We start from the raw sequence: 57,671 nt of genomic DNA on the forward strand, positions 1-57,671 counted from the left end.
GCAATTGCGGCGACGCTGATTATCACCGGGCTTTTGTGGTTCGTCGGGTTTGCGCTGGCAGTGCGCGCCCTGGCGAAGCCGATCCAGCAGCACGGCTGGGCAATTGACCTGGTCACGGGCCTGATCTTCATCGCCATCGCGGTGTGGATGCTCATCGAGGGGCTCGCCGGTTTGCCCGCGCTGTTCTAAACTCCGCACCAATCTGGCTTATGCTTGGCCGCATGCATGTTGAGGTGCCTATCAGCGGCGACACGATCAAACTGGGCCAGCTGCTCAAGCTGGCTAACCTGGCGGAATCCGGCGGCCAGGCCAAAGAAATGATTGAGGCCGGGGAGGTGACAGTCAACGGTGAGGTGGTCACAAGCAGGGGCTTCCTGCTTCACGACGCTGACGTCATCTCCACCCCCCACGCCACCGCAACCGTCACCACCGACGGTGACGGTGACGACGACTACTTTGATGAGCGCACCGCCAACGATGATTTCGATCCGGAGAAGTGGAGGAATCTCTAATGCCCGCATTTGAAGCCGTTCCCGGCATGCCGTACTGGCAGGACCTGGTGACCAGCGAGCCCCAAAAGTCCGCCTACTTTTACACCAAGGTGCTGGGCTGGGAGGTTTCGGCCGGCGATTACCGCGTTGCCCGGATGCACGGGTTGCCGGTGGCCGGCATTGTTGGCACCGGGGCGGAAGGGGCACTGAACGAATGGGTGCCATACTTCCTCAGCGTTGACGTGGCTGCGGACGCGAAGCGTGTAGAGAAGCTTGGCGGCAAGGTGCTGGCCACCGCGGAGGTAGACCTGGGAACCCTTACCGTGTGTGCCGACCCATGTGACGGCATCTTCGGTTTGATCCAGCCGGCAGGCGAAGACCGCTTCGTTGCCGCTGGTGAGCCGGGTGTGCCGGTGTGGTACAACTACGCAGGTCCCGAGGTTGCGGCAGTTGATTTCTACGCCGAGCTTTTCGATTGGGAAGTGCAGAAGGTTGGCAATGAATACATCGCCCTCCAGGACGGCGCACCATTCTTGAGCATGGAGATCGGCCTGGTGCCTGAGTTGGCGCTGTGGCAGGTCTATTTCGGTGTGGAGGATCTTTCCGCGGCGGTGAATGCCGCAGAGATGTTCGGCGCGAAATACCTGACGGAACCTGAGCTCACTTCGTTTGGCCTGGTCAGCTACCAGGAGGATGCCACGGGAGCCGGCGTGTACTTCTGCGAGGTAGAGATGCCGGTGTTTGAAGAGGCCTCCGAGTCCGATTCAATCCTGCACCTGGACCCCGAAGCGTAGGACTTTGAAACGTAGGACATACCAGATGAAACTGCGGGTTGTTGCGGGGACGCTTACGTGCGCGCTGGCGTTGTCGTCTGTAGTTGCTGCGCCGGCGCAGGCGTACCACGTGGATCCGTCGTATTTGCGCGATCGTACGGCCCTGGCCGTGGTGCACCCCGACGGGCGGATTTCCATGTCCGCCAATGCAGAGGAGCCGCGCCCGGCGTTGAGCCTGGCCAAGTTGTACCTGGCGTACTACGTGCTGTACAACGGCACTGCCGAGGAAAAGTCCCAGATCCCAGAGATGGTGGCCACCTCCTCAGACCTCATTGCCAGCCAGCTTGACCGGAAATACCCCGAGGCCATTGAGCAGATCGCGGAAGATTTTGACCTGAAAGCCACCGTGCGCAGTGGCTATTGGGGACAGACGCAGACCTCTGCTCGCGACGTTGCCACGTTCATTTCCTCCATCGTGTGGGACCCGAAGGCGAAACCCCTGTTCGCCGGCATGAAGGACCAAAGCGCCGTGGCTGCCGACGGCTTCATCCAAGGCTTCGGCACCGCCCGCATGGACAACGTGAAGGGATCCAAGATGGGCTGGACCGATGACCGCGCCAGCGCCACCGGCAGCGTCTCCTGGGGTGAGATTGGCGACGAAACCTGGGCCGTCGCCGCCCTGACCTACGGCACCGCCTACGAAAACACCGTGGACGTCCGCCACGGCATCAACCAGGTGGAAGACACCCCGGCGAAAGACGCGAAAGACAAGGCCTCGGCCAAAGAGACTGCTGCCGCTAAGGAGTCTGCTGCGGTGAAGCCGACGAAGGCGAAGCGCCGCTAGTTCGGCGCTTTTGCGGTGGCTCTGACAAATCGTGCAACGCTGTCGGACGCTGTTTCCTAAACGCCCTGGTCACAGCGTTTTGGGGTAAGCGGGCATAGTCACATTTGTCAGGATCCGCGGCTCCCCTCTGACAAATCGTGCAACGCTGTCGGACGCCGTTTCTTAAACGCCCTGGTCACAGCGTTTTGTGAGTTTAGGTCACTTTGGGGTCCCACACGATTTGTCAGGGAGTCGCCCGGGGGCTTGTCTCCGATCCCTGCGATCCCCGCGATCCCAAAAGAATTCAGAAAGAATTCAGAGCGGCACCCCGGACCCTGAATTATTTCCCGAAAAACGGGGAAAGGATTCAGTATCCCCAGGTCGCGATGAGGCCCAAACCAAACGAATTCAGGATTCGCCCCTGGCCACTGAATTATTTCTGAATTCTTTCGGCTAGGCCCGAACCCCGGCCTGAGGCCCAGCGAGGGCCGAGTGGCAAAGCTGAAGCCGAACCCCACCCCGAGGCCCGGCCAGGGCCGAATATCAGAGAGCGGCGAGGAACTCTGCGACGTCGCGAACCCGGCGGCGCATCTCCGCCGGCGTAGCAATGAAGTGCGTTGAGAAATACTCCGCCCGGGTAAAAGACACAGGTAGATCGGCTGGCAACGGCGCCGCAACCTCATCACGGGAGGCGACTTGAACCAGCACGGGCGCCGAACCAACGGCGGCAAACGTTTCCGGCGGAACCTTAACTGGGAAGGTTAGCGCGTAGGCGTCCGCACCCGAAGGGACCGAGGTAGCGGCGGAACCAAACGCCCACACCGAACAAGCACCAGCACAAGCGCCACCAGCACCACCAGCCCGCTCGCGGGCGTACGCCAGGGCGGCTTCGGCGTCGGCAACGTCGTTGACGTCCAAGATTGTTACGCCGGAGAGTTCCGCGGCGGCGGCAACATCTGGCTGCCAAGCGTGGCTGCGGTGACCGGGTACCTCGCTATTCAGCGACACAGCCCAGGCGCCGGTGGGGGAGCTGGGCACGAACACTTCGCCCAGTTCAACGGACTCCACCGTCACACCGTCGGCAAACGCTACCGCGGGCATCGCGTGGTCAACGGCGCTGCCGAGCATGAGCATCGCGGCGTGCGTGATGCGATCCGGCAGCAGTGCCAAATACTGCGCTGCGTCCTGGTCATAGGTGGCCTCGATGTAGGTCACCAGTTGCTCAAGTTGCAGCTCTGGTGGCATCTCGCGGTCACGGCCGCCAACATGGAAGTCCTCGCTGAGCTGCTCATTCACAGGCTCATTCACAGGCTCTACCAAATCTTCACCCGCTTATCCGGATCGATCCACATTGGGGAGTCTGGTTCCACGTGAAACGCTTCATAGAATTCGTCCACGTTGGAGGCGATGACGTTGCAGCGGAACTCGTTGGGGGAGTGCGGGTCAATCGCCAGAAGTTGTGCCGCCATCTCCGGGCGTGCCTTGGAGCGCCACACGCGCGCCCACGCCAAAAACAGGCGCTGGAAGCCGGTGTAGGTGCCCTCCAATTCACCGAAGGAACGCTGCGGGCAATCCTCTAGGCCCTGATCTGCCAGGTAGAGCTTGTACGCCTCCACGGCGATGCCAAGTCCGCCCAGGTCACCGATGTTTTCGCCAAGAGTGAACTCGCCGTTCACACCGCTGCATTCCTGGTCCGCCAGCACGGATGGCACCAGGCCGTTGAATTGGTTGACCAGCTGGGATGTGAGCGCTTCGAAGCGTTCGCGGTCCTCCTGGGTCCACCAGGAGTTGAGGTTACCGTGGCCGTCGTAACGCGAGCCCTGATCATCAAAACCATGGCCGATCTCGTGGCCAATCACGGCACCGATCGCGCCGAAGTTCTCCGCCGCATCAGCCTCCGGGTCGAAGAACGGCGGCTGCAGGATGGCAGCGGGGAAGGTGATGTCGTTGACCACCGGGTTGTAGAACGCGTTGACGGTCTGCGGGGTGGTCACCCACTCCGCGCGATCGCTCGGCTTGCCAATCTTGGCCAGCTGGTAGTTGTGCTCAAAGGCGGCACCCGCACGCACGTTCGCCAGAAGCTGCGCGCCGTCTTCCACAAACTCAAGGCCGTCGAAGCTGCGCCAACGCTCCGGGTAGCCAATCTTGGCGGTGAATTGCCCCAGCTTCTCCTGTGCGCGCTCGCGCGTGGCCTCGCCCATCCAATCCAGCTTGGCAATGCGCTCGCGGTAGGCCTGAATCAGATAGTCAACAAGCCGGAGCATTTCGCTTTTCGACGCCGCCGAGAAGTGCCCCTCAACGTACTCCCGACCAATCTCCTCACCAACCAGGCTTTCCGCCAAGGCAACGCCGCGCTTCCAGCGGTCACGCTGCTGGGTAGCACCGGAAAGGTGGGTGCCGTAGAACTCGAAGTTGGCCTTTGCAATTTCCTCGGTGAGCTGGCCCGCGCGGGAACGCAGAATGCTCCACACCGCCCACAGCTGCCAGTCCGCCAGTGCCTCCGGGCGCAGCATCGCTGCCAGGTCCTCGGTGAAAGACGGCATCATGTTGATCACGCGGCCGGACGGCAACCCGGAGGCGGCCAGCATGGTGCGGATAATCGCCGGGAGTTCTTCCAGCGTGGTCGGGTTGTAGGTGGCCACCGCATCACGGGCCTTGACCACATCCCAGTGGCTGGACGCCAGCTGGGTTTCCAACGCAACGATGCGCGCCGCCGCCTGCTCGGGGCTGAGGCCCATCAGGTACGTGCCGTCCAAAAAGCCCAGCATGCGCGCTACGTGGACCTGGTACTTCTCTAAGGTCTCAGCGTGTTGTGGTTCGCGGTAGTAGGCCTCATCCGGCAAACCCAGGCCAGATTGCACCAGGTAGGCCACTGAGTTTTCGCCCTGGGAGTCCTTCTCCGCCCAGTAGCTCAGCGGCGCGCCAACGCCGTGACGCTCCAAAAGGCCCAGGTTGTGGGCGAACTCTTCCACGTCCGCCACCACAATGCGGTCTAAGTCCGCCTTCAGCGGCGCAACACCGGCGGCGTTTACCGCGTCGGTGTCCATGAAGGCGCGGTATAGCACGCCTGCGCGGCTGTCGCTTTCCTTCAGCAGGGCGTGAACGTCTTCTTCGGATTTGTCGCGCAGTGCGTAAAACGCGCCGTCAATCCCGCGGTCCGCGGGGATGACGTGGTCACGCACCCAGTTGCCATTTACTAACGCAAAGAGGTCATGCATGCCCACAACTGTAGTGGCAAGCCACTACATGGTGTGCTGCACAATCCAATCCGATGCCTGTTGTGGGCCAAACGTGGCGTACCCGCCGTGGGCGGCCATACCGGCAACAACGGCACCCGCGCCTAGGCCAAGCTTCTGCAAAATAGCCTGGTATTCGTTCCACGGAATGCGGCCCGCGCTCATGTGCGTGCGCATCGCCGGTGCCACCAGTGCGCGGTGCTCTTCGCGCATGGAGCACACAATGTCATCCGGACGGCAGATCTCCAGCACGCGACCCGCCAGCACACCGTAGCCGCCCTCCAGCGCACCAAGGGCGCCAACTGAATCCGGCGAGGTGCCCGGCGACAGGGTCGCCCCATTCGGGCCCTGGTACGGGTTTGCAATCACCGCCACCGCATCCACACGCTCCTGCGCAATCGGCCCGAACCCGTTGGCAATGTCGCGCGTCAAACGCGCAGTGACATCCGCGCCCAGGGAGAAACCGGTGAAACTGAACGTGGCATCAGGGCAGGCGTTCGCCAGCTTTGCAACGGTGCCATAGGTGGTGTCATAGGCTGCCTTGGACGCCGCGTAGTACGGACGCTGCGCAAACGCGCCCGAGTTGTAGGAAATCCACAGCGGCTCAATCGCACCGTTGGTACGCATCTGCGTTAACAGGCCGGTGCTGAACACGTGCCCGCCGTGCGGCACAAACGTTGGCACACCCGCCACCGTGTTCGCGCCACCCGGCACAGCAATGAGGTAATGCGGCTTGCAGCCCTGCTCCTGCACAACTCCAATCGTGTTGTCAGAAGACATCATCTGCCCACCAACCCCCTGCGCGGAAGCAACAGGGGCTACCAAAGCCATGGCAGCGGTAACACTCGCTGCCACGGCAGCAGCAAAGCGCTTGAACCTCATTGTTTTCTCCAACTCCTACTCGTTCGGGTTCCTGATCTTCATTGGGCCTGGCGTCCACCAACCCCACCTGGTGTGGGTTTCATAATCAATGTTGGCCTCAACCGGGGCCACGCCCGTGGAATCCGTGCGCAGCTCATATTTGGCAAAGGAGCCCCAGTCACGCTGCCAGTCGCCTCGCAGGTAGCCAGGAACGTCGTAAGAATAATTCACCGCCTCGGCTGTCGCCAGCGCACCGCCGCCAAGGAAGTCCTGGAAACCAGACAGCTGCTTCTTACCAGGGGCATCCGGCATCACGCGGAACTGCGGGATCTCGGTTACGCCAGCGTAGTGCGTAAAGGTGCGCTGGCACGGGAACTGGAAGGCCACCGTCCAGTCCAACAGGCCCGGGGTGTCGCGGTCCACAAGCTCCGTCATCGCCGCAAGCGTCGGGTTACGCAGCGGGGTTACCGCCAGCCAATCCTTCTCACCAAAGGAGGCGTCCTCCGCCACCAGGCGCACAACGTCCGCTTCTTCTGGCAGGTCTTCCAGCGGGTAGCGCAGGTTACGCCAATCACCAGTCGGGCCCTGGTCCAGCATTTCTACGCTGTCGAGGGTTTTCACGCTGCCGTCGTCACGCAACTGCCCATACTCAAGCTCAAGCGTGGTGCCTTCCTGCTCCACACCGTTGATGTCATGGTGCGCAATCTTGCCAGCAACCGAGGTCACCAGAAGCGGCGCATCCGGGTTGTGCTCCGGCAGCTCAAACCACACGGTTTCCAGTACGGCCTTGCGGCTCGGGTCATCCTCAAACGTGCCCACCACCGGCACGCGCTGGTAGTCCAACCCAAACGGCAAACGCACCGTGGAGTTGTTCACGCCGCGTAGAGACTCCGGCCGGTTACCCTGCGTATTCACACTGGAAGTGGACTGAGCCTGCTCACTCAACGCATCCTGCGGCGCATCCGCCGTCTGCGCATCCGACTGCGCCGAAGACAACACATCAGTGGTGTTGGCGTTTTCAGAAGCGATGTAGGCAGGCACACCATCAGGGGTAAAACCGACGTTGGTGCCAGCGTCTAAGGACTTGCCCAACGGCACCCTGTCAATCGGGGTGAGGAAGGAGTCATTCGTATCCGTCTCCAGCATCACGTCCGACGCCAGCGCGCAGACATCACCCGTAAAGCTGCGCACGTTGCCCATGCCCACCGAATACGAGGGCGCCTGGGACACAAAGGACTTCACAAACGTCAAGCACGAAAACGCCACAATCAGCACCGCAAGCACCGCGATCGGGGCGCCCATGATGCCGGCCCAGCGGCCAGCGTCTACACGCGCCGCCTGATCAAACTCCCGCGCCTTCCCGGCCTTAGCGGCCTCAGCGCGCCGGTTGTTGTGCATCAGCGACTGGACAATGCCAACCAAAAACACCACACCGGCCAGCGCCAGCACGATGGTGTTGGCCTCCACCGCCTTGTACTGCACGGTACGGTCCCACCACGGCACGCCGAAGGAGGAGACGTACCACCAGGCGTTCCAGCCGGCCAGGGTCAGGGCCAGCAGGAACAGCGTCGCGGCGAACGCGAAGGTGCGGTTGCGGGCGGACTGCAGCGCGAAGTGGGACAGCACCACCGAGCCAAGTGCGGCAACAGCGGCGCCGACACCTGCGTAGATGCCGAAGTGGTGGGTCCACTTCGTTGGCGTGAACATCATGAAGAACACAGTCAGGCCAACAATGAGCACCATCCGCTGCGTCGTTGCCTTGTTCGTGCCCGGGATGCGGCCCCAGCGCGCCATGCCCCACAGGATCAGCACCATGCACAGCACCAGGGTGAACACGGGGAAGCGGCGCTCCAGCGAGGCGTCCACCGTCTGCTGGAACAGCGTTGCGTAGCGCACCCACTCCTCGTGCCAGCTCAGCGCCGGGCCCACCTCGGAGCGCACGGCGGTTGCCTCCAGCACGGTGGCCAGAGTCTGGTCCTTAAACACCGGCACCATCACAGCCATGCCGGCACCCAGGAAGGCAGCAATGTAGGCGAGCATCGGAGCCATTGCTTTTCGACGCCTCATCGTCCTAAACACCGCCGGCAAACAAATCAGGAACACGCCAACAGCACTCAAGCCCGTCGGGCCGCACGCCAAGGTCAGCGCAGCCGTGATCGTGCCCAACGCTGCAGGCAGCAGGCGGTCATAGGCAATGGCACGCTCAAACAGTGCCCAGGTGATCAAGATGCCAGCGGCAATGATCGGCTCCGGGCGGGTGCCGTTGTCATACGGCAGCCAGAACGCCAGGAACACAAACGCCGCAGTCCAGTACGCCACCCGGCGCCCCGCAACCGCCTCACCCAAGCGCGGAAGGATAGAGCGCGACAGCACCCACCAAATGGCGATGCCAGCCAGAAGCGTGGGCAGGCGCATCCACATCGACGCCGTAGTTACACGCGCAAGCAGCGCCAACACGTCATAGAACGGGGAGCCAAACGGTGCCTCCGGCACGCCGTACCAGCGGTAGTAGTTGGCCATGTAGTCCGAGTCATTGGCCACGCGAGCCATGGTGAGCAAGAAGCCATCATCAGAGGTGTTGGCACCAAAGATGTGCCAGAAACCCAACACCGCAAGCACGATGCCATCTAGCGGCTTAAACGTGCGCCACTCCCGGTCGAACAGCGGCACACGGCGACGGTCACAACGATCCATACGGCCCAACGCCACCAAAGAAACCACTGCGGAAATCAGGCCCGCGATCATCGCGAACACCTTCACCGCAGTTGGCGAGGACGTGAAGCGGGAGTTGATGTCGATGTGGGCGGTCAGGCCAGCGTCGATAAGCAGCTGCCCTGCATCCGGCTCAAGCTCCGAGTAGAAACCGGTGAACTGGGCGCGGTAATCATCCTCAATCTCCTCGGAGTAGGACGTGCCGCTGATAACAACCGTGGTCTCCTCGTCGGTCTGCTGGATGCTCAGCACCGCATCACGAGGCAGCGCTGCAACCTCCTCAGGGGTGAGATCAAAAAGCACCTCATTGATCGCAGACACCACAAGCCCACCACCAGGCGCGGTAACAAACAGGCCGCGATCAAACGCCTCCTGCGAAGACTCCGGCAACGTACCCAACACCAAAGACTGGCCCGGGCGGACGTGATCCACCGCCTCAATTGGGATCTGGATATCCACTTCCTGCGGCGCAAGCGAAATCAACGGCGCATTCACCGCCTGCACCGAATTGTTCTGCGGCCACGACACCGAAGACTGCACCTGGTTCACCGGCAAAAACGGCACCAGCACCAACAGCACAAACGCCAACAAGCCACTCACCGTGGCGGTAGTGACCAAAGAACGCGGCGCGCGCTTCACCCGCACACGACGTGTGGTGGCTTCCGGAAAAGTTTCAATGTGTTGACCCACGGTTTACTGCTCCTTGCGAACCACAACAACAAACGGGCCGATCTGCTTCATAGCCCAATCGGCAGAATCAAACGCTTCCGCGTTGAAGAACAAGCCCTCATAGCGCACATTCGGCTGGCTCGGATAAATGTCATACGCCACATGCGTCTTAAGCGGCGTCTTCTTATCCACGTTGCCGCGGAAAATGAACCCCTCCGGACCACGCCACTGCGAATTATCAATGGCAGCCGTCAGCTCCGCCGGCGCAGTATTGGACAGCTCCGCCCACTGCACCAACTCCTCATTACGCCGGTTGAACTCACCCAACGGGTTGGCATAGTGGCTGGTAAACGCGTTGAACCCGTAGTAGGGGTTGAACGCCATGAAGTTGATCTCATCGGTATAAATCACAGCCTCGCCTGGGCGGCGACCGTGCTCCGACATGAACTCCACAATCTCGCCGTAGTAGCGGCCAGCATCCGCCGGGAAGCGGTCAGCGCGCTCACCAAAACCATCAGTATCCGCATAGGCCTGGTCAATGTGATCACGGTTTTCCACCGGAATTTGCTGCACATAAAACACGCTGCCCGCAGCAACAAGCAAAAACATAGCCGTGGTGATCGCCCGGTTCGTCGCATCGGAGAAACGGTACGAGAACCAGAAATCCACACCCACCAGACGGATCTCCGCAAAGCCCAACACACCCGCGGTGGTGAACAACAAAATCAGCAGCACCTCAACGCGGAAGCCCAGAAGCGACGTACCAAACAAGGTGACCGCCATAGAGGCCATCGCCCAGAAGTAGCACACCAAAATGGCCAAGCCCAGCGCTGCCACCTCAGGCTCGCTCAGGCGCACAACCAAGAAGAACAGGCCAATCAGGCTGAGGAAACCAATGGCGGACAAAGAGAAGAACGGCATGGGGAAGTACGTGCCCTCTTCCGGCAGGAAGTGGTTAGCCGTAGACATCGCCTCCTCATCACCAGTGACCAGGCGCAGCAGGTACGGGCCCCACGTGATCAGGGCAATCGCCATAGAGCTGAACCCGATCACCAACAGGTGGCGCACCGGCGTCAGCGAATTGCCGCGGTTGAAGAACATGATCACGGCCAACACCACCACCGTCAACGCCATCAAGGCAGTAAACAGCGTGTACATAGTGGCCGAAACGCCAAGGTAGAGCGCAAGCGCACCCGTGGCCCACCACGAACCACTCAGTGCGCGGTGCGCGCCCACCACAGCAGCCGGGAACAACATCGCCACAATCGCTGCATACGGTTCATCTGGCACCTCCGTCAGCACCACCGCAACATTCGCCAACGCCAGGGCACCCGCCACCGGCAGAGACGCAGTCAGCCGATGCCAAATCGGCGTCAACATCGCCGCAACCGCGGCTAGCGACACCAACGCCCACGGCTGATACACCAACCAACCAGGCATATTCAACGCATTAGCTAAGCGCCCACCCAACCAGAACCAACCAGCCGGGTAAAACGTGGGCAGATCCACGTAGTTCATATCCGCAAGCGACGGACCCAGCGCCATACGAGACAGGAACTGCGTACGGAAACCCTGGTCAACCTGGATACCGTCCAGCCACAAGTTGGTAGCCGTCAGCGGGATGCCCAACGCGGTCAGCACAATGCCCGCAGGCACCAGAGACACCACGGTCTCAATCAGGATGTTCTTCCGCCCACGCACCCACAGCCAGCAGCACCATGTGCCAATGGCAATCAAGGTAAACGACGCCGCAGCCGACAGCGCACGCGGCATCATCGAGGTATTAAACGCGGGCAAGGACAGCGTCTTTAAGACAAACCAGCCGGCAAGCGCCAGCGCGCCACCGAGGAAAAAGAAGCTGACCGCCCGAGACGTAGCCTGTGCGTCAGAGATCTCATCCGGCGCATAGGAAGTAACCCGCAATTCGCGGGTGGAAGTGGTGGTCATGCGTAATAGTTTGTCACATGGCCCCCACACGCCCTAGTAGCAACGGCGCAAACCTCAAGAGAAGGTTAAGACTTTGGCGGTTTTCGGCGGTTTGGGGCTGGCCGGTTTAGGTGGCGCTGACAAATGTGACAATGCGGCGCCGCTGGGCGGTTAGCGACCTGCGCAAACACAAACCGCCATGTCACATTTGTCAGGATCCCCGCCATCCGGCTGACAAATGTGACAACGCGATTTCGCCCCTACCCTGTGACCTGCTGTTTTAGGAACTGGGGTTGGGGTCGGTTGTCAACTTTGTCAGCCAGCCAAAGCTAGAAGCTCAGGCGACGCATGATCGCCGCCGGAATGTGCTGCAGCACAAGGGAGATCGGGCCGAACAGCTTGTGCACGAACACGGCGGGCTTGCCAGCCAAAGCGGCGTCGACGGCTGCCTCGGCAACGTCTTCCTTGTTTACGGTCAGCGGTGCCTCGTCGAGGCCTTCGGTCATCTTGGTGCGCACCTGACCGGGGCGGACAACGGTGACCTTGACGCCGCTGGAGCGAAGCGCCTCACCCAGCTGCAGGTAGAAGCCGTCCATGCCCGCCTTGGCGGAGCCGTACACAAAGTTGGAGCGGCGCACCTTCTGGCCCGCAACGGAGCTCAGCGCGATGATGTTGCCGTGGCCCTGGCGCTTCATCGCCTGGCCCAACAGCACGCCCACGGAAACATATGCGGTGTAGTTGGTCTGCGCAGACGCCACGGCCTTGGCCTGGTCCTGCCACAGCTCCTCCTGGTCGCCCAGCGTGCCAAAGGCAACGACGGCAATGTCTACCTCGCCCTTAGCAAACGCGGCGTCAATCACTGCAGGGTGGGAGTCGAAATCCAGGGCGTCGAAGTCAACGATGCGGATTTCGCCGGCGCCGGAGGCGGTGAGGGTGTTCACGGCGGCGTCGATACGCGGGGAGCCCTCGCGGGCACAAAGGGTGACGGTGGGGGAGCCGCCGCGGGAGGCGAGCTCGCTGACAATGGCAAGGCCGATGTCGCTGGTGCCGCCGAGAAGCAGGATGTGCTGGGCTTGGCCTACTGCATTCAACATTTCAGGTTCCTTTTCTAGTTCAGCTCAAGTCGGCGGGACAGGTCAGAGGCGAAAACGCCGGTCGGGTCGATGTCGCGGCGGGTCTTCAACCAGCCGTCCAAACCCGGGTACATGGCGTGGAAGTTCTCCGCGGACGTACGCGACTCCTTGGCCAGGTAGAGGCGGCCGCCGAACTCCATCACCTGCTCATCCAGACGGTCCAGGAACTCGCCCAAGCCCGGGCGGATGGGGAAGTCAACGCACACGTTCCAACCCTTCATTGGGTAGGACAGCGGCGCGCGGTTACCCTCGCCGAACAGTTTGAACACGTTGAGCGCCGTGTAGTGGCCGGAGGACTGGATTTGGTAAATGATGTCCTTGAACGGCTCAACCGCATCGGTGGGCACCACGAACTGGTACTGCAAGAAACCCTTCGAACCGTAGCCACGGTTCCACTCGCCGATCAGGTCTAGCGGCTGGTAGAACTGCGTCAGGTTCTTGATGTCGTTCTTCGAAGGCGCGCCCATCATGTAATAGGCCTCACCGATAGCCATGAGCGAAAGCTTGTTCATGGTCCAGGACGGGAAGATGTCCGGCACCGTCATCAACTGCGGGGCCTTGAAACGCAACGGGTCTTTCGCCAGCTTCGGCGCGTACTCCTCCAGCTGCGCAAGCGTGGCCAGAGAGCCGCGGGAAATGGTGGAGCGGCCCGTCTTCGGCGGCGCGGAGATCGCGTCGAACCAGGCGGAAGAGTAGGTGTAGTTGACCTCGGAGCCGTCGGAGTGGATGGCAATGGTCTCATCCAGTGTGTCCGTGCGGTCCGTGTCAGAGATGAAGTACGCGGTTTCCGTAAACGTCATCTGGATGCGTGCGCGCAGGATGATGCCAGTCAAACCCATGCCGCCGACGGTTGCCCAGAACAGCGTGCCGTCCGGGTCATCCGCGGAGCCTTCCGGTTCAAGGTGGAGCACCCGGCCGTCTGCAACCAGAAGCTCCATGGACACCACATGGTCACCAAAGGAGCCTGCGGAGTGGTGGTTCTTGCCGTGGATGTCCGGGCCGATGGCGCCGCCAATGGTCACCTGGCGCGTACCTGGCAGCACCGGCACCCACAGGCCGTAGGGCAGTGCCGCCTTCATCAGCTGGTCAAGGCTCACGCCCGCGTCCACGTCCACAATGCCGCTTTCCGGATCAATGGAGTGGATTTGGTTGAGCACGGTCATGTCAACCACCAGGCCGCCGCCGTTTTGCGCCGGGTCGCCGTAGGAACGGCCGAGGCCGCGGGCAATCACGCCGCGACGCTGGGACTGAGGCAGGGAAGCGTTCTCATCTGCCACGCGTGCCACGGCTGCCTTGATCACATCAACGTCAGGGGTGGAAAGTACGTGAGCGGTACTTGGAGCGGTGCGTCCCCAGCCGTGGAGGGACTTCAAGTCGGTGTGAATCTGCATGTCTTCCAACCTTACTCACGCAACCGTAACGCACCCGTAACAAAAGGTGTGACGTTTATCCCAAGGCGTAGCAGGTCAGAGCTCCAAAATCTCCCGGATCTCCTTCGGCAGCTCCTCCTGCGAGGTGATCTGCGGGCCCTCATACTCACGCAAAATCTTCAAAATCAGCGCGCGGCTGGCGCTGTCCTGCACCGGCAGCTCCTGCGCCATCAGCTGTTGCATGAAATGGTTCAACGGTTGTTCCATACCGGACAACCCTAGCTATGTGGGCCCCAGCCGGTACGATTTGCCGTATGCAGACCGAGCAGATCACCGATCAGATCACCGAAGAGCGGATTGATTACAACGCGCTGGACAACACGTTCGCTGGCCAGTGCATCCAGGCGGGTTTCATCGCCGCGCTTGTTGCGTTCCCGGCGGCGCGCCTGCCGCTGCTTGCGCTAAACGCTGGCACGATCGCGGTGTTCAACGCGTTTGATGAGGACCCGCGTAATGATCTGACCGCCGTTGTGGACGATGAGCAGGGTGAAGAGGATTCTGTCGCGTTGTCCTGGGGCGTGATCGGCGCCGTTGCCGTGGGCGCGTTCGGCGCGTTTACTCTTGCATCTCGCCTGGTTGATGGGGTGGTGGCTGGGTTGGGTAAGCGTGGCGTAGATAAGCCGAAGCCCTGGGTGGCTGGGGCCCTGGCCGCGACCTACCTGGCGGTGAAGCAGATCAAAAAATAGGTAGCCTGGGCGCATGTCACGCATGCTGATGGTCCGGAGCTTTTTGCTTAGCGACGACACCGTCTACCGCTGGATCGGCCTCCCCCAACACACAACCGTTGTCGAATGCCGGCGCATCGTGGCAACCGTCTTCGACATCGACGGCGAGGTCGGCTCCGATACCGACGGGGCCCTTACGATTGGGGAGCTGCTGCGCTTCCCCGGCGACACCCTCCACTTCCACTGGGGCCTGTGGGAGTTTCAAATGCAACTGGCTGAGATCCATCTCGGCGACAGCGATGACGCAGCCGCCATGTGCGTGGCGGGCGCCGGCGAGTTCGGCCCGCGCCCCTTTGACATCCGCGCGGTGAATGCGCAACTGCTGGCGGGTAGACTACCCCGGCGTGAGTTCATCCCCGAGTAAATCGGCCGCTACTTCGGCCGCGAAATCAGCGCTGAAAAAGCAGCTGGTGCCGTTCATCATCATCGGCATCGGCTGCGCCGTGCTGGACTTCGGCGTGACCTATTCGCTGACCAAGCTGTCGCCCCTGTCGCGCGACGCGTCCAAGGCGCTCGGCTGGTGCGTGGGCACCCTGGTGGCCTACCTGCTCAACTCCCGCTTTGCGTTTAAGGCCGAGGTCAACGCCAAAAAAGCCGGCGCCGTGGTCCTGCTTTACGCCTGCACGTTCGCCGTGCAGCTGCTGCTGTACCGCTGGTCCGAGCCGCCGCTTCTGGCGTTGGGGATCGGGGACCCGTTTAAGGACCTCATCGCTTTTGTCATCGCCCAAGGCGTTGCCACGGTGACCAACTTTGTGCTGCAACGCCGCGTCATCTTCCGCCACGAGACGAAGATGATCGAGGTCGCCGAGCCGACTAGCTATACGGCTGAGCCCGACTCTACGGCCGGCGGAAATCCTCCCGTGCCCCCATCCGCAAAAGCTTCAGCCACTGAATAAAGCCCTTCGGATCACGCTTCTGTAGCAGGAAGAACCACCCGAAACGCACGACTTCCTGCAGCTTCATCCGCTTCATGCCCTGCTGGTTGATGATGTAGCCGCGGTTGCGGTACGTGAAATACCGCTTGGATTCGTTGTCGGGCCACTGCGCGTGCGCGCGCCCACCCATGATGGGGTGGAACTCGCCGGAGCCGTCCGGGTGCAGGTAGAACGCGTTGAGCGCCGTGCCGTACTTCAGGCCCGATTGGGCGAGGCGGCGGTGGTACTCCACTTCATCACCACGAATGAACAGCCGGTAGTCCGGCACGCCGATTCGCTCCATCGCCTTCGCGCTGATCAACGCACCGTTGAACAGGCTGGCGTACTGGGGCAAAAACTCGCCTTCAAGCTCTGCTACACGACGATGCCACGTCGTCCCCTGACGCAACGGAAACGCCAACTTGCCAGGGTCTTCAATATTGGCAACCACGGGGCTGACCTCGGCCAACTTGTGCTTGGCTGCCTGGGCGTACAGCGTTTCCAACGTGTCGTGGCTTGCCGGGCGGCCGTCATCATCGGCGCACCAAATGGCGTCCGCACCCAGCGCCAACGCGTGCAGGAAACCGTAGGCGAACCCACCCGCGCCACCCAAGTTGGTTTTGGACGGCAGGTACACCGCCTTCTCCCCGGCCAGGCTGGTCAGCAGCTCTTTCACAGCGGTATCTTCGGTGCCGTCTTCGGCACCGTCTTCAGCACCGTTGTCCACCACGATCACCCAATCCACCGGGTGCGTCTGGTTCACCACCTGCTCCAGGGAATGCTTCAGCAGGTGAACACGTTTGTGGGTGACAATGACCGCGGCCGTCGTGCCGTTTGGGTTTAGCAGCGCCTCGTGGGAACTCATGGGTTTTATTGTGCCGGATGGAACCGGCGGGGGCTTCAGCGCGTCTAATTCAGTATGGGGATTGTTAGCAGTATTGGGTTTGAGGTGGCGTTTGATGTGGTGCTCGTGCATGCGTCGCAACGCGAGGCGGGGGAGCACTATGTGCAGCTCAGCCGGGAAAGGTACGTGCGGGAGGCGGAGTGCCGAAACGTGTGGCTTATAGACCGCGACGCCCACGCCCACCCCCACAACATCCCCTACCCAGCACCCGCCGCCGCACGCGCCGTCGCGCACGCGGTGGAACACCCCGGGTGCATCGTCGGCGCGTTCGCCGCCCTGGCCCTTTACGGCCTGCCCTTTCTTGTGGACGCCGCCGACACCACCCTCTACTGCACCACCGACCGGACCAAACTCGGTAACGAGATCTCACCAACGGTCCTGCGCATGCCGCGCCCGCTAGGCAGAAGCTATACGCTCCGGCACCGCGGAGTCACCTTTAGTGCGTTCGCGCCTGCGGAGGCGCTGGTCCAGGCGCTGCAACATATCCGAAAAGGGATGCACCGCTGGCACGTGGTGCACATTGACGGGTTGGAACCAGTTGACGTCATGGCGATCCAACTCATCGATTGTTGCCGACGTTTCTTGGGGGTAAGACCGGAAGAGCTTGAGGAAGCTGCCGCTCGCAGGCTGTCTCGTCGGTGGCTTGAGCGGGTTTTGCCCTTGAGCAGCTCACTTGCTGACTCCCCTAAAGAGACGGAACTTCGCCTGCTGCTTAGTAGCGTCGTTGGAAAATTCGGCTACACCCTGCAGGAACAAGTGCCGCTTTATGACAACGGGGTGATAGTCACCACCTTCGACTTCGCCATCCCCGCTCTCAAGATCGGCGCAATGTATGACGGCGCCCACCACTGGGAGTATGACCAGCGCCAAAAGGATGCTGCCATCAATCTGAAGGCAGCGCGTCTGGAGTGGATCGTTGCCCGTTGCTCATCGAAGACGATGTTTGAGCTAGTCGACCTTATCTGCGACCTCATCCGCCAAAAAGCCGCCGACGTTGGCGCTTCCTGACAAATGTGACGACGCGATTTGCGTTTGCCCAGGTCGCGGCTCTGGCACTAAGGGCGCTTTGCACGATTTGTCAGAGGGGAACCGTGGATCCTGACAAATTTAACAACGCCGTTTACATTTGCCCAGGTCGCGGTCGGGTCGGGCTCGTTGTGTTGTCACATTTGTCAGCGCCGCCGAAACCAGCCGCCGAAACCAGCCGCCGAAACCAGCAGAAAACCTACTCCTCGGCGCCGTAGTGGAAGCGTCGCACCAGTTTGGCAACGTGCTCGCCGGCTTCGGGCCCTTCGTAGGCACCTACAACGTCGGAAACCAGCCCGGCTTGGCGGATTTCGCCCTTGTCCACCCACAGGGCGGTGTTGCAGAGCTGCGCCAAAAAGTCGTTGGAGTGGGAGGCGAAGACCAGGATGCCGGAGCGTTCCACCATCTCGGCCAAGCGGACGCGGGCTTTGGACATGAAGGCGGCGTCGACGGCGCCGATGCCTTCATCAAGCAGCAGGATCTCGGGCTCGATGGAGGTGACTACGCCGAGCGCCAGGCGGACGCGCATGCCGGTGGAGTAGGTGCGGAGGGGCATGTTGAGGTAGTCGCCAAGCTCGGAGAATTCGGCGATGTCGTCGATTTTCGCCTTCATTTGTTTGCGGGTCTGGCCCAAAAACAGGCCGCGGATGATGATGTTTTCGTAGCCGGAGATCTCCGGGTCCATGCCTACGCCGAGGTCGAAGACGGGGGCGACGCGGCCGCGGACAATGGCGGAGCCTCGCGTGGGTTCGTAGATGCCGGACAGGAGGCGCAGCAGGGTGGATTTGCCTGCGCCGTTGTGGCCGACGAGGCCCACGCGGTCGCCTTCGCGCAGATGGAGGTTGATGTCGCGCAGTGCTTCAACGACGACGGTGTTTGAGGCGTTCTTGCCAATCTTGCCGCCGGCGGATGACATGACGGCCTTTTTGAGGGAGCGTGATTTGGCGTCGAAAATGGGGAAGTCGACGCAGGCGTTGTAGGTGTCAATGGAAACCATTTCGGGTCCTTTCTGTGACGCAGCTAAAGCAGCGGGAGCAACTAAAAGAGCAGCGTCACACCCAGTAAGGCACGCGGAAGCGCATCTGCTTCATGGCAAACAGTGTGATCAGCAGGCCGACGGCGGTGCAGGCGAGGACGATCCACCAGTGGTAGGCGGCTACTTCTTGCCCGATCAGGGGGGCGCGAACGATTTCTAGGTAGTGGTAGAGCGGGTTGAGCTCGGCGATGCGGGCGCGTGAGGCTACTTCGCCGCCCTGTTCGCGCAGGGTTTTGGTGGTCCACACGATTGGGGTGACGTAGAACAAAAGCTGCACCATTGCCTCAAGGAGCGGGGCGACGTCGCGGAAGCGGGTGGCGATGATGCCGAACAGCATGGTCACCCACACACCGTTGAGCACCAGAAGTGCCAACCCCGGCACAGCCCACAGCACGTTGAAGCCGAGGTCAATGCGGAACGCCACCACGAGAATGAGCCAGATGACCATGTTGTGTGCCAAAAACAGCAGTTGGCGCCACACCAGGCGGTAGACGTGCACCGACAACGCCGAGGGCAGTTGTTTGATCAGGCCTTCGTTTTCAATGAAGACGTTGGCGCCGTCTTTGATGCAGCCGGAGATGAATCCCCAGACGATGAAGCCGACGGTGACGTGCGGCAGGAATTCGGCGACGGAGATTTGGAACAGCATCGAGTACAACAGGCCGAGCGCCAGTGACATGACGCCGGTGGCGATGGTGATCCACAGCGGGCCAAGCGTCGACCTTCTGTAGCGCTGTTTGATGTCCTGCCAGCCCAGTTGTAGCCAGAGTTCGTGTTGGCCCCACCCGCGGGTGAGGTCGCGCCATGACATGGCCAGGGTCTTGGATTGTGACGCCGGGGTGTCGCTTGCCGGCTCGCTGGTCATGCGGGCAACGTCTGCACGCAGTTGTTCGATGTCTCGCACCTACATCACCCTAGCCGCTGCACGCTGCCGGTATGCAGTAGGTGGCTCCGCGGGGCATAATAAAGGCCAATGTTTTCTTAGAAAGGGGTGTGAGGCCGTGGCGTATGACGTTGCTAGTGTGCGTGGCCTCTACACTTCGTTGTCCAGCGGTTGGACGTATTTGAATGCGCATGATATGCCGCAGGTGCCGGAGCGGGTGGCGTCGGCAGTGGCGAGGAGTTTTCGTGCGGCGTTTACGGTTGCTCCGCCGGAGCCGGTGCGTGGGTCGCATGCGCGGTTTACGCCGGGGTGTCCGGAGGGGGAGACGTTGGTTGCGGATGCGCGGGCGGCGGTTGCGGATCTCACCGGCGCTACTCCTGAACGGGTGATTCTCGGTCCGAGTGTGCAGGCGTTGTACCTGGCGCTTTCGGCGGCGATGCGTCCGTTGTTCCGTCACAATTCTTCGGTTGTGGTTTCGGGCCTGGATGATCCGCGCCTGACGTCCACCATCCAGCTCGCGGATGCGCAGGTGCGCTGGGCCCAGGCCGATTTGGCTACGGGGGAGTTGCCGCCGTGGCAGTTTGAGCAGTTGGTGGATGGTTCCACGCGCCTAGTGTCTATTCCGGCGGCGCACGCGCAGCTTGGCACGGTGGTTGCGGTGTCGCAGGTTGCGGAGGCGGTCAGGGGACGTTCGAGGGCTTGGCTGCTTGTCGACGGTTCGGCGTACCTCCCATACCGCCCCCTTAGCTTCGACGAGTTCGGTGCTGACATTGTTGCCGTTGACGTGGCTGCGATGGGCGGACCGCAGGTGGCTGCGTTGGTGTTCCGTGATGAGGCGATGCTCAACCGCCTGGACCGCGACATGTTGGATTTGCCGGTCGCCCCGGGCCTTGCCGGTGGTGTGTCGGCGATTGTGGAGCACTACACGCAGCTGGCAGAGCCGCGTGGCGGGCATCCGCGGAAGGTGACGCGCCGGGCTCGTTTGGCCTCCTCTATGCAGGAAGCTGCGGATTATATGGAGCACCTGCGCGAGGATCTCTACACGTTCCTGGGGACGCTGCCCAAGGTCCACATCGTGGGCGTGTCTGGTGAGGCTGCTGAGCACACCCACCTCGACCGCATCCCACGGCTGACGTTCGGTGTGAGGGACGTCCCGGCGGAGACGGTGTATCAGCGATTGGTGGCGAATGGGATGGTGGCCACGTTGGCGTCGACAAGCAAACTGCTCTCTGACATGGGTGTGGACGAGATGGGTGGGGCTGTGACGGTGAGCCTCAGCCCGTTCAACACGCAGGCGGATGTGGTGCAGCTGACGCGCACCGTGGCCAGCCTGGCTTAGGGCGGCTAGACCTTCAAGATGATTTTGCCAGTGCTGTCGCCGGAATCCAGCAGGTCGTGGGCCTTTGCGGCGTCTGCAAGCGGGAAGGTGGCGGTGATATTCGGCTTGATGCTGCCAGCTTCAATCAGCGGCCACACGGTTTCCACGGTGGAGGCCACAATCTCCGCCTTCATCGGACGCGGGCGGGCGCGCAGCGTGGTGGCGTGCAGCGATTGGCGGCGCGGCATCATCCGACCCAGGCTGATCTCACCCTTCGCCCCGCCCTGCAGCGCGATGACCACCAGCTGCCCATCCATCGCCAACGCCTTCACGTTCGGCTCCAGGTAAGGCCCGCCGACCACGTCGAGGATGGCGTCGGCCCAGCCCTTGAGCTCCTCGTCAAAGTTCTGCTCGCGGTAGTTGATCACGTGGTCCGCGCCCAGCTCACGGCAGTATTCCACCTTCTCCGCACTGCCGGCGGTGGTGGCCACCTCACACCCCAGCGCCTTGCACAGCTGGATGGCGAAGGAGCCGATGCCTCCCGAACCGCCGTGGATCAGCACCCTCTTCGGTGTGCCGTCCGCATGCGGCTTATCGACGCCCACGAGCATCCCCAAATTCGACCACACCGTACAAGCGACCTCTACAACCCCCGCCAGTTCCTCCAACGTGAGATTTTCTGGCTTTGGCGTGAGCTGGCCTTCCGGCACCGCGACGTATTCGGCGTAACCGCCGCCAGCCAGCAGGCAGCCGACCTCTTCGCCCTCTTTGTGGCCGGTGGTGCCCGGGTCCACGATCACACCTGCGCACTCCAGGCCGATGATCTCGGATTCACCCTTCGGCGCCGGGTACTTGCCGGCCGCCTGGACCAGGTCAGCGCGGTTCACGCCGGCGGCCGTGACCTTGACCAGCACCTCGCCCTCTTGGAGCTGCGGGGTGGGGGTGTTGCAAAGTTCAAGGGAGCGCGGGTTTTCCGCGTCCGTGAGCTGGATAGCTTGCATGGTTGTATTTGCTGGTGCGTTCATGCCAGCCCAGAATACTGAGATTGCGGGGGCGGCGTGTACAGTTACGGACTGTTGGAGACGTGGCAGAGCGGCCGAATGCACCGGTCTTGAAAACCGGCGAGGGTCACACCTCCGGGGGTTCAAATCCCCCCGTCTCCGCCAAATTTTTTGGGTGGGTTGGATAGGCCCGTGACATGGGGTGTTGCGGGTTTCGGCGGTTAAATTTGCGCGTTATTTGGTCGGGGGTTGGTGGTGCATTACACTGGTTCGAGGTCTGGAGACGTGCCAGAGCGGCCGAATGGGGCTCCCTGCTAAGGAGTTGCCCTCTTTGCGGAGGGCCGCAGGTTCAAATCCTGTCGTCTCCGCCACGCGCCCGTAGCTCAACGGATAGAGCATCTGACTACGGATCAGAAGGTTGGGGGTTCGAATCCCTCCGGGCGCACCAAACAAAAACCCTGGGAAACCAGGGTTTTTCTGTTTCCTGGGTGTTTGTTCGTGTTGGGAAACCACATTTCACCCGCGCCTGACGGCCGCAAGGTTGATGTAAAGAACGCTGGACTGTTTTGAGGTTGACTCCAGTTGGCCTCAGTCAGGTACCGCTTGGCGGTGTGGTTCGAACGGTTGTTTGGCATTTTCTTATCGACGGCAAGGGCGTGTGGAATCGGTCGATATACTGAATGCAACCGCCAGCATGTGTGGTGAATGTGCATGCGGAAATAGTGCAATAAATGCTGGTTTACCCCTTGCGTATAGAACGGTTTGGCGGGTATAATTAGGGGCACAAAACAACGGGAACATAGGGAACACAACACTGGGGGTAGACCGTGGGCGAACCATACTTCCGCACACAGCGACCAGAAGATCCACTGAGCACGTTTAGTCAAGGCATTCGCGATATTTACTGGAATGCCTTCGGCCACTTCGCCACACCCGGGGCAAGTGTTGATATTGATGACTTCGACGTAGAAGTAGTGGCCATCAAGCAAGCAACAGGCTGGGGTAAAGGTGAAATAGAACAAGCGATCTTCTCCCATGCACGCCTACAACACTTACCGAAGCTCCGGGCACTGCAGGCCAAGACGCGTGTGATGGATCTGCAGCATTTACGCGCCATCGATACGGTGCTTGCCGAGCTTGGGCCAGACATTACCGATGAGGCGTATGCCGAGTTCGACGAGATGTTGACTACTACGTTTACCCCAACACGGCCTGGGCAACACACTCCACAAACCACCACGATTACTCGTCGTATCCGGGAGATGATCAAACGGATTGACCCAACCTGCGCCTACCAACCAACAAGGCGCCAACAGCGAGTGGCGCAGGCACATGCGGCTGATGATGCGGTGACGTTTGAGGTGTCTGCACAGTCCGGCACAGTCAAAACACTGGTCACGTTGGCGACCAACCCGTTGACGGCACAGGTCGTGCGTAACCACGTCTTGGCCACCGCACGGGAGCATAAAACCTCCATGGCCGATGCGATGGTCAAACTACTGTCCGGGGAGATCACCCCAACCAAAACGACCTTGCATGTGTTTGTGCCGAAGGGTCGTGAAGCCGGTGGGCCAGCCTATGTACCAGGTGTCGGCGCCTTAACCCCAGAAGCCACCGCAGCATTAGACGACCTGCTGGCGTCAGCGAAAATCACCACGGTGGATATGGAGGCAGAACTTCAAGCACATACGGATAGCTACACCCCAACTGAAGCAATGCGACGCGTCGTCTGCGCACGCCACACGCATTGTGTGTTCCCGGGATGCACAGTGCCGTCATTGAGGTGTCAGTTGGATCACCGGATTCCATTTGGCCAGGGTGGGAAAACCACACCGGGAAACCTCTACCCGTTGTGTCAAAAGCACCACAACTTGAAAACCGATAAGCGTGGTTTCTATGTTCCGGATCCGGATACGGGTGAAATCTTGTGGCTTTTTGCCAACGGCACGTATGAAACCTGCACGCCGGATAGCTTGATTGCACACAACACACATGCCGCGGCACCACGGTGGAAGAGCAACCTTGAGCAAGTGTGTCAGCGTCGTAGTCGAGTGGCGCAGTTCTACGCCAAGGGCCACAAAATCCTGGATGATTTTGATAACCACCACAACCTTGAACAGGCCGACGCCCAGATCGCAGCACTGGAGGAAGAATACGGCCTTGTTTTCCCAATCAAGGCAGTGCTCCCGGAGCCGTTGCCAAAAGAACCCGATTTTTCTGAACCGCCCTTCCCCGACCCGGAGTACGACTACGCCTGGTCGGAAAACTTCAACCCAGAAGAACTGGTTGATGCCCGACCCGAGTAAGAGGATCCAGGTGGACCGATTCAAAAAACAGGCCATTTTTCCGGTGCGTAATTGTGACCGAGGTCGAAGAATTTCTTGAAAAAATAGGGAGTAGTCGCTGCAAGTCGTATCGCGCGGGGCCAGGGCGTGACTGCCAGGGCGTGACACCGGATTCCAACAACTAACTAGTCACCAGAGATCTACTATGGCATCGAGAGTTTGGCGGACTTCAGGCCATGGCAGGGTGAGATCGAGCGTGGTCGCTCGAATTCTGTTTCCCTGGATCCGGGTGTCTAAATCGGGATGCTCCTGCGCAGTTGTTTTCGCGTAGAGGAGCAGGCCACTTACTGAACCATCCTGCATCGTGTCGGCATTCTTCACATAGGTGAATAGCTGATACAGGTTCCCAGAATGAAGTGAAGCTTTTCCCCAGCGTCCGAGTTGGAGGGGGCTGCTGTAGAGCTTCGTGTCAATGATCAGTGTTCGTTGTCGGTCAGTGAGCGTGACGTCGGTGCGCATCGCTGGTAGCTGTGATGGCAACTCAAGGCCATCATCGACAGACCACACGACGTTTGAGGCGCGACTGTTGAGCTGAGGATAGTGAACAGCGAAGTACTCACGGACGAAGCGTTCGAAAAGATCGTTCAACGAGTCATCTGTTGCCCATGTCAACAGCGATTCGCCCGGTTCGTCTGAAGGCAATAGACCCTCCGCCAAGAACTGGCAGTACTGGATCAATGCTCGGTACGAGGAATTCGTGCGCTGGTAGGGCAATGAATTCCAGTCGACTATGCGCAACGGGACATCCGATACACCGGCAAAGTGGCTGATTAGGCGTTTAAGGAAACGTTTGCGTTCCTGAGTAACTGAACCGTGTTGGATAAGGGTGTTCAATGCTGACTTCACTGCACGATTGTGTTGCGTGTCCTCGCTGAACTCATCAAACAGGCAGACCAATCGTCCCCGTGAAGTCGCGTTACGCATCACCGACCGATTGACATCGATTTTTCCTCGAACAGTGGTGAGCTCTTCTTCGTGGGGGACATACTGCTTGTGAAGGCCTCGTCGTACCTGGCGGCTGGTTTCGGATCCAATGAGATGAGCTAAGAGCTCATGAAGATGATCGAACTCGATTTCACCGCGAAGTGCGGCTTCTCGGTGATGGACAGATCTAAATGCATACGCCATCATGACGTAAACATTGCCGATCAGGACAGAGGTTTCAGACATCGATCGCGGTCCTGAGCTTGAATCCCCATTCTTCGACTCGGCTTTGTTCATCGAACCAGTACTCGTCGAGTAGCGGGATTAGCTCATCCTCAACAACGGAAGAAAGCCATGCCTCATCAGGTGCGGCACCTTCGGGGAGAGTGAGATAGCTGTGCCCGATGGCAAAGCCGCGGCCTAACGTCGGGTCGTTTTCGATCTCAAGGTTGAGATCTTGGATCGTTGCGACAAGAGCATCGAAAGCTTCACTCTCTTGGGCTTCCATTTGCCTTTTGAACTGGGATGAGTCGAATGCTGGTCTCATTTCGAAGAATCCGAAGCGTCGGCGTAGCGCATAGTCCAGAACAGCAATACTTCGGTCTGCAGTGTTCATCATCCCGATGATGTGCAGATTTTCTGGTACTGAAAACTTTTCATTCCTGTAGAGGAGTCGGAGACTTTGTCCACGCTTATCGGCTTCGATCAGCATGAGAAGTTCACCGAAAATCTTTGAGATATTTCCTCGGTTGATTTCATCGATGATGAAGAAATACGGCTGTCCGGTTTCGTCCTTTTGCGCTTCGAGGCAAAAGTCATAAAAAGGGCCGTTTTCCAGTTTGAAACCACCCGATTCCGTCGGGCGATATCCCATCATGAAATCTTCGTAGCTAAAGCTCTGGTGAAACTGAACCGTACGGATTCGGTTTTTATCCATCTCGCCCATGATTGAGTAAGCGAGTCGCTTCGCAGAGAATGTCTTTCCTACACCTGGAGGGCCAGCAAGAATGACGTTCTTTTTCCGCATGAGCAAGGAACGCAGGCGGTCGTACTTCTCTTCTGGAAGATAAACCTCTTTGAGGAATTGTTCTTTGCTGTAGGAAGCGAATTCAGTCGCTGGGATGCTTTCCGATGGATCATCCCCAAATAGGTTCTCAAGATCCTTCACGTAGTCCGTGTAGCGAGTGATGTCAGTCAGTGTTTTTACAACCGCATCACCGGGATGTTCCCAACTACCAGTGTCGGTCCACTCAACGTCCCGGACGTTGGGGAAACCAATTCGCTCTGGTTCGTGTCGTGGGCCAGAGGTTACTCGCCCTCTTCCAATGATTTCCCTGCGCCCACGCTTGGCGAAGACGATATCGCCAGGCTGTATCGAGTTTTGAAACTCCCACAGGGCGAGTGTGTTGTTAGGCCCATTCTGGTCGGTCGGGAGAGCCTGGCGAATCTGTTCGCGGGAACCGTACTGAGACAAGTCACCGACTTCCTCCCAGCCGATGGCCATGACACCGTCGGCGTATTGCACTTCCCAGTTATCGCCGCCTTGTCCAGGAGCGAACAACCAGTAGTGGATGCCCCGAGGTTCCACATCAGGTTCAACTTGGACGGCATCTTTGTCCCACAGCGGACGAACGTTTGAGCTCCAGAAGTGGAAGGGCTCACTGATCTCTTGGCTGAGTAAAAGCCGAACCCTAAGAAGATCTTGGTCCACATCGAGTGGAGAGTCGGATGAAGCGGAGCCCAGTCGGCCTGCGAAGGCGTCACGAATGCGCACCTTCATATCTTGGCTGGAGATTGGCTCAAAGTACTCAGGAAAGATGAGGAACTGGAAAGCGTTCCTGATGTCTGATCGGTCCTCACCTGAGTCAAGCATGCATCTCTCTAAGGTCCAGGGGTCTTGCCGTGATGTAACTTTTTGTTCTGGTGTTTGTGAATCCCAAGCTTTGATGAAATTCGATACCCAGATGATCTGGCGCCACAAGGACCCGTAGTAGCTTTGCCCGGGCTTGAAACCACAAGTGGAGGTAGTAGACATCCACGAGACGACATCTTTTGGAATCTCAATCGGATGATCCAAGATTGCCAAGACGTCTTCGAGGTGCTGACGTCGAGTCACAGCTTGGGATCCGTTTATCGGATGTTCACGCAAGATGACAATCTCGGCGGCCAAGAGGATGACTTCGGGCGCGGCGCCGGTTAATTGTTCACGAAGCTTTTCCCATTGCGTTTGACTCTTCCCACGGATGGGGTTGTCCTCAATACGACGGCGGAGTTCGTCAGCAACCTCGCTGACCCAAATCTTTCGGCTTGGGTCCAGAATCGAGTAACCATCGCCGAGCATCTGCTGGGTGATGGGATGGACAGCTGTGGCGAGATGTAGTTCGCATTGGGGGCGGGAGGCAATGACCGCGGCAAGCTCATCAGACATGTCGCCATTGTCTCACTTCGGCCCCTCTTACAAACCCCATCAACGCAAAAGGCACCGCCCAAAACAGAGGGGCGGTGCCTTTCGGTGCCTTTCGGTGCCTTGAACGCTCTACGTCACAGCGGAAAGGGCCAGACTAGACAGCCTTCGGCTCTACTGCCGGCAGTGCAGCGGTGGAGAGACCCGGCTTCTGTGGGCCGCGAATCTCTACGCCGACGTTGCGAACCTTCGGGATGCAGGTGGTCGCTGCACCGATTGCCGCGACGGTGAGGATGGCGCCAATGACGCCACCCGCGATCGCGGTCAGGTCGGTGGGTTGTACGCCGAAGTTGCGGGCTGCGTCTTCAAGCGTGCGCTGCAGCTGCGGCGCCAAGCCAGCAGCATCCGGAGCACCAACGCTCTGTGCAAGCGCTACAGGGATAGCCAGCAGCAGCGGAACACCCAGGCCGGCCAGGGAAGCGATGCAGCGCGGGTCAGAAAGACCACCGGTGGTTTCAACGTCTGCGCCGATGCTGGAGCCGTTACCGCTGGAGCCACCATTGCTGGAACCGCCCTTGCCAGCGTCCTGGTCGCCTTCGCCACCCTGCTCGCCGCGCTTGGAGGAGCCGCCGAGCGCGCTACCAAGACCGCCGCCGATCTGCGGGTTGGCGTTTCCAGTGACAACCACAGTCGGGTTGGCGTTACCGGTCACAATGGCGCTGTTGTTGGAACCGTTGTCGCGGATGTCCACCGTCGGGTTGGCGTTACCGGTCACAATGGCGCTGTTGTTCGAGCCGTTGTTGTTCGCGTTGCCGGTGATGACTGGGTTGGCGTTACCGGTCACAATGGCGCTGTTGTTCGAGCCGTTGTTGGAGAAGTTATCGCGTGGGTTCGCGTTGTCCGTGATGATCACGGACGGGTTGCCGTTGTCCGTCACGGTGTTGTTGGAACCGTTGTTGGAACCGTTGTTGTTGGCGTTGCCGGTGATCACTGGGTTGCCGTTATTCGTGATTACCGGGTTGCCGTTGTTGGAGAAGTTGTCGCGCGGGTTGGCGTTGTCCGTAATGACCACGCTGTTGTTGGAGCCATTGTTGGAACCGTTGTTGTTCGCGTTACCCGTGACCACAACGTTGACGTTTGGGCTGCCGTTGTTGTTGGCGTTGTTCGTGACCACGATGTTGATCAAACGGCCAGAGCCGCCGCCAGAGCCGTCACCGGAACCATCACCGGAACCGCCGCCGCCCAGCAGACCGCCGAGCAGGTTGCCCAGGTTAGGTACGCCGAGGAGGCCGCCGAGGAGTTTGCCAAGCGTGCCAGCAACACCGCCGGCTACGTCGGTGGCGGAAGACTGCGGGTTACGTGCGTTGATGCGCAGCTTCGCCTCGAAGGTGTCGGTGCCGTCATTGACCGTCACCGGAAGCTCGAAGAAGCCCTCGATGAAGGTTGCGGCCGGCTTCACGTTCACAACGCCGTTTTCAACCGATACGCCCCAACCGGATGGGTGGATGATCTCCTTCTTGGACAGCTCAACGCCCTCCGGAAGCGTGATCTCAGTCAGGGGCTTCGGAGCAGCAGACTTTTCAAAGTCCATGTCGTAGGTCTTCTGCAGCTGCTCCTCCCACTCCTTGGCGGTGCGCTGATCAAGCACCTTCACCTTCAGGGTGGCCGGGTAATTCAGGCCGTTTTCCTCAGTCACCGTGACAGGGATGTCCTGGTCGCCGGTGTTAAACGCTGCGGCGGAGGATGGACGGATGAGGGTGAGCTTGCCGTCGTCGTTACGGAAGCCCCAGTTGAACGCGGTGTTCGCGCGCGGCGCAATCGTGGTGCCTGGCTCCAGCTCAAGGCCCTCAACAGCAGCCTCATTCGCGTTCCAGAAGTTCGCAGTGGGGTAGCGCTGCTCAAGCTTCGGCTGCTCAACTGGCTCCGGCGCTTGCTCAACCACGTTGACCTTCAGCGTTGTCGTGTAGTTCAAGCCGTTGGCCTCAGCAACAGCAACGTTGATGTCCTTCTCCCCGGTGGAGTAGGAAGCGCTGGACGTCGGACGGACGAGGGTGAGCTTGCCGCCGTCATTGCGCAGAGTCCAGTTCCAGATGGCGTTTGCAGTCGTGGAGATCTTGGTCTCCGGGTCCAGCTCAAGGCCCTCAATTGCGGCCTCGTTCACATTCCAGAAGTTTGCGGTGTCGTAGCGCTGCTCGAGCTTCGGCTTTTCGACGGATTCCGGCGCCTGGTCAACCACGTTGACCTTCAGCGTGGTCGTGTACTTCACACCGTTGGGTTCAGAAACGGAAACGTTGATTTCCTGCTCACCAGCTTTGAAGGAGCCGGGATTCGAGGGGCGGATGAGGGTCAAGGTGCCGTCGTCATTACGGAAGTTCCAGTTAAAAACAGTGCTGGTAGTCGGGGAAACCTTGGTCTCCGGATCCAGTTCAAGACCCTCAACAACTGCTTCCTGCACGCCCCAGAAGTTGGCGGTGGTGTAGCTTTCGTTGAACTTGTCCTTGTCAACCGCCTCCGGCTCTGCATCAACCACGGTCAGCTTCAAGGTGGTGGTGTACGCCGAGCCGGTTGCCGGCGTCACCTTGACGCGAATGTCCTTATCGCCAGCGCCAAAGCCGGACCTTGGGCGGCCAATGATCAGCTTGCCGTCCTCATTGCGGAACTGCCAGCTCCAGATGGTGTTGGTGGTCTGTGCAACCGTTGTCCCCGGCTCCAGCTCCAGGCCTTCAACGACAGCCTCGTCCACTTCCCAGAAGTTGGAGGTGGTGAAGCGCTCTGCAAATGCATCGGCGGTCTGCGCCTGTGCAACAGAGACGAACGGGGTGGTGCTCTCGGGGGTAGCCACTAGGGGTGCTACGAGTGCAACAGACAGGACGCCAGCGGCAATTGTGACGCGGCGCGAGCGAATCGGATGAGCCATATGTAAACCCTTCGGTGACTGGGATAACGTACGTAACGCATAAAGCTACGAAAAAACTACTAGGTAGTATCGCAAAAGTTAAAAGTATTAATACAGGGGGCTTAACGGGGGTAAGGAGAGGGTGAGAATGGCAGTCGACGCTGATGAGGCAATCTACGAGCTGGAAAAGGCGCTGGGTAAGAACCTGAGCACTGACCTTGACGCGGCCGAGCTTGAGCGTATGCAGGCCTCGCTTGAAGACGTCCCCCTGCGCCAAATCATTGAACTGATTGAGCGCCAGTCCTCCTCCCGCGGCGCTGTGCTTTTGCGCCTGCTGCCCCCGCAGCGCGCCACCGCAGTGTTCGACGCGCTCGACCCGGCGCACCAGGCCGACCTGGTTGAAGCCCTGTCCGATGAGTCCGTGACCAGCCTGTTCGCCGCGCTTGGCGCGGAGGACCGCGTGCAGCTGCTGGATAACCTGCCGGCGGAGATCGCGGACCAGGTTATGTCCGGTCTGGATGAGGAGGAGCGCGAAAGCACCAACGCGCTGCTTGGTTATGAGAAGGGCACTGTTGGTCGCCATATGTCCCCGGACGTGTTGGCGGTGGGGGCGGATGAGGGGGTTGGCGTGGTCGTCGATAAGCTAAAAGCCCAGGCTGCTGACCTGGAGACGATCTACCTGCTGCCTGTTGTGGATGATGATCTGATGCTGGTCGGTGTGGCCGAACTGAAGGACCTGTTTGTCACCAACGCCACCACGATCGGCCAGGTCATGCGTGAGCCCGTGTGGGCGAGGGCCACCGACAGTGCGGAGGACACGGCGCGTTGGCTGCTGGCCACCACCAACATTGCGGTGCCGGTGGTTGATGCGGACAAGCGGCTTGTCGGCGTATTTACCTATGACGAGGCGCACGATGTGATCGAGGACGCCGACAGTGAGGACACCGCCCGCCAAGGTGGTGCCGAGGCGCTGCGCCGCCCGTACCTGTCCACCCCGGTGCGCGAGTTGTTCCGCTCCCGCATTGTGTGGCTGCTGGTGCTGGCGGTCTCCGCGATCCTGACGGTGCAGGTGCTCGATGTCTTCGAAGGGACAATCGCGCAGGTCACCGTCCTTTCCCTCTTCATCCCCCTGCTCACCGGCACCGGCGGCAACACCGGCAACCAGGCAGCCACCACTGTTACAAGGGCTTTGGCTCTTAACGACGTCCGCACGCGCGACATCCTCCCCGTCATGTGGCGCGAAGTCCGGGTCGGCCTGATGTTGGGCCTGGTCTTGGGCACGCTGGGGTTGGTGCTGGGATGGGTGGTCTTTGGCAGTGACATTGGCATCATCATCGGCGCAACCCTGCTGAGTATCTGCACCATGTCCGCAACCGTGGGCGGCGTCATGCCGATCCTGGCCAAGACCATTGGCGCGGACCCGGCGGTGTTTTCCAACCCGTTCATCTCCACGTTCTGTGACGCCACGGGCCTGATTATTTATTTCCTCATCGCGAAAGCCGTGCTGGGGCTGTAGCCGCTTTCGCCTTTGAGCTGGGGTTTTGGCGCTTTCTTGCAACGGGTGTAATGTTTTAGCACGTTGCAAGCGCCCGTAGCTCAACGGATAGAGCATCTGACTACGGATCAGAAGGTTGGGGGTTCGAATCCCTCCGGGCGCACCATGTCCTCAGTCGCGACATAGTTGACAACTCAGTCGCGACATGGTGGACAAACCGGTGCCTCGGTTTTTATTTTTCTGAGGTGCCGGTTTTGTTTTTAGGTCAGTGGGGGTTGGCCTTTTCGCCAGTATGGTTTTTGGTAATTGCGGGATGTGTCGATGTAGTGCTCGGTGATGATTTCGCCGGTCTCTTTTAGCGATGTGGTGACGTGGTTGTCGGTGATGACCATCAGGATGTGCTTGCCGCCGTAGGCGCGTCCGATGCCTAGGTGGTAGAGCCTTCCGGCGTAGCGGATGGTGACCTTGCCGTTGACACCGACGATGTCGTTGCGGATGCGCCATTCGTCATTTGGGTTGTCCGTGGGTTGGGCTTTGGGGCCTGTGGTATAGGCCTGCTCGGGTGTGCGGCGTCCGAGTGCTCGATGGGGCCGCTGTGTGTTGTAGTACCCAGCGAATTCGTCGAGTTGTTGTTGTAGTTGGGTAATTGTTTCTGCTGGTGGTTGTGCTTTGATCCAGCGTTTGAGTGTCTGGTGGAATCGTTCGATCTTGCCTTGGGTTTGTGGGTGCCCGGGTCGGCCGTTTTTCTGTTGAATACGGTGATGGTTGAGGGTTTTCTCAAAGGCGTTGCGCCCTCCTTTCCGGCCTGCGAGTCGTGCTGTGAATACCAGCCCGTTGTCAGTGAGCGTGGATGCGGGTGGCCCATAGGTGTTGATGAGGCGTTGGAGCTGTTCTGCCACTGCAGTGCCTGTAAACGCGTGCTGAGCGGTGATTGACAGCAGGTAGCGGGAGTGGTCGTCGAGGAAGTCGAGGACTTCTACACGAGTGCCGTCGGCGAGGAAAAGGTGGGTGATGTCGGCTTGCCAGCATTCATTGGGCATTTCGGCTTCGAAGCGAATGTAGGAGCTTCGTGGCTTCTTTTGGGGTTGCGGAGTAACTAGGCCTGCGTTGGTGATAATGCGGCGGATAGTGGAGGTTGATGGCACGCGTAGGCCTTGTCGTTGTAGGTGAAAGGCGATGGTGTCTGGACCTGCGTCGAGTCCGGCTCTGGTGAGTTCTTTGCGCATTTCGATGATGTGTTTGCGCAGGTGTTCGGGTATCGCCTGGGGGTGGGTGTGTGGTGCGCGGGATTTCGGGGCGATTGCTTCAGGTCCGCCGGCGTCGAAGTCGGCCAGGATCTTGTAGACGCGTTGGCGCGAGATCCCGAATCGTTTGGCGACTTTGGCAGCTGGTTCACCTTGGTCTCGTACGGCTTTAACAATTGCGAGGTTGCGGTTGGGGCTGTTCATTTGTCAACGATGTCGCGACTGATCCCCGTCTGCCTTCGCGCCACGCGGTGGTTGGGGAGAGTGTCAACGATGTCGCAGCTGAGGTGTCAACCTTCACCCCAGGTAGTTTCCCCTGGCTAAGTGTCAATCATGTCGCGGCTGACCTGTCAACCATCAGGAAGGTTCTCCCAGTCACGCTGTGTCAACTATGTCGTGACTTCGGACACCTCCGGGCGCACCAACCGAAAACCCTGGGAGACCAGGGTTTTTTCTTTTGCCTGGGTGTTTTGGGCAACACCATAGTTTGTCGTATTGAGATACCTCTGTGACACAAGTACATTGAGACGTGGCTTTCTGGGCCGTGCTCGAGCGCGCCCAAAATCTACGAGAGGTACCCATGAAAAACTCCAGGAACACCCGTGTCGCGGGTATTGCGCTGGCAGCTGCCGTTGCCGGAACGTTTGCGCTGACCCCAGTGCAGTCACAGGCTGCGATCAAGCCGAATGACATTGCACGTGGTCTGAACCAGCTGAATTCCATGCTGGGCCGCAATCTTGACCAGGTCGGCGCGGCAGTGACACAGCGTGTTCGCCCTGGCAGTGGTTCTGCGGGTGCTCGTTACTCTTCGGGCGGCTGGACGTACACGGCTGTTGCCTACAACCCGGGCGCTGACCGTATTTACGGTATCTCTACTGGTGAGGACGGCAAACCGGCCGGCCACCTGCTGCGTATCAAGCCGGATATTCATGAGCTGGCGGACCTCGGCCCGCTCGACCTGCGCGGTATTAATACGAAGGACGTTGCCTCTGCGTCCATCACCCCGGCGGGTACGTTGGTGCTGTTCTCGGGCGCGGAGTTCCGCACGATTGATCTGTCTAAGGACGATCTGACTAATTCGCTGCTGTCGGACAAGATCACGGACGCTCGAGCGCTGGCCGTGAAGTCCGGCAAGATCACCATGCCGTCAAACGTGGGTGACATTGGCATTCCTAGCGCGTGGGCTTCCGGCATTGACCCGGAGAAGACCCATGAGCTCTACGCCATCTCTCGTGACCGTGACCGCATGTACAAGTGGACCTTGGATACCAAGACCGGCAAGGTTACGGTTGATCCGGTGACCATCCGCCCGGGCTTTAGCCTGGACGGCATTGGGGATCTGAACTACGCCTACACCAAGGGCGACGGCACGTTTGTGTTTGCGGATGACGCTGCGAAGAGCGTCGAGCTGCGCGGCACTGACCTGGTGGCGTCCTACTTTGGCAACACTGTGGTGGATAACTTCCGTGAGCTGGCGTACCTGCCGGTTGGCGCGGGTTACAAGCCGGTGACGCAGTTTGTGAAGCCGGATCCGCTGCCTGGCGAGTACGCACGTGATGCGGTGAAGCCGTCTTCACAGGTCAATGCTGCTGAGGTTGTGCGTGACCTGGAGCGCATTGGCAACGCCGCGGGCAATCTGGCTAATGCTGTTGACAAGGTGAACCCAACTGCCCCGACGGTTGTTGGTGAGACCGCAGAGCCGACCCCGTCCGAAACCCAGGCTGAGGCTGAGCCCTTGCGTAACGACGCCAACGTGCTCTCCTCCGACGCCCCCGAAACCCCCTCCGAGACTCCCTCCGAGACTCCCTCTGAGACCGGTCCGGTTGCAGTCTCCAGCACGGTTACCCCTGCTGAGACCCGTAACGTGTTGTTCTCTGTGGTGAGCCCGGACGGCTACGCCGTGCGCAACGCCGAGATTGAGATCGCGGGTACGGACATTTCCGGCAAGACGGACAAGAACGGCCAGAAGTCCCTGACCATTCCGGGCGAGGACGTCATTGCCTACATTCAGGACGAGCCCTACGTTGTCGACGCTGGCGAAACCCGCATGCGCGTCACCGTCCTGGAGGACACGGCTGTCGAGGACAAGCAGGAAGAGAAGCCGGCCGAGGACAAGCGGGAAGAGAAGCCGGCCGATAAGCCGGAAGACAAGAAGGCCGACGATCCGGTAGCCGAGGACAAGCCTGCGGAGGACCCTGCTGATCCGAAGGACCCGGCAGCTGAGCCGAAGCCGGAAGACAAGCAGCCGGAGGCTAACCCGAAGCCTGCTGAGGGTACCCAGAGCGAAAACATTCGACTGCTCGTGCAGGACGAGAAGGGCAAGAATGTTGAAGGCGCGACCATTACCACGGATGGAAATCCCATTCAGCTGAAGACGAATAGCAGTGGTGTTGTGTCGATTCCGCGTTCTCTGGTGGGCGAGCAACGTCTTTTCTACGTCACCTATGACTCTCATGTGAAGACGCTGACCCTGTCCAAGTCCACGGGCCATATTGAAGAGGTCACGCTTCCGTTCACCTACACGCCGACGACTACCTCGACTACTAAAACGACCGCTGAGCGCAAGACTGTGACCATCGGTATCACCGTGAGGACTGAGAACGGCGATCCGGTACAGAACGCTGAGGTGTACAGCGTGCATGGTCTAGCAATTGAAGTTGATGGCCTGACCGATTCGGAAGGCCTGGTCATGGTGACGATCCCGGGCAACGTCGGCAACGGCGATCACGTCATGCTCGGTGTTCGTACGGCTCCGTCGGGCTTTGACACGGTGCGCAAGAACGTCTCCCGTAAGGACGACGGTGCGGAGCTCGTGCTCCCGAAGAGCAAGAAGACCACCACTAGCACGACCAAGAACACGCCGGAGCAGATCTTGGACGTGATCAAGCAGGTTGAGCCGCTGGTGGCTGCGCTTGCTGGTCCGGCTGCGTTGGGTGCTGGTTTGGCTAACCGTGGTACCACCACGAAGACCACTACGTCGGCGCGTTCGACCACGCTTAACGGCAAGGTGTCCACGGGCCGTTCCACCACTGCGGCGAAGTCGACGTCGAAGAACAGCGCGAAGTCCACGTCCAAGTCGACCTCGAAGTCCACCTCCAAGATCACCACCAGCACCCGCGACGGTGATCTGGCGGATACCGGTACCCCGATGACCACGGTCATCACGCTGGGTATCCTCGCGATGCTCATTGGTGGGGCGTATGTGGCGATGGGTAGGCGTCGGGAAGCATAAGCCCCCGAAACCCCTGCACCCGGTCGCCTAAGGGCTGCTCCGGGTTCAACAAATATGCAGGGGAAGATATGCAGGTCTGCAGGTCACGGACCGTTTTCATTAACGGGCCCCTTATTGAAAAAACGCTCTGACCAGGGAACCTGCATATCTTCCCCTGCATATTTGCGTTTGGTAGGGGGCGGGCAGCCGCCGACGTGACTAGAACACCTCGACGCGCCCGCCGAGGGACTCGATCTGCTTCAGCTGCTTCACCCAGCCAGGCCCGCCCGGGTGTACGCGCATCACCGGACGCGAGGAAATGGCCACTGGCGAGACGGACTCGCGGCGCGCACCCGAGCGCGCGTTCATGCGCACGTGCGCGCGGTAGCCGGACTCGGCCAGCCACTCCATCGTCGGGTTCTCGGAAGCAAGACCCTCGCGGGCGCGAACCAGCAGGTCAATGTATTCATCAAGTACCTTGACAAGCGGCTCCGCATTGGTTTCACACATGTTGCGCACCAAAGACGGCTGCGTGCCGGCCACGCGCGTGGCGCCCTTAAACGAACCAGCGGCAAGCGACTGCGCCAGCGTGTAGCCGTGATCCCCAACAATGGACAGGGCTTCTGCCATCACGTGCGGCAGGTGGGACACACGCGCCACGGCCTCGTCGTGCGCTTCCGCAGAAACTGGCACGGCCTCCGCGCCAACGAGGGCAACCATGCGGCACACATCGGCAAAAAGATCCGCCCACTCCTGCGGCAAGCGCTCCGATCCCTCCGAGCACTCCACGGCGTAGTCATACGTGACCACCCACGCCGCGCGCGCGAACAGTCCGGTTTGGGAGGCCGCCCAACCGGACGCTTCCGTCCCCGCCATCGGGTGGCCGCCAACGTAGCGCTCCAGCATGCCGCGCTCACGCACTAGGGCGTAGACCGGCGCTTTTACAGACACAACGTCGGTAATGCCGCAGCTGGGCGCCCACTTGGCGATGGCATCGAGTATTTCAGCGACCACGTCGAACGGCACGGCGATCACGATGAGGGCGCCCAGATCCTCGGCACGCCGCAAGACGGCCTCAAGGTCCACGATCACGTCGAATCCGTCTGCGGCTGCTTGGCGTGCGCCTGCGTTGGAGTGCGTGTATCCAAAGGTGAGGTGGTTGTGCGCGGCAAGGTCGCGCATCAGGGAGCCGCCGATGAGGCCATTGCCAAGAATGCACACAGGTCGCAGTTTGGTCATGGACCATGAGTTTAACCCCCTGTTGTAACTGCCGCGTGCCGACTACGCTGTTGAAACCATGAGCCACTCTTACAGTGAGGGGTATGCCCTTACCGTCGCAAGGACGGATTCTGGCTGGTCAGTGCGCCGGTTCAGGGATGATTTTGAGGACATATCAACTTCCATCGACGCGGTGCGTGCCCTGCGCAGTGAGGGGCCGGCGTTCGCCATGTTGAATGTAGAGGATGAGTACCTGCTCATCGTCCGCCCCGGCCCGAGCAGCGTGCGGGTCCTGATTAGCGACGCCACAATGGCCGTCGACGACGACTTCGCCGCAGACGCCCTGGAAGAGGCCGGTTTCGAGATCCCTGACATTGACATTGATCTGCTCGATGACACCGAGGCGTGGGCTGACGGAAACTTCGACATCCTCGCTGACCTTGGTCTTTCGGAGCAGATGATGAGCATTTTGCTTGACGACGATCCGGCGCCCCATGACCTCGCGCTCACCATCGCCGAGGACCTGGACTTTGCAGACGAGTTTCTCCGTGCCTCTAAAAAGTAGCGCGCAAGGTATGGAAGCTGCAGAAACCGCAGAGGCACGGATGCATGAGGCCATCGCCATTGCCCGAACAACCCCGCCCGGGGATGTGCCCGTGGGGGCAATTGTCTACGGGCCGGGTGGGGAAGTGGTGGGGGTGGGGACGAATCGTCGATTAGCAAACTGCGATCCAACGGCTCATGCGGAGGTGGAGGCGATCCGCCAAGCTGCCAAGAACCTGGGGACGTGGCGGCTGGATGGGTGCGAGCTGGTGGTCACGCTGGAGCCGTGCACGATGTGCGCTGGAGCGATCCTGGGGGCGCGGGTGTCCTCGCTGGTCTTTGGTGCTTTCGAACCGAAGACTGGCGCGGTGGGCAGCGTGCTGGACGCGCTGAGGGACCCGCGGCACCTGCACACCGTGGAAGTGCGCGGCGGGGTGCTGGAGGCAGCAACTAGCCAGCTGATGAGCACCTTTTTCAACGGTTTACGTGACTGAATTGTTATGGCGCTGCAGCCGGCAGTGCGCCTATGGTTGGAATTGTTATTAACCAATAAAACGAAAAGGAGCACACCATGGCTTTGGAAGGCAAGGGCGACCAGATCAAGGGCAACATCAAGGAAGGCCTCGGCGAGCTGACCGATAACGAGAAGCTGCAGAACGAGGGCAAGGCTGACAACCTGGTTGGCAACGTTAAGGAGACCGTGGCTAACGCTGGCGACGCTATTAAGGACAAGGCCAGCGAGGTTGCCGCGAAGGTTGAGGACAAGGCTAACGAGGTTGCCGCAAAGGTGGAAGACAAGCGCGAGGAGCGCGAGGCAGAGAATAACTAGTGCCTGCTTGGCGTGGTGAATTTGGCCACGCGGGCACGCAACCGTTACGCTAGCTTGCGGTAGCGTGTCCGAGCGGCCGAAGGTACTCGCCTCGAAAGCGAGTGAGGGTAAAACCTCCGCGGGTTCAAATCCCGCCGCTACCGCCACTAAACTTTTAAACCGGCATCACCTGCAAGGCAGGCGGTGCCGGTTTTTTAAACAGAATCCAACGTTCGCACTCCTAGTCCGAGGATGGAAACCCATTGGCGAAGCTGCTGTACAAGCTGGGACGCTGGTCCTACCTGAATAAGTGGAAGGTGATCATCGCCTGGCTGCTGATCTTGGCTGCTTCTGCCGGTGCGGCGTTTTCGCTTTCAAAACCGTTTACCTCAAACTTTGCCATTGATGGCACCCCGGCGATTGACGCGCTGGACACGATGGAGCGCAACTTCCCTGGCGGCGGCAACGTGGCCACGGCACCGGGTGTGAACTTGGTGTTTGCCGCCCCTGAAGGCCAGCAGCTGACGGACCCCGCGCATATGGCGGCGATGGATGAGGTTATCGCCCATATTGATGAGCACCTTGAAGTGCGCGGTACGGAGCGTTTTGGCAACCCGGTGCTGGTGAATCAGCAGCTGCAGGAGACCATTGTTGGCCAGATGACGCAGATGGGCCTGCCGGAGGAGGCGGCCCAAAAAGATGCGTACAACGTGCGCCTTTTGTCTGATGACGGCCGGATTGGCTACACCACGTTCGAGTTTGATGCAGAGTCCAACTTTGAGGTCACGGAAGAGGACCGCCAGGTTGTGGCTGATGCGATGGACATTGGCCGCGCGGCTGGCCTCCAAGTAGAGGCGGGCGGTGCCGGTTACGGCGACCCGATTGAGGTCAACACCACCTCAGAGCTGATTGGTATCGGCGTGGCGTTTTTGGTGCTGCTGGTCACGTTCGGCTCGTTTGCGGCGTCCACTATGCCCATCGTGTCCGCGATTGTGGGCGTGGGCATCGGCGCGCTGGCTATTTTGACCACCACGCATTGGGTGGAGCTCAATGACGTCACCCCGGTTTTGGCGGTGATGATTGGTCTTGCGGTGGGTATTGATTACTCGCTGTTTATCTTGTCGCGCTACCGCCAGGAGCGCAAGACCCGCAGCGGCCCGGATGCGGCCGGTATGGCGGTGGGCACGGCAGGTAGTTCCGTGGTGTTCGCCGGCGCCACAGTGTTTGTCGCGCTGGTTGCGCTGGTGCTCGCCGGCATCGAGTTCTTGTCCTGGATGGGCGTGGCCGCCGCCTTTACGGTGTTCGTCTCCGTGCTGGTGGCGTTGACCATGCTGCCGGCGCTGCTTGGCGCGTGGGGCAACAAGGCGTTCGCCGGGCGCATTCCCAAGATTGCTGGCGAGCACTTGCATGAGCGATCCATGGGCCGCAACTGGGTGAACTTTGTGCGCCGCTTCCCGGCGTTGGTGATGGCCGTGGTGATTGTGGCGCTTGGCGCCATGTCCGCCCCGGTGCTGGGGCTGCAGATGGCGCTGCCGTCTGACTCCACCTCCAACTTGGACACCACGCAGCGTAAGTCCGCGGATTTGATGGCGGAAGGCTTCGGCTCCGGCGTGAATGCGCCGCTGTTGCTGGTGGTTGATGCGCATGGGGTGAACCCGGATGCGGAGATTCTGCAGCCGTACATGGCGGCGATGCCGGATGAGGTAGGTGGCCGTGCGCAGAAGGCGGCGCTGGCCAGCTTCCTCTACGCCGCGCAGGAGGCCAACAGTGTCAGTGGCGTGGTGCACGCGCAGCTGGTGAACGTGAATGAGGATTTCACGGCCGCTCAGATCATGGCCACACCTGACGGTGGCCCTGAGGAGGAGTACACGCTGAAGGTGGCGCACGGCCTGCGGGAGAATAACCAGCAGGTTGAGGACGCTACCGGTGTGGAGATCGGCCTGACTGGTCTGACTGCGGTGCAGATGGACATCACCGAAGAGCTAGCCAAGGCGATGCCGCTGTATCTGGCCATTGTGGTGGGTCTGGCCATTGTCTTGTTGATGCTGGTGTTCCGCTCCATCTTGGTTCCGCTGGTTGCCGGTTTGGGCTTTTTGCTCTCCGTCGGCGCTGCGTTCGGCCTGACGGTGTTGGTGTGGCAGGACGGCCTGTGGGACCTGGTGAATACGCCGACCCCGATCCTGTCGTTCTTGCCCATCTTCCTCATCGGTGTCACCTTCGGCCTGGCCATGGATTACCAGGTTTTCCTGGTCACCCGCATGCGGGAGCATTACTTGCACCTCACTCGCGCTGCGGAGCCTCATGCTTATCGACGCGCCGTGGTCCACTCCACCGTCGAAGGCTTCGCCCAGGGCGCGCGCGTGGTTACCGCGGCGGCGATTATTATGATCGCGGTCTTCGTGGCATTCATCAACCAGCCGTTGCCGTTTATTCAAATCTTCGGCTTCGCCCTGGGCGCCGCCGTCTTGTTTGACGCCTTCTTCATCCGCATGGCGTTGGTGCCTGCGACGATGTTCTTGATGGGCCCGTCCACGTGGTGGATACCGAAGTGGCTGGACAAGGTGCTGCCGGAAGTGGACGTGGAGGGCACTGAGCTGGAAGAGCTTGAGCCTGAGCTGGAAGGAGCTGCGCGATGAAAGAATTCGACCTGACTACGGAGCTGTACAACGAGCCGGGCAAGCATGGCCGGACGGGCGTAATCCACACCCCGCACGGTGATATTCAAACGCCGGCGTTTATTCCGGTTGCCACGAAGGCGACGGTGAAGACGCTGACGCCGGAGCAGATCCGTTCCACTGGTGCGCAGGCGATTTTGTCCAACGCCTACCACCTGTATTTGCAGCCGGGTCCGGAGATTGTGGATGAGGCCGGTGGCGTGGCTGCCTTTGAGAACTGGCACGGGCCGACTTACACGGATTCGGGTGGCTTCCAGGTGATGAGCTTGGGCGTTGGGTTTAAGAAGGTCCTTGCCATGGATACCGCAGGTCTTGTGGAGGGCGACATCCGCGCAGCAAACAAGGACCGCATGGCGCGTGTGGATGATGACGGGGTGGATTTCAAGTCTTTCATCGACGGCTCCTCCCACCGCTTCACGCCCGAGGTGAGCATGCAGATCCAGCACCAGCTGGGCGCGGACATCATGTTCGCCTTCGATGAGCTGACCACCCTGGTGGACACCCGCGAGTACCAGGAGCACTCCGTGGAGCGAACCCGTCGTTGGGCGAAGCGCTGTCTTGATGAACATCACCGACTCACTGAGCTGCGTACACACCGCCCAAAGCAGTCGTTGTGGGGGGTTGTGCAGGGTGCGCAGTATGAGGATTTGCGCAGGTATGCAACGCGCGGCCTGCTGGAGCTGGATCATGAGGCGCGTGAGGCCGGTCGCCGTGGGTTTGGTGGCTTCGGCATCGGTGGCGCGTTGGAGAAGGAAAACCTGGGCACCATTGTTGGTTGGGTGACTGATGAGTTGCCGGTGGACAAACCGCGCCACTTGCTGGGGATTTCTGAGCCGGATGACATCTTCACCGCTGTTGAGGCTGGTGCGGACACCTTTGACTGTGTGGCGCCGACCCGCCTGGGTCGCCGTGGTGGCGTGTACACCTTGGACGGGCGCCTTAACCTGATGGGTGCTCGCTTCAAGCGCGACTTCTCCGGCGTGGATGAGGAGTTCGGCGGCTACGTGTCTGAGAACTACTCGCGCGCCTACATCCACCACTTGCTCAAGGCGAAGGAGTTCTTGGCAGGCACGCTGTGCACCATGCACAACGTGGAGTTCATGGTCCGTCTGGTGGACAACATCCGCGCTGCCATTGATAACGGCAACTATGAGGCCTTCCGCGACGAGTTCTTGGGCCGCTACTACGCGGGTAAACAGAAGTAGGGTCTCCCCACGGTTTCAGCCCGTTCACGCAACCTCGTAGTATGAATGTTCTCAGTAAGATCTGAGACGGACTTTTGGGGTAAGTATCTGCTCATGTGAGTCACGTGGGACGGACGCAGCGATTGAGCACGTTCTGGCTTCGCTGGGGATTGAGATCTGTGCTACTGAGTGGGGCAAAAGCTTAGGAAAAGGTCTCTACGAATTGCGAATAAGACGCGATTTGGGAACGATCCTGCAGGAGTATGGGCCGCCAGATCTAGGCGACGAAATCCCTCAAGGGTGGCGAAAGAAACGGGTGCTCATCCGTGTCTATTGCACGTTCTACGGTAGGAAAGTTGTCCTGCTGCTTGGAGGGCATAACAAGCTGCGCAATCCAAGCCGAAAGCAGGAGCAAAAAGAGATCCGCGCGGCAAGGGCTGCGCTGGACGCTTGGAGAAGAACCTAACACGCACTTGCTCGTATGTGATAAAACACATAACATTGCTCAAGATGCGCGATCTGGAGGATGTGGATAAAGAAATGGGAACTACAAAGTTCGAAGACTTTGTTCGGCCATATCGGGACTCAGCATCAACGGCAGCCGAAGTGATCCGTGGTGCAGCAGCAGGCGCGTTCACTGCGGAGCTTGCGGAGCGCAAGGCGGTGGGTGCTGCTCTGGCGTCAGCGCGACATGATTGTGGTGCCACGCAGCAGTCTGTGGCTGATGCTGCTGGTATCCAGCAGGCTGAACTTAGCCGTATTGAAAATGGGGTTGGCAATCCAACCGTCGAGACGCTACTCAAGATTGTTGCCGCATTGGATTTACGTTTGACATTCACGCCGATTCAGGAACGCTAAGTCTAGGGGTACAACGCCATGTTCCAAGGTCCAGCCGGTAGGTATGCGCCAAGCCCGAGTGGTGATTTACATTTTGGCAACCTGCGCACGGCGGTGTTGGCGTGGTTGTTCGCGCGCCAGTCTGGCCGCAATTTTTACATGCGGGTGGAGGATATTGATTCGGAGCGTTCCAGTGCAGAGTCCGCGAAGCGCCAGCTAGAAGACCTCGCTGCGCTTGGCATTGAGTGGGATGAGCCGGTGCTGTACCAGCACGATCGGGGTGACGCCTATGCGCAGGCGCTGGCCGCGCTGCCCACCTATGAGTGTTATTGCACGCGCCGCGACATCCGGGAGGCCGCGTCCGCGCCGCATGCCCAGCCCGGCATGTACCCCGGCACCTGCAGGGATCTTCCGGAGGAGCTTCGTGCTTCTCGACGTTTAACGCTCTCCTCCGAAGGCCGCCTCCCCGCAATCCGCTTGCGTGCAGACGTTCGCGAGTGGACCGTGCGGGACTTCTACCACGGGGAGTTCACGGGCCCGGTGGATGACGTGATTTTGCGCCGCGGTGGTCGCTTCGATCAGGCACAGGCGGGGGACTGGGCGTACAACCTTGCGGTGGTTGTGGATGACGGTTTCCAGGGCGTCGACCAAGTCGTGCGTGGTGATGACTTGCTGTTTTCCGCGCCTGCTCAGGCTTATCTGGCTTCCTTATTGGGATATAAGGAACCTGAGTATGTACACGTGCCGTTGGTGGTCAATGCTGAGAATAAACGCTTGGCTAAGCGGGACGGTGCGGTGACGTTGCGCGAGATGGCGCAAGCAAGCGGGGTGCAAGGGGTGCTTCGCATGCTTGCAGAATCAATCGGTGCGGACCCTTCTGACCTGCTGGGTAGCTTCGATCCGTCGCGGCTGCCGCGGGCGCCGTGGGTGTGGCGCTGAAATTAATTCTCGAAAAAGCTTGCAATCGGCTGGAAATTTCCGGATAGTGAAATAATCTGTAAAAACTCAGGTACTTCTGACTTTCCCGTGAGATGCATGCAAGGATGTTTATGAAACCGCAAGGAATCGCAAAGAAAACAGTGGCTGGGGTGGTGGCACTGGCCCTTGGGGCGTCGGCCGTTGTAGCGCCGCAGGCGCACGCACTACCGGCGGAGTTCGTCAGCCCTCCGGGGCGGGTATCGAACCCGGAGCAGGGGCAATGCACCGTGGTGCTGTCTATCAACACCACCTCGGTGTCGCCAGGACGTGCCTTTGCGCAGTCTCAGAGCGGCGTGACGGTTGGCGTTGGTCTGGACGATGGCAACACCCAGTTCACTCCGTGGATCACCCTGGACCCTGAGGGTGAGCGCATTTTTGAATCCGCGAAGGCGAATATCACCGTGGAGAATGAGGCCCTGCAGTCTGCGGCGCACAACTATTCCGTAGAAATGCGCAGTAAGGGCAGCTACGATGCCGACCCGCTCGATAGCGGCGAAAATGCGGTTTTTGGACATCACCGATTTGTCTCAGGTGAAGCCTGATCAGTTCTCCCTGACCCAGGGGCAGAAGCAGATCGCTCACGGGACGCTTGGTGTGGACCCAGCCTCGACGGGGGCGCAGACGTGGGCTTGGAAGATCACCTCGCCGACGATCAGGGCGCACGAACGGTCTCGCGTAAGCCCGGAGGCTGTGGTCAATGTCGCGCCGTGGCCGATTGAGTCGGATGATTGTTTGCCGCTCACGCCATCTGAGAAGAAGTCCCAGCCGATTATTGCAGACGGTAAGGAATACAACACCGGCATCACCGTTTCCAACGGTGCTGCGTCTGACTACGCACGCTTGACCGGCAACGTCTCCATCGCTGGCAAGAAGATCGAGGGCGCCAAGGTGCGTGTGGATGCCTCGGGCAAGGTCTTTGTCACCCTTCCCAAGGGCGCAACCGGCGCTGATGACAACAAGAAGACCGCCAAGGTTGACGTAGAGCTGCTTGCTCAGCCGCGCGAAGCTACCAAGGATTCGGCGCATGAGTCCTACAACACGGCCCAGGTGCTCCGCGTTGTTGATGGAAGCGGCCAAGTTAACCAGGATTCTGCCCTGTTTGTTGGCTCCGTCCCAGTGCAGAAGTTTGCCCCGGCCTACAACTCCCCGAGCACGGTGAAGCCGGGTGCATCCGTCGATGTTGCGCTGAAGACCCAGCCGGGCAACGTGCGCGGCCACGCCGTTGGCGCGACCTACACCGTGGTTAACCCGCCGCAGGGTTGGACAGCGCAGCCGGCAAAGGACGGCACGCTGAAGGTCACGGCACCGAAGGGTGCGAAGCACGGCGATGAGGCCACCTTCAACGTGAAGGTCACCTACACCGATGGCTCGAGTGACACCATCACCACCGTGGTGAAGGTGCAGGATGACGCGAATAACCTGCACACCCCGGGCTACGGCGAGACCTACGGCAAGGTCAACACCGAGGTCACTCTGGAGCAGAACAATAAGGACCTGCCGGAAGGCTCCACGTTCACCATCACCCCGGGCCAGGACCTGGGCGATTGGGCGCCGAAGGTTGACCCGAATACCGGCACCATCACGGTGACCATCCCGGGCTCCGCGAACCCGGGTGATCAGAAGACGATTCTGGTGGACGTGGAGTACCCGGACGGGAGCGTCGATAAGCAAGTGCCCGCGAAGGTCACTGTGCTGAACCAGCCGGGCTACGGCGAGGTTACTGACAAGCCGGGTGCCAAGGTTGAGCTGGAGCACACGGGCAAGGTTGTGGATGGCTCCACGTTCACCATCACCCCGGAGCAGGACCTGGGCGAGTGGGATCCGCAGGTTGACCCGAACACCGGCACGATCACGGTGACCATTCCGGACACCGCCAAGGATGGAGACGAGAAGACGATTCTCATCAACGTCAAGGACCCGAAGTCCGGTAAGACCGAAACGGTGCCGGGCAAGGTCATTGTGAAGGATCCGAAGCAGCCGGATACGCCGAGCAACCCGAACCCGAACAACAACACCACCATCGTGATTGTTGTGCCGAAGGGTCCGGACGCAACGGTAGAGATTGACAAGGACAAGACCCCCGAGGTGCCGGACGGCAGCACGCCGCCTGCTGTTACCCCAGGTAACGGCCAGATCACCATCAACATCCCGAATGGTGTGCAGCCGGGCACCAAGATCACCATCCCGGTGACCATCACCAACCCGGACGGGTCGAAGGAAACCAAGGAAATCACCGTTGAGGTTCCGGAGCTGCCGAAGAATGGCGGCAACAACGTGGTCATTGTGACCCCGGGTGGTAACGGTGACGTGAAGGTCCCCGAAGGCTGGACCTACACCAAGGACGGCGACAACATCACCGTTCACGTTCCTGGTGGCACCAAGCCGGGTGACTACACGGTGACTGTCCCGGGCCCGAACAACACCAACGTTGACGTGCAGGTAACCGTGCCTAATACGGATCCGAACAACGGTAAGGGTTCCAGCGACGCGGTGAATAAGTGCTTCGAAAACGCCATCACCTCTCCGCTGTTCTACCTGCTGCCAATCGGCATTCTGGGCGCCGTTGCTGGCAACCTGGCTGCGCCGTACATGACTGAGGTGAACAACCAGCTGAACTCGCTGGCACGCCAGTTCAATTCGGACGTGAACTTTGACTTCGGTCTTGGTAACAACGGTTGGGATAACTCCACCAACAACTACAACCAGTTCGGTGCAATTGGTGAGCAGTTCGGCGCATTCATGAATGACCCGAACCTGCGCGAGCTTGGGACGATCGCACTGGGTCTCCTTGGGGCACTTGCAACCGCGGGCCTGCTGTATGACTGGTGCTCCCACGAGCCGGGTGAGGCCGTCACCTCCATCGGCTCCGCAAAGAAGGACGCTCCGGAATCTAGTCGGGCACAGGGGTAAAACCCGAGCCCCTGCGCCAGGTCAACGACGTGCCCGGGGAGACGGCAGAGTGGGGGTTGAGGATGTCGTCCACACGCCGCCAGTTCGTGTGGACGGCGTCGGGGGTTATCGTCACAGCACAGTAGCCGTGCGTGGCCATGGCAACGTGGTGCAGGCTCGGGTTGGCGGCGCGGATATAGCGGGTGGCGGCGTTGATAAGCGTGCTGCTACCGGGCACCTTCAGCGACTCGGCCACGTTCGGCGCGGTGATAGAGGCGCACACCACCTCGCAGCCGATCTGCTCGCCCTCATACGAGATGGTGTGGGCCCATTCGGAGTGGATGTCCCCAGTCAAGAAAATCGGGTTTTTTCCTAGCCGCCCAAGGGTGTTGATCACGCGGCGGCGTTCAAAGTCGAAGCCGTCCCACTGGTCGCCATTCAGCGGCAAGTGCTCGTAGGCAGGTGCCGTGGCGGTGAGGATATTGGACGACAACGCCGCTGCCACCGGGCGTGTCTTCGGGCTTTGCATCACCGCGCCGAGGCGCATGGGGGAGAACATCACGGAGTTGCCCAGCGCGTTCCACGTTGTGTTGGACTGGTGGAGGGTGTCTATGAGCCAGTTGTACTGTTCAGCGCCGAGCATGCTGCGGGCATCCCCAGGCTGGCGGCGGCCGCCTTTCCAAAACTCCACATCACGGTAGGTGCGCAGGTCCATGACGGTCAGTTCCACCAGGTCCCCGAACCTAAAGGAGCGGTAGATGTGGCCTTCCGCCGACGGCTCAGTAGTGCGAACCGGCATCCATTCGTAGTAGGCGCGGATGGCAGCGTCACGGCGCTCAAAGAAATCCCCCTCATCCACCTGATGGTTATCGGCGCCTTCGGCCCAGAAGTTGTTGGCCACTTCGTGGTCGTCCCACACCACAATCCACGGCATCGCGGCGTGCGCAGCCTGCAGGTCCCGGTCGGTACGGTAGCGACCGTAGCGTGCGCGGTAGTCCGCAAGTGTCAGCGTTTCGTGCGCCGGTTCGTGCAGGCGCACAGGTCCCCAGCCGGAGTATTCGCCTTGTGCGTATTCGTAGATGTAGTCGCCCAAGAACACGGTGAGGTCCAGCTCGTTGTCCCACGCGCGTTCGGCCATGTCGCGGTAGGCGGCGAAGAACCCGGCCTCATAGTTCGCGCACGATGCCACGGCCCATCGCTGCAGCTCAACCGGCCCTTCTGGTGCGGTTTTGGTCCGCCCGACCGGCGATGTGGCCCCCTCGTGCGGTCCGGCCGTGACCACAAAGCGGTAGTAGTAGACGCTTGAGGGCTCAAGCTTATCGACGTCCACGTGCACCCCATGATCCCTCCCAACCCGAGCCACCACGTGACCTTCCCGAACGATCCGCGTGAACTCCTGATCCTGCGCCACCTCCCAGCGCAGCGGGGTTGGCGATCCTCTTCCGGAGCCCGGCCAGGCGTACTCATCAGGGGTTACGCGCGTCCAGATAACCACGGCATCTGGCAGCGGGTCGCCGGAGGCAACACCGTGAACAAACGGCCGCGGAGCGAGCTCGTCTTGTGCCAGCGGCATCCGCGACGGCGCCGGCTGCATGCTTTGCGCAAACGTCTGCGTTGCAAGTCCCGCACCCACCGCACCGACGGCTGCGGCGCGGCGGAAAAACGAACGACGAGAAACGCGTGTCACGCCAACATGGTCAATGACACGCGTTTAAATCGCCACCGCTAGAGGCGGTGTTTGTGCAGGTTTCGCCCCAAATTCAACGGGCGTTTACCTGCGGTTTCGGTTGCTTATACGGTGGCCTATTCGGTGGTGCTGCGGTTGGCCAACGCGGCGTCGATACGCAAAAGCCCCGAACCGTCAGTGCCAACAAGCTCAAGCTGATCCACAATCTCGCCCACCGTGGACTCCTCCTGAATCTGCTCCTCCAGGAACCAGTTCAGCAGAGCGCGCGATCCGAGGTCGCCCACCTCATCAGCAATGCGCGTGATTTCGCGGATCTGCTCGGAGACCTTCTTCTCGTGCGCAAGTGCTGCGCGGAAGGCGTCGAGCGGGGTGCTGATCTCCGGCGCGTCGATCGTGATGTCGTGTGGCTTCACGCGCTCACCACGGTCAATGAGGTGCTGCGCGAACTTCTGCGCGTGGTCACACTCCTCCTGGGCCTGGGCGGCAAACCAAGAGCACAGGCCCGGGAAGGACAGGGCGTCCATCTCGTTTGCCAGGTAGCGGTAGATGTAAGCCGCGCGGTATTCCTCGGTGACCTGCTGGGTCATTGCTTCTTTGAGTTTCTCGTTAACCATGCTTTGGGATTCTAGTTGATTTTGTGGAGGATAGGTAGGGGCAGTTTTGACCCGTGCGCAGGTCGTCCCGACCCCTCAAAAACGCGTTTGCAGCTACCTACACCCGGCTACCAAGCGAAAAAGGCGCTAGTAGCTGCAGGTAGGTAGCTGCAAACAGGCTTAAGGGAACGAGGGAACGAAGGACGAGAACGAAAAAACCGGCGCCCCATCAAACCGAGGCGCCGGTGTTTGGCGGAGGATGTGGTGTCCGAAGTCACGACATAGTTGACACAGCGTGACTGGGAGAACCTTCCTGATGGTTGACAGGTCAGCCGCGACATGATTGACACTTAGCCAGGGGAAACTACCTGGGGTGAAGGTTGACACCTCAGCTGCGACATCGTTGACACTCTCCCCAACCACCGCGTGGCGCGAAGGCAGACGGGGATCAGTCGCGACATCGTTGACAAATGAACAGCCCCAACCGCAACCTCGCAATTGTTAAAGCCGTACGAGACCAAGGTGAACCAGCTGCCAAAGTCGCCAAACGATTCGGGATCTCGCGCCAACGCGTCTACAAGATCCTGGCCGACTTCGACGCCGGCGGACCTGAAGCAATCGCCCCGAAATCCCGCGCACCACACACCCACCCCCAGGCGATACCCGAACACCTGCGCAAACACATCATCGAAATGCGCAAAGAACTCACCAGAGCCGGACTCGACGCAGGTCCAGACACCATCGCCTTTCACCTACAACGACAAGGCCTACGCGTGCCATCAACCTCCACTATCCGCCGCATTATCACCAACGCAGGCCTAGTTACTCCGCAACCCCAAAAGAAGCCACGAAGCTCCTACATTCGCTTCGAAGCCGAAATGCCCAATGAATGCTGGCAAGCCGACATCACCCACCTTTTCCTCGCCGACGGCACTCGTGTAGAAGTCCTCGACTTCCTCGACGACCACTCCCGCTACCTGCTGTCAATCACCGCTCAGCACGCGTTTACAGGCACTGCAGTGGCAGAACAGCTCCAACGCCTCATCAACACCTATGGGCCACCCGCATCCACGCTCACTGACAACGGGCTGGTATTCACAGCACGACTCGCAGGCCGGAAAGGAGGGCGCAACGCCTTTGAGAAAACCCTCAACCATCACCGTATTCAACAGAAAAACGGCCGACCCGGGCACCCACAAACCCAAGGCAAGATCGAACGATTCCACCAGACACTCAAACGCTGGATCAAAGCACAACCACCAGCAGAAACAATTACCCAACTACAACAACAACTCGACGAATTCGCTGGGTACTACAACACACAGCGGCCCCATCGAGCACTCGGACGCCGCACACCCGAGCAGGCCTATACCACAGGCCCCAAAGCCCAACCCACGGACAACCCAAATGACGAATGGCGCATCCGCAACGACATCGTCGGTGTCAACGGCAAGGTCACCATCCGCTACGCCGGAAGGCTCTACCACCTAGGCATCGGACGCGCCTACGGCGGCAAGCACATCCTGATGGTCATCACCGACAACCACGTCACCACATCGCTAAAAGAGACCGGCGAAATCATCACCGAGCACTACATCGACACATCCCGCAATTACCAAAAACCATACTGGCGAAAAGGCCAACCCCCACTGACCTAAAAACAAAACCGGCACCTCAGAAAAATAAAAACCGAGGCACCGGTTTGTCCACCATGTCGCGACTGAGTTGTCAACTATGTCGCGACTGAGGACATTTGGCGGAGGATGTGGGATTTGAACCCACGAGGGTCGTGAAACCCGCACGCGTTCCAGGCGTGTGACATAGGCCGCTAGTCGAATCCTCCAGCGACACTCGAAAAAGTAACTTCCGAATGCGTCTTTGGCCATGTTAGTCCACACCTCCGCCTGAACCAAAACCGCAGGCAGCGCGTGCAGGTTGTGTCTTTTACGGCTTCCCGGCTACAGTGGCATGCAGGATCCCACGCGGTGTTATCTTGTGAACTCCCCCAGGGCGGGAACGCAGCAAGGGTCAGCGAGCTCTGGCAGGTGCGTGGGATCCCCTTTTTGTGCGTGGGGGCATTTTGTACGATGTAGTGCATGACTACCCAAGACGGCACCACAAGCACCGCTTTTGCCAACCTCAATCAGCAGGAACTTGAAGCGCTCGCGCAGGACGTGCGCCAGCGTTATGAAGACCTGAAAGCGCGCAACCTCAGCTTGGACTTGACGCGCGGTAAGCCGTCGAGTGAGCAGCTGGATCTTTCCAACGCGCTGCTGTCCTTGCCGGGGGAGGGCAACTACAAGGACGCCAATGGCGTTGACCTGCGTAACTATGGCGGGCTGCAGGGTATTGAGGAGATCCGCCAGCTGTGGGGCAACGTGCTGGGCGTGGACGTGGCGAACATTGTGGCGGCAGATTCCTCGTCGCTAAACATCATGTTTGACCTCATCTCCTTCGCGTACATCTGGGGCACGAACGATTCGGAGCGTCCCTGGAAGGATGAGGAGCACGTGAAGTGGCTGTGCCCAACCCCGGGCTATGACCGTCACTTCGCCATCACGGAGCACTTCGGCTTTGAGCTGGTCACCGTGCCCATGACGCCGGAGGGTCCGGACATGGACGTGGTGGAAGAGCTGGTGAAGGATCCGCAGGTCAAGGGCATGTGGTCGGTGCCTATTTACGGCAACCCCACGGGCGCGATCTACTCGCGTGAGACCATTGATCGCCTGGCCAGCATGGAGACGGCAGCGAAGGATTTCCGCATTGTGTGGGACAACGCGTATGCCATCCACACGCTGACGGGTAACTTCCCGGAGAACCCGAACGTCATTGAGATTGCGGCGGAGAAGGGCAACCCGAACCGCTTCTGGTACATGTCTTCCACCTCCAAAATCACGTTCGCGGGTGCGGGTGTGGCCTTCTTCGCGTCGTCGGAGGGGAATTTGGAGTGGTGGGGGAAGCATGCGTCGATACGCGGCATTGGCCCCAACAAGATCAACCAGCTCGCGCACGCGCGCTTCTTTGGGGATGAGCAGGGCGTATACAACCAGATGAAGTCGCTAGCCGGTTCGCTGGAGCCGAAGTTCGCGGCCGTCATCCGCATTCTGCACGAGCGCCTGGGTGAGTACGGCGTGGCGCAGTGGACCGAGCCGGAGGGCGGCTACTTCATCTCTATGGACGTGCTCGGCGGGTCCGCAACGCGCGTGTGGGAGCTGGCGAAGGAAGCGGGCATCACGCTGACCAAGGCTGGTTCCGCATTCCCGCACGGGCAGGATCCGGAGGACCGCAACATCCGTCTCGCACCGTCGTTGCCGCCGCTTGAAGAGGTTGAAACCGCCATGGATGGCGTGGCTACCTGCGTGCTTCTTGCGTGTCTCGAGGGTGTAGGGGCCCTTCAGTAGACTGCTGAACGTGGCTCTGTACAGGAAATATCGTCCCGCGACGTTTGGTGAGGTCATCGGCCAAGAGCAGGTGACCCGACCGCTGTCCACCGCGTTGGATAACGGGCGTATCGCGCACGCGTACTTGTTCTCTGGTCCGCGTGGTTGCGGCAAGACGTCGTCCGCGCGCATCCTTGCGCGTTCGCTGAACTGTGTGCATGGGCCGACGTCCACGCCGTGTGGTGAGTGCCCGTCGTGTGTGGCGCTGGCCCCGGGCGGCTCCGGCAACTTGGATGTGATGGAGTTGGACGCGGCGTCGCACGGCGGCGTCGAGGACATGCGTGACCTGCGCGAACGTGCGTTGTTTGCGCCGGCTGAGTCGCGCTACCGCGTGTTCATCATTGATGAGGCGCACATGGTTTCCGCGGCCGGCAACAACGCGTTGCTGAAGATTGTGGAGGAGCCGCCAGAGCACCTCATCTTCATCTTCGCCACCACGGAGCCGGAGAAAATCCTGCCCACCATCCGTTCCCGTACGCACAATTACCCGTTCCGCCTGCTCGCGCCGGCTGCGATGCGGCAGTTGCTTGAGCGCGTGGTGGCCGAAGAGGGTGTTGTGGTGGATGAGAACGTCTACCCGCTGGTTATCCGCGCGGGTGGCGGTTCGCCGCGTGACACGCTGTCCATCCTGGATCAGCTGCTCGCCGGCGCCGGCCCGAACGGTCTGACCTATGAGCTTGCCTTGCCGCTGTTGGGTGTCACGGATCTTTCGCTTATCGACGCCACCGTGGACGCCCTTGCTGCCCACGACGCCTCCACCGTTTTCCACACCATCGACGCGGTGATGGAGTCCGGCCATGAGCCACGCCGCTTCGCCCTGGATTTGCTGGACCGCTTCCGCGACCTGCTGCTGATCCGCACCGTGCCGGATGCTTTTGGGCAGTCGCTTGTGGACGCCCCGGTGGACCGCGCCGACATCCTGCGCGCCCAAGCGGAGAAGTTTTCCTCCCAACAGTTGGCGCAGCTCGCTTCCGAGGTCAACGACCGCATCGTGGACATCCGCGGCGCGACCGCCCCGCGCCTGCTGCTTGAGATCATGATGGCGCACCTGCTGACGCTGCAGCCCAGTGTTGCTTCTCCTGCTCCTTCTGCTCCTTCTGGTCCGGCGCAGTCTGGTCCGGCGCAGTCTGGTGGGGGAAGCGCTGCCGCTGCGGCCGCTGCTGCTGCCGCCGCCGTGAACCGCAACGTGCGCAGCACCTCCACCCCAGCGCCGCAGAAGCCTGCACCAGTGGAGCCGCCACAGCCAGAGCCAACTCCAGAACCCCCTCCAGCACCGCAGCCTGAGCCAACGCCTGAACCCGCACCGGCCCCAGCACCTGCCGCCCAGGCAGACACCGATGCGCTGTTTGTCAGGATTGAGGCGGATTGGACGCAGCTTCGCCAAGCAGTTGGTGGCCGCAACAAGGTTGCGGAGATCATGCTGACTGAGGCGCGCCCGCTTGGCATGGACGGCGACATGCTGGTCCTTGGTCACCACACGGGTGCGCTTGCAGAGCGCATCAACGCGGACAACAACAACGCCGACATCGCCGCTGTGCTTTCGGAGAAGTTGGATGCGAAGGTGGGGGTGCGTTGCGTCGTCGGTACGGATCCGGCCGCAGCCAACCTCAAACCTGTGGAGCGCAAGCAGGTGTGGAACCCGAACCGGGAAAGCGCGCAGGAAGCAGAGGCTGACGAACCCGACGACCCTGCCCCTGCGCCATCACCGAAGTCACCGGCTCCTGCGAAGGATGATTGGCGCGCCGCCGTCCAGGCGGCCAGCGCCCAGGCTGCGGCGAGGGCAAAGCGCGAGCGTGACGAGATCCCGCCACCGCCAGAACCCCCAGCCGATGACGAGCCGCCGTACGACCCCTGGGACGACAACACGCCACCACCTCCCGCTCCCGCCCCGGAGGAGTACACGCAGGAAGACGAAGAGCGTGACATGCAGGACCAGGCGCGTGATGAGGAAGGCACGATTGATCGCAGAGACGCAACCGCGATCGCGATGGAACTGCTGGCCAGCGAGCTAGGGGCACGCCCTTTGTAAGCGGTCTGTAGACTGGTTGCCGAATTATTGACTACAGAAAGGGTGGAACCCATGACCCAGCCGAATATGCCCGCAGACATGCAGGAACTGATCCGCCAGGCCGCCGAGGTACAGGCAGCGCTGCAGCGCGCGCAGGAAGAACTGCTCGCCGCTGAGGTTGAAGGCACCGCAGGTGGCGGCCTTGTCACCATCACCATGACCGGTGGTGCAGAGATCAAGGACCTGTCCATCAAGCCGGAGGCTGTGGACGCTGACGATGTTGAGACCCTGCAGGACCTCATCCTCGCCGCTTACCGTGACGCTCACAACAAGGCTGGCCAGCTGGCGCAGGACAAGATTGGTCCGCTGACCCAGGTTCAGGGCCAGGCTCCGCAGGGCCAGGGCGGCCCGTTCGGTGCGCAGCCGGCAGGCCCGGGCGAGGTGCCGTTCGGCGGCATCATCTAGCTCACGCTTTTCCCATAGTTGAACGCCTGGCTTCGGCCGGGCGTTTTTTCAGGATCGAGGAGTCATATGTTTGAAGGACCGCTGCAGGATCTCATTGATGAGTTTTCGCGGCTGCCGGGTGTGGGCCCGAAATCGGCGCAGCGTATCGCCTTCCACCTGCTCAAAACTGAGCCGGAAGACATTGACCGGCTACGCGCAGCACTAGCCGCGGTTCGCGACGGCGTGATGTTCTGCCGCATCTGCAACAACGTCTCACGCCAAGAAGTGTGCCGCATCTGCGCCGACTCCAGCAGGGATACATCCACGGTCTGCGTGGTTGAGGACGCCAAAGACATCCAGGTCATCGAGCGCACCGGCGAGTACTCCGGCCGCTACCACGTGCTGGGCGGCGCGCTGGATCCTTTGGCAAATGTTGGTCCGAAGGACCTGGCCATTGCGCCGCTGCTGCAGCGCATCGGCGGGGTGCTCCCAGATCTTGATGGCGCGGACGCGCCTGAGATCACCGAAGTTATCCTGGCCACCGACCCAGACACGGAAGGCGAGGCCACGTCCAGCTACATCGCGCGCCTTCTGAAGGACTTCCCGGATCTGACCGTGTCGCGCCTGGCCTCCGGCATGCCGCTGGGCGGGGACTTGGAGTTCGTGGACGAACTCACGCTCTCCCGCGCGCTCACCGGCCGCCTGAAGCTCTAGCCAGACCAACCCAAACCAAGCCAAGCCAGCGCTACTTCGCGCCGAGGCGCTCCATCCGCAAGCGATCGATCACGGGGATTTCCAGCGGCTCCAGCTCAGCAAGCTCCACGCCCAATGCTTGGGCAAGCAGCAAGTCTGCAAGCTGCGGGTTACGTGCTAGGGCGGGGCCGTGCATGTAGGTCGCGATGATGCTGCCCTGCACCACGCCCTCCACAGCGTCACCAGAACCAGAAGCATCACCACCATTACCCACACCGCGGGTGACCTTGCCCAACGCGGAGGCATCCGCGCCGAGGGTGGTTGCGCCGAGGTGGTTTTCAAACCCGGTCAGTGGCTCCGTGAGTGCACGGGTGACACCGGCGCGCGTTGGCACCGAGGCGAGTTCCCCGATGGAGCGGGTGGGGGAGGGGTGCGTTGAGACGTCGATAAGCGAAAGCCCCTGGCACTCACTCCCACCTGCATGGAAGGTGTGGCCGAGGATCTGCATGCCGGCACAGACCGCGAAGATGGGGCGACCGGCGGCGGCTGCGGCCTGCAAGCCCGGGGAGGCGGCCAGGCGCGCGGCGGCGATGATTTGTGCGGAGTCCTCGCCGCCGCCGAGCGTATAGACGTCACAATCCGCAGGCACCTCATCGCTGAGCATGATGCGGCGGATCTCCGCGTTGATGCCGCGGCGGCGGGCGCGTTCGCGCAGGACAAGCGCATTGCCGTCGTCACCATAGGTGCCCAGCACATCTGGTAGGACAAGACCGATGGTCAGGTTAGGCACGGTAGTCCTCCTCTTTTGCAAGTGCGCGGCGCAAATTCAGCAGCGCAGTGTAGTTTGCCAGCACCTCAACGCGGCCCGGGGGACACGCGCGGATCGCCTCAACCGGGTCATGGAGCAGCTCATTGTCCACGCCGCCGTAGAGCAGGCGCACCGCCAGATCCGTCGCCCGCTCACCGGACGCCTTGACGGGGATGCGGCCGAAGTTGTCAAAGGTGATGTCCCACAGCCAAGAGACGTCCTCACCGTCGCCCTGCTGGGAGTTCACGGCGATGACAATGCCCGCGGCGTCCGTATCCAGCATGGTCAGCGCCTCCTGCCAGCCGGCAGGGTTCTTGGCCAGCAGGAAGTGCACCTCGTGCTCACCAAGGTGGGCGGTGGTGTAGCGGCCGGCGACGTTGTTCACGCCCTTAGCAGCGGCAACGGCGTCCTCCAAAGAAACGCCGAAGGCCTCCACGGCACACGCCACGGCCTGGGCGGCGTTGCCACGGTTCGCGCGCCCCGGCA

The 57,671-nt window shown here is 60.5% G+C and carries 47 protein-coding genes, 6 tRNA genes and 1 other RNA gene (2 of these 54 running past the window's edge); 32 read left to right on the plus strand and 22 right to left on the minus strand.

The window, feature by feature from the left end:
* The 4 genes in view from I6I71_RS03375 to I6I71_RS03390 are tightly spaced (at most 32 nt apart) and all read left to right on the plus strand, a layout consistent with a single transcriptional unit that may run on beyond the window.
* On the plus strand, positions 1 to 189 hold the end of the coding sequence (locus I6I71_RS03375; protein ID WP_201822238.1) for a LysE family translocator. Its footprint begins 465 nt before the window's first position; the window shows 189 of its 654 coding nt (coding positions 466–654); its start codon lies off the left edge, out of view; the stop codon is at positions 187 to 189.
* 32 nt (positions 190 to 221) lie between these two features.
* Positions 222 to 512 carry an RNA-binding S4 domain-containing protein gene (locus I6I71_RS03380; protein WP_101733967.1) on the plus strand — a complete coding sequence of 97 codons (291 nt, stop codon included), beginning with the start codon at positions 222 to 224 and terminating at the stop codon, positions 510 to 512.
* Positions 512 to 1,285 (plus strand): VOC family protein, encoded by a 774-nt coding sequence (locus I6I71_RS03385; RefSeq protein WP_201822241.1) that lies wholly within the window; start codon positions 512 to 514, stop codon positions 1,283 to 1,285. The genes I6I71_RS03380 and I6I71_RS03385 overlap by 1 nt, the downstream gene beginning before the upstream one ends.
* A 25-nt stretch (positions 1,286 to 1,310) precedes the next feature.
* Complete coding sequence (locus I6I71_RS03390) at positions 1,311 to 2,108, plus strand: hypothetical protein (RefSeq protein ID WP_201822243.1); 798 nt, start codon at positions 1,311 to 1,313, stop codon at positions 2,106 to 2,108.
* Between the two features lie 522 nt (positions 2,109 to 2,630).
* On the opposite strand, the gene I6I71_RS03395 is transcribed toward I6I71_RS03390, so the two are convergent.
* The 8 genes from I6I71_RS03395 to I6I71_RS03430 all read right to left on the minus strand — a co-directional run bounded on the left by I6I71_RS03395 (position 2,631) and on the right by I6I71_RS03430 (position 14,261).
* A complete protein-coding gene (locus I6I71_RS03395; RefSeq protein ID WP_236587378.1) occupies positions 2,631 to 3,395 on the minus strand; it encodes an alpha/beta hydrolase in 765 nt (254 codons plus the stop codon).
* Between the two features lie 5 nt (positions 3,396 to 3,400).
* Positions 3,401 to 5,305 carry a M13 family metallopeptidase gene (locus tag I6I71_RS03400; protein WP_201822246.1) on the minus strand — a complete coding sequence of 635 codons (1,905 nt, stop codon included), beginning with the start codon at positions 5,303 to 5,305 and terminating at the stop codon, positions 3,401 to 3,403.
* Between the two features lie 24 nt (positions 5,306 to 5,329).
* A complete protein-coding gene (locus tag I6I71_RS03405; protein WP_201822247.1) occupies positions 5,330 to 6,205 on the minus strand; it encodes a cutinase family protein in 876 nt (291 codons plus the stop codon).
* A gap of 15 nt (positions 6,206 to 6,220) precedes the next feature.
* Complete coding sequence (locus tag I6I71_RS03410; RefSeq protein WP_236587379.1) at positions 6,221 to 9,586, minus strand: arabinosyltransferase domain-containing protein; 3,366 nt, start codon at positions 9,584 to 9,586, stop codon at positions 6,221 to 6,223.
* A gap of 3 nt (positions 9,587 to 9,589) precedes the next feature.
* On the minus strand, positions 9,590 to 11,512 hold the full coding sequence (locus I6I71_RS03415; RefSeq protein ID WP_070495078.1) for a galactan 5-O-arabinofuranosyltransferase: 1,923 nt from the start codon (positions 11,510 to 11,512) through the stop codon (positions 9,590 to 9,592).
* Between the two features lie 308 nt (positions 11,513 to 11,820).
* A complete protein-coding gene (locus I6I71_RS03420; RefSeq protein ID WP_201822248.1) occupies positions 11,821 to 12,585 on the minus strand; it encodes a decaprenylphospho-beta-D-erythro-pentofuranosid-2-ulose 2-reductase in 765 nt (254 codons plus the stop codon).
* A 14-nt stretch (positions 12,586 to 12,599) separates the two neighbouring features.
* Positions 12,600 to 14,015 (minus strand): FAD-binding oxidoreductase, encoded by a 1,416-nt coding sequence (locus I6I71_RS03425; RefSeq protein ID WP_201822249.1) that lies wholly within the window; start codon positions 14,013 to 14,015, stop codon positions 12,600 to 12,602.
* Positions 14,016 to 14,090: 75 nt separating this feature from the next.
* Positions 14,091 to 14,261 carry a hypothetical protein gene (locus I6I71_RS03430; RefSeq protein ID WP_168156365.1) on the minus strand — a complete coding sequence of 57 codons (171 nt, stop codon included), beginning with the start codon at positions 14,259 to 14,261 and terminating at the stop codon, positions 14,091 to 14,093.
* A 47-nt stretch (positions 14,262 to 14,308) separates the two neighbouring features.
* On the opposite strand from I6I71_RS03430, the gene I6I71_RS03435 reads away from it, so the two are divergent.
* The 3 genes from I6I71_RS03435 to I6I71_RS03445 are packed head-to-tail and all read left to right on the plus strand — an operon-like array spanning position 14,309 to position 15,675.
* The gene (locus I6I71_RS03435; protein WP_083279009.1) at positions 14,309 to 14,740 is read left to right on the plus strand and encodes a hypothetical protein; all 432 of its coding nucleotides are present in this window, start codon (positions 14,309 to 14,311) and stop codon (positions 14,738 to 14,740) included.
* A gap of 13 nt (positions 14,741 to 14,753) precedes the next feature.
* Complete coding sequence (locus I6I71_RS03440; RefSeq protein WP_201822250.1) at positions 14,754 to 15,143, plus strand: hypothetical protein; 390 nt, start codon at positions 14,754 to 14,756, stop codon at positions 15,141 to 15,143.
* A complete protein-coding gene (locus tag I6I71_RS03445; protein WP_236587380.1) occupies positions 15,124 to 15,675 on the plus strand; it encodes a GtrA family protein in 552 nt (183 codons plus the stop codon). The genes I6I71_RS03440 and I6I71_RS03445 overlap by 20 nt, the downstream gene beginning before the upstream one ends.
* On the opposite strand, the gene glfT1 is transcribed toward I6I71_RS03445, so the two are convergent.
* Positions 15,617 to 16,558 carry a galactofuranosyltransferase GlfT1 gene (gene glfT1, locus I6I71_RS03450; RefSeq protein ID WP_201822253.1) on the minus strand — a complete coding sequence of 314 codons (942 nt, stop codon included), beginning with the start codon at positions 16,556 to 16,558 and terminating at the stop codon, positions 15,617 to 15,619. The two genes, I6I71_RS03445 and glfT1, sit on opposite strands and share 59 nt — an antisense overlap.
* Positions 16,559 to 16,612: 54 nt before the next feature.
* Between glfT1 and I6I71_RS03455 the strand changes: the two genes are divergently transcribed.
* A complete protein-coding gene (locus I6I71_RS03455) occupies positions 16,613 to 17,605 on the plus strand; it encodes a hypothetical protein (protein WP_201822255.1) in 993 nt (330 codons plus the stop codon).
* Positions 17,606 to 17,822: 217 nt separating this feature from the next.
* On the opposite strand, the gene wzt is transcribed toward I6I71_RS03455, so the two are convergent.
* Both wzt and wzm read right to left on the minus strand, forming a co-directional pair.
* Positions 17,823 to 18,620 (minus strand): galactan export ABC transporter ATP-binding subunit Wzt/RfbE, encoded by a 798-nt coding sequence (wzt, locus tag I6I71_RS03460; RefSeq protein WP_201822257.1) that lies wholly within the window; start codon positions 18,618 to 18,620, stop codon positions 17,823 to 17,825.
* 55 nt (positions 18,621 to 18,675) lie between these two features.
* Positions 18,676 to 19,524, minus strand: a complete 849-nt coding sequence (gene wzm / locus I6I71_RS03465; RefSeq protein WP_052206489.1) for a galactan export ABC transporter permease subunit Wzm/RfbD — start codon at positions 19,522 to 19,524, stop codon at positions 18,676 to 18,678.
* Positions 19,525 to 19,660: 136 nt separating this feature from the next.
* Here wzm and I6I71_RS03470 point away from each other — a divergent pair, with 136 nt between their 5' ends.
* Positions 19,661 to 20,881 (plus strand): aminotransferase class V-fold PLP-dependent enzyme, encoded by a 1,221-nt coding sequence (locus tag I6I71_RS03470; protein ID WP_236587381.1) that lies wholly within the window; start codon positions 19,661 to 19,663, stop codon positions 20,879 to 20,881.
* A 5-nt stretch (positions 20,882 to 20,886) separates the two neighbouring features.
* On the opposite strand, the gene I6I71_RS03475 is transcribed toward I6I71_RS03470, so the two are convergent.
* On the minus strand, positions 20,887 to 21,861 hold the full coding sequence (locus tag I6I71_RS03475; RefSeq protein ID WP_201823301.1) for an NAD(P)H-quinone oxidoreductase: 975 nt from the start codon (positions 21,859 to 21,861) through the stop codon (positions 20,887 to 20,889).
* Positions 21,862 to 21,938: 77 nt separating this feature from the next.
* On the opposite strand from I6I71_RS03475, the gene I6I71_RS03480 reads away from it, so the two are divergent.
* The 4 genes from I6I71_RS03480 (at position 21,939) to I6I71_RS03495 (ending at position 24,167) form a co-directional block, all read left to right on the plus strand.
* Positions 21,939 to 22,026 (plus strand) — tRNA-Ser (locus I6I71_RS03480).
* Between the two features lie 114 nt (positions 22,027 to 22,140).
* Positions 22,141 to 22,232: transfer RNA gene (locus I6I71_RS03485), tRNA-Ser, on the plus strand.
* Position 22,233: 1 nt separating this feature from the next.
* Positions 22,234 to 22,309 (plus strand) — tRNA-Arg (locus I6I71_RS03490).
* A gap of 379 nt (positions 22,310 to 22,688) precedes the next feature.
* Positions 22,689 to 24,167, plus strand: a complete 1,479-nt coding sequence (locus I6I71_RS03495) for an HNH endonuclease signature motif containing protein (RefSeq protein WP_201822261.1) — start codon at positions 22,689 to 22,691, stop codon at positions 24,165 to 24,167.
* Between the two features lie 168 nt (positions 24,168 to 24,335).
* Here I6I71_RS03495 and I6I71_RS03500 read toward each other — a convergent pair whose 3' ends face one another.
* The 3 genes from I6I71_RS03500 to I6I71_RS03510 form a co-directional block, all read right to left on the minus strand.
* Positions 24,336 to 25,376 (minus strand): 5-methylcytosine restriction system specificity protein McrC, encoded by a 1,041-nt coding sequence (locus I6I71_RS03500; protein ID WP_180950498.1) that lies wholly within the window; start codon positions 25,374 to 25,376, stop codon positions 24,336 to 24,338.
* Positions 25,369 to 27,558: an AAA family ATPase gene (locus I6I71_RS03505; RefSeq protein WP_101733689.1), complete on the minus strand. Its 2,190-nt coding sequence runs from the start codon at positions 27,556 to 27,558 to the stop codon at positions 25,369 to 25,371. Before I6I71_RS03505 ends, I6I71_RS03500 begins: the two co-directional genes overlap by 8 nt.
* Before the next feature lie 133 nt (positions 27,559 to 27,691).
* Positions 27,692 to 30,451: a hypothetical protein gene (locus I6I71_RS03510; protein WP_201822263.1), complete on the minus strand. Its 2,760-nt coding sequence runs from the start codon at positions 30,449 to 30,451 to the stop codon at positions 27,692 to 27,694.
* A 127-nt stretch (positions 30,452 to 30,578) separates the two neighbouring features.
* On the opposite strand from I6I71_RS03510, the gene mgtE reads away from it, so the two are divergent.
* Positions 30,579 to 31,946, plus strand: a complete 1,368-nt coding sequence (gene mgtE / locus I6I71_RS03515; RefSeq protein ID WP_201822265.1) for a magnesium transporter — start codon at positions 30,579 to 30,581, stop codon at positions 31,944 to 31,946.
* Positions 31,947 to 32,015: 69 nt separating this feature from the next.
* A tRNA-Arg gene (locus I6I71_RS03520) sits at positions 32,016 to 32,091 on the plus strand.
* Between the two features lie 94 nt (positions 32,092 to 32,185).
* Here I6I71_RS03520 and I6I71_RS03525 read toward each other — a convergent pair.
* Positions 32,186 to 33,373, minus strand: coding sequence for an IS481 family transposase (locus tag I6I71_RS03525; protein WP_201821455.1), 1,188 nt, complete (start codon positions 33,371 to 33,373; stop codon positions 32,186 to 32,188).
* 376 nt (positions 33,374 to 33,749) lie between these two features.
* Here I6I71_RS03525 and I6I71_RS03530 point away from each other — a divergent pair, with 376 nt between their 5' ends.
* Positions 33,750 to 36,401, plus strand: a complete 2,652-nt coding sequence (locus I6I71_RS03530) for a prolipoprotein diacylglyceryl transferase (RefSeq protein ID WP_201822267.1) — start codon at positions 33,750 to 33,752, stop codon at positions 36,399 to 36,401.
* Between the two features lie 198 nt (positions 36,402 to 36,599).
* On the opposite strand, the gene I6I71_RS03535 is transcribed toward I6I71_RS03530, so the two are convergent.
* The gene (locus tag I6I71_RS03535) at positions 36,600 to 37,619 is read right to left on the minus strand and encodes a prephenate dehydrogenase (protein WP_201822269.1); all 1,020 of its coding nucleotides are present in this window, start codon (positions 37,617 to 37,619) and stop codon (positions 36,600 to 36,602) included.
* Positions 37,620 to 37,677: 58 nt separating this feature from the next.
* Between I6I71_RS03535 and I6I71_RS03540 the strand changes: the two genes are divergently transcribed.
* The 10 genes from I6I71_RS03540 to I6I71_RS03585 all read left to right on the plus strand — a co-directional run bounded on the left by I6I71_RS03540 (position 37,678) and on the right by I6I71_RS03585 (position 47,533).
* The gene (locus tag I6I71_RS03540) at positions 37,678 to 38,163 is read left to right on the plus strand and encodes a tRNA adenosine deaminase-associated protein (RefSeq protein ID WP_201822271.1); all 486 of its coding nucleotides are present in this window, start codon (positions 37,678 to 37,680) and stop codon (positions 38,161 to 38,163) included.
* Between the two features lie 10 nt (positions 38,164 to 38,173).
* Positions 38,174 to 38,635, plus strand: coding sequence for a nucleoside deaminase (locus tag I6I71_RS03545; protein ID WP_236587382.1), 462 nt, complete (start codon positions 38,174 to 38,176; stop codon positions 38,633 to 38,635).
* Positions 38,636 to 38,712: 77 nt separating this feature from the next.
* Positions 38,713 to 38,970 (plus strand): CsbD family protein, encoded by a 258-nt coding sequence (locus I6I71_RS03550; RefSeq protein ID WP_070494865.1) that lies wholly within the window; start codon positions 38,713 to 38,715, stop codon positions 38,968 to 38,970.
* A gap of 58 nt (positions 38,971 to 39,028) precedes the next feature.
* Positions 39,029 to 39,116, plus strand: a tRNA-Ser gene (locus I6I71_RS03555).
* A gap of 96 nt (positions 39,117 to 39,212) precedes the next feature.
* Complete coding sequence (locus I6I71_RS03560) at positions 39,213 to 41,585, plus strand: MMPL family transporter (protein ID WP_201822273.1); 2,373 nt, start codon at positions 39,213 to 39,215, stop codon at positions 41,583 to 41,585.
* Entirely contained in the window at positions 41,582 to 42,829 is a 1,248-nt protein-coding gene (gene tgt / locus I6I71_RS03565) for a tRNA guanosine(34) transglycosylase Tgt (protein ID WP_201822276.1), read from the plus strand. The genes I6I71_RS03560 and tgt overlap by 4 nt, the downstream gene beginning before the upstream one ends.
* Before the next feature lie 489 nt (positions 42,830 to 43,318).
* Positions 43,319 to 43,666 carry a helix-turn-helix domain-containing protein gene (locus tag I6I71_RS03570; protein ID WP_201822278.1) on the plus strand — a complete coding sequence of 116 codons (348 nt, stop codon included), beginning with the start codon at positions 43,319 to 43,321 and terminating at the stop codon, positions 43,664 to 43,666.
* A gap of 18 nt (positions 43,667 to 43,684) precedes the next feature.
* Positions 43,685 to 44,584 carry a tRNA glutamyl-Q(34) synthetase GluQRS gene (gluQRS, locus tag I6I71_RS03575; RefSeq protein ID WP_201822280.1) on the plus strand — a complete coding sequence of 300 codons (900 nt, stop codon included), beginning with the start codon at positions 43,685 to 43,687 and terminating at the stop codon, positions 44,582 to 44,584.
* Positions 44,585 to 44,694: 110 nt separating this feature from the next.
* The gene (locus I6I71_RS03580; protein ID WP_201822282.1) at positions 44,695 to 45,165 is read left to right on the plus strand and encodes a hypothetical protein; all 471 of its coding nucleotides are present in this window, start codon (positions 44,695 to 44,697) and stop codon (positions 45,163 to 45,165) included.
* Positions 45,131 to 47,533 carry a YPDG domain-containing protein gene (locus I6I71_RS03585; protein WP_201822284.1) on the plus strand — a complete coding sequence of 801 codons (2,403 nt, stop codon included), beginning with the start codon at positions 45,131 to 45,133 and terminating at the stop codon, positions 47,531 to 47,533. Before I6I71_RS03580 ends, I6I71_RS03585 begins: the two co-directional genes overlap by 35 nt.
* Here I6I71_RS03585 and I6I71_RS03590 read toward each other — a convergent pair.
* Together I6I71_RS03590 and I6I71_RS03595 are read right to left on the minus strand one after the other, a co-directional pair.
* Positions 47,514 to 49,199: an alkaline phosphatase D family protein gene (locus I6I71_RS03590; RefSeq protein ID WP_236587383.1), complete on the minus strand. Its 1,686-nt coding sequence runs from the start codon at positions 49,197 to 49,199 to the stop codon at positions 47,514 to 47,516. The genes I6I71_RS03585 and I6I71_RS03590 overlap by 20 nt on opposite strands.
* A 116-nt stretch (positions 49,200 to 49,315) precedes the next feature.
* On the minus strand, positions 49,316 to 49,813 hold the full coding sequence (locus I6I71_RS03595) for a ferritin (RefSeq protein WP_070494859.1): 498 nt from the start codon (positions 49,811 to 49,813) through the stop codon (positions 49,316 to 49,318).
* Between the two features lie 449 nt (positions 49,814 to 50,262).
* Between I6I71_RS03595 and I6I71_RS03600 the strand changes: the two genes are divergently transcribed.
* On the plus strand, positions 50,263 to 51,450 hold the full coding sequence (locus I6I71_RS03600) for an IS481 family transposase (RefSeq protein WP_201821455.1): 1,188 nt from the start codon (positions 50,263 to 50,265) through the stop codon (positions 51,448 to 51,450).
* Between the two features lie 96 nt (positions 51,451 to 51,546).
* On the opposite strand, the gene I6I71_RS03605 is transcribed toward I6I71_RS03600, so the two are convergent.
* Positions 51,547 to 51,635 (minus strand) — tRNA-Ser (locus tag I6I71_RS03605).
* 126 nt (positions 51,636 to 51,761) lie between these two features.
* Here I6I71_RS03605 and ffs point away from each other — a divergent pair.
* The 5 genes from ffs (at position 51,762) to recR (ending at position 56,398) form a co-directional block, all read left to right on the plus strand.
* An RNA gene (ffs, locus tag I6I71_RS03610) (signal recognition particle sRNA small type) lies at positions 51,762 to 51,857 on the plus strand.
* Positions 51,858 to 51,888: 31 nt separating this feature from the next.
* Positions 51,889 to 53,193 (plus strand): aminotransferase class I/II-fold pyridoxal phosphate-dependent enzyme, encoded by a 1,305-nt coding sequence (locus I6I71_RS03615; protein ID WP_201822292.1) that lies wholly within the window; start codon positions 51,889 to 51,891, stop codon positions 53,191 to 53,193.
* A gap of 10 nt (positions 53,194 to 53,203) precedes the next feature.
* Positions 53,204 to 55,261, plus strand: coding sequence for a DNA polymerase III subunit gamma and tau (locus I6I71_RS03620; RefSeq protein WP_201822294.1), 2,058 nt, complete (start codon positions 53,204 to 53,206; stop codon positions 55,259 to 55,261).
* A gap of 51 nt (positions 55,262 to 55,312) precedes the next feature.
* Positions 55,313 to 55,705, plus strand: a complete 393-nt coding sequence (locus tag I6I71_RS03625) for a YbaB/EbfC family nucleoid-associated protein (RefSeq protein ID WP_052205582.1) — start codon at positions 55,313 to 55,315, stop codon at positions 55,703 to 55,705.
* Between the two features lie 66 nt (positions 55,706 to 55,771).
* Entirely contained in the window at positions 55,772 to 56,398 is a 627-nt protein-coding gene (recR, locus tag I6I71_RS03630; RefSeq protein ID WP_052205581.1) for a recombination mediator RecR, read from the plus strand.
* Positions 56,399 to 56,429: 31 nt separating this feature from the next.
* On the opposite strand, the gene I6I71_RS03635 is transcribed toward recR, so the two are convergent.
* Together I6I71_RS03635 and I6I71_RS03640 are read right to left on the minus strand one after the other, a co-directional pair.
* Positions 56,430 to 57,167: a type 1 glutamine amidotransferase gene (locus tag I6I71_RS03635; protein ID WP_201822296.1), complete on the minus strand. Its 738-nt coding sequence runs from the start codon at positions 57,165 to 57,167 to the stop codon at positions 56,430 to 56,432.
* Positions 57,160 to 57,671: the 3' portion of a Mur ligase family protein gene (locus I6I71_RS03640; protein ID WP_201822298.1), read on the minus strand. 778 nt of this gene lie beyond the right edge of the window; only the last 512 of its 1,290 coding nucleotides appear in the window; the start codon falls outside the window, past its right edge — the gene reads right to left on this strand; its stop codon occupies positions 57,160 to 57,162. The genes I6I71_RS03635 and I6I71_RS03640 overlap by 8 nt, the downstream gene beginning before the upstream one ends.

Origin of the sequence: Corynebacterium riegelii, assembly GCF_016728505.1 — a bacterium.
Taxonomy (GTDB): Bacteria; Actinomycetota; Actinomycetes; order Mycobacteriales; family Mycobacteriaceae; genus Corynebacterium; species Corynebacterium riegelii.

Excerpts from the sequence above, each read along its gene's own strand:
- I6I71_RS03380 (WP_101733967.1), top strand. The coding sequence starts at position 222 with ATGCATGTTGAGGTGCCTATCAGCGGCGACACGATCAAACTGGGCCAG.
- I6I71_RS03385 (WP_201822241.1), top strand. The coding sequence starts at position 512 with ATGCCCGCATTTGAAGCCGTTCCCGGCATGCCGTACTGGCAGGACCTG.
- I6I71_RS03390 (WP_201822243.1), top strand. The coding sequence starts at position 1,311 with ATGAAACTGCGGGTTGTTGCGGGGACGCTTACGTGCGCGCTGGCGTTG.
- I6I71_RS03400 (WP_201822246.1), bottom strand. The coding sequence starts at position 5,305 with ATGCATGACCTCTTTGCGTTAGTAAATGGCAACTGGGTGCGTGACCAC.
- I6I71_RS03405 (WP_201822247.1), bottom strand. The coding sequence starts at position 6,205 with ATGAGGTTCAAGCGCTTTGCTGCTGCCGTGGCAGCGAGTGTTACCGCT.
- I6I71_RS03415 (WP_070495078.1), bottom strand. The coding sequence starts at position 11,512 with ATGACCACCACTTCCACCCGCGAATTGCGGGTTACTTCCTATGCGCCG.
- I6I71_RS03420 (WP_201822248.1), bottom strand. The coding sequence starts at position 12,585 with ATGTTGAATGCAGTAGGCCAAGCCCAGCACATCCTGCTTCTCGGCGGC.
- I6I71_RS03425 (WP_201822249.1), bottom strand. The coding sequence starts at position 14,015 with ATGCAGATTCACACCGACTTGAAGTCCCTCCACGGCTGGGGACGCACC.
- I6I71_RS03430 (WP_168156365.1), bottom strand. The coding sequence starts at position 14,261 with ATGGAACAACCGTTGAACCATTTCATGCAACAGCTGATGGCGCAGGAG.
- I6I71_RS03435 (WP_083279009.1), top strand. The coding sequence starts at position 14,309 with ATGCAGACCGAGCAGATCACCGATCAGATCACCGAAGAGCGGATTGAT.
- I6I71_RS03440 (WP_201822250.1), top strand. The coding sequence starts at position 14,754 with ATGTCACGCATGCTGATGGTCCGGAGCTTTTTGCTTAGCGACGACACC.
- glfT1 (WP_201822253.1), bottom strand. The coding sequence starts at position 16,558 with ATGAGTTCCCACGAGGCGCTGCTAAACCCAAACGGCACGACGGCCGCG.
- I6I71_RS03455 (WP_201822255.1), top strand. The coding sequence starts at position 16,613 with ATGGGGATTGTTAGCAGTATTGGGTTTGAGGTGGCGTTTGATGTGGTG.
- wzt (WP_201822257.1), bottom strand. The coding sequence starts at position 18,620 with ATGGTTTCCATTGACACCTACAACGCCTGCGTCGACTTCCCCATTTTC.
- wzm (WP_052206489.1), bottom strand. The coding sequence starts at position 19,524 with ATGACCAGCGAGCCGGCAAGCGACACCCCGGCGTCACAATCCAAGACC.
- I6I71_RS03475 (WP_201823301.1), bottom strand. The coding sequence starts at position 21,861 with ATGCAAGCTATCCAGCTCACGGACGCGGAAAACCCGCGCTCCCTTGAA.
- I6I71_RS03500 (WP_180950498.1), bottom strand. The coding sequence starts at position 25,376 with ATGTCTGAAACCTCTGTCCTGATCGGCAATGTTTACGTCATGATGGCG.
- I6I71_RS03505 (WP_101733689.1), bottom strand. The coding sequence starts at position 27,558 with ATGTCTGATGAGCTTGCCGCGGTCATTGCCTCCCGCCCCCAATGCGAA.
- I6I71_RS03510 (WP_201822263.1), bottom strand. The coding sequence starts at position 30,451 with ATGGCTCATCCGATTCGCTCGCGCCGCGTCACAATTGCCGCTGGCGTC.
- mgtE (WP_201822265.1), top strand. The coding sequence starts at position 30,579 with ATGGCAGTCGACGCTGATGAGGCAATCTACGAGCTGGAAAAGGCGCTG.
- I6I71_RS03525 (WP_201821455.1), bottom strand. The coding sequence starts at position 33,373 with ATGAACAGCCCCAACCGCAACCTCGCAATTGTTAAAGCCGTACGAGAC.
- I6I71_RS03530 (WP_201822267.1), top strand. The coding sequence starts at position 33,750 with ATGAAAAACTCCAGGAACACCCGTGTCGCGGGTATTGCGCTGGCAGCT.
- I6I71_RS03535 (WP_201822269.1), bottom strand. The coding sequence starts at position 37,619 with ATGACCAAACTGCGACCTGTGTGCATTCTTGGCAATGGCCTCATCGGC.
- I6I71_RS03540 (WP_201822271.1), top strand. The coding sequence starts at position 37,678 with ATGAGCCACTCTTACAGTGAGGGGTATGCCCTTACCGTCGCAAGGACG.
- I6I71_RS03545 (WP_236587382.1), top strand. The coding sequence starts at position 38,174 with ATGGAAGCTGCAGAAACCGCAGAGGCACGGATGCATGAGGCCATCGCC.
- I6I71_RS03550 (WP_070494865.1), top strand. The coding sequence starts at position 38,713 with ATGGCTTTGGAAGGCAAGGGCGACCAGATCAAGGGCAACATCAAGGAA.
- tgt (WP_201822276.1), top strand. The coding sequence starts at position 41,582 with ATGAAAGAATTCGACCTGACTACGGAGCTGTACAACGAGCCGGGCAAG.
- I6I71_RS03570 (WP_201822278.1), top strand. The coding sequence starts at position 43,319 with ATGCGCGATCTGGAGGATGTGGATAAAGAAATGGGAACTACAAAGTTC.
- gluQRS (WP_201822280.1), top strand. The coding sequence starts at position 43,685 with ATGTTCCAAGGTCCAGCCGGTAGGTATGCGCCAAGCCCGAGTGGTGAT.
- I6I71_RS03580 (WP_201822282.1), top strand. The coding sequence starts at position 44,695 with ATGAAACCGCAAGGAATCGCAAAGAAAACAGTGGCTGGGGTGGTGGCA.
- I6I71_RS03595 (WP_070494859.1), bottom strand. The coding sequence starts at position 49,813 with ATGGTTAACGAGAAACTCAAAGAAGCAATGACCCAGCAGGTCACCGAG.
- I6I71_RS03600 (WP_201821455.1), top strand. The coding sequence starts at position 50,263 with ATGAACAGCCCCAACCGCAACCTCGCAATTGTTAAAGCCGTACGAGAC.
- I6I71_RS03615 (WP_201822292.1), top strand. The coding sequence starts at position 51,889 with ATGACTACCCAAGACGGCACCACAAGCACCGCTTTTGCCAACCTCAAT.
- I6I71_RS03625 (WP_052205582.1), top strand. The coding sequence starts at position 55,313 with ATGACCCAGCCGAATATGCCCGCAGACATGCAGGAACTGATCCGCCAG.
- recR (WP_052205581.1), top strand. The coding sequence starts at position 55,772 with ATGTTTGAAGGACCGCTGCAGGATCTCATTGATGAGTTTTCGCGGCTG.